51 protein-coding genes (1 of these 51 only partly in view) are annotated in these 57,671 nt (G+C 61.2%); 29 read left to right on the top strand and 22 right to left on the bottom strand.

Annotated features, from left to right (window positions below):
- On the top strand, positions 1 to 732 hold the 3' portion of the coding sequence (locus tag AL755_RS03830) for a TIR domain-containing protein (RefSeq protein WP_054009656.1). The gene continues 63 nt to the left of window position 1, outside the view; only the last 732 of its 795 coding nucleotides appear in the window; the start codon falls outside the window, past its left edge; the stop codon is at positions 730 to 732.
- A gap of 219 nt (positions 733 to 951) precedes the next feature.
- Here AL755_RS03830 and AL755_RS23415 read toward each other — a convergent pair whose 3' ends face one another.
- Together AL755_RS23415 and AL755_RS23410 are read right to left on the bottom strand one after the other, a co-directional pair.
- Positions 952 to 1,374, bottom strand: a complete 423-nt coding sequence (locus AL755_RS23415; RefSeq protein ID WP_160318828.1) for a hypothetical protein — start codon at positions 1,372 to 1,374, stop codon at positions 952 to 954.
- Positions 1,375 to 1,446: 72 nt separating this feature from the next.
- The gene (locus AL755_RS23410; protein ID WP_160318838.1) at positions 1,447 to 1,587 is read right to left on the bottom strand and encodes a hypothetical protein; all 141 of its coding nucleotides are present in this window, start codon (positions 1,585 to 1,587) and stop codon (positions 1,447 to 1,449) included.
- Positions 1,588 to 1,864: 277 nt separating this feature from the next.
- Here AL755_RS23410 and AL755_RS23135 point away from each other — a divergent pair, with 277 nt between their 5' ends.
- The 4 genes from AL755_RS23135 to AL755_RS03810 all read left to right on the top strand — a co-directional run bounded on the left by AL755_RS23135 (position 1,865) and on the right by AL755_RS03810 (position 6,563).
- Entirely contained in the window at positions 1,865 to 2,521 is a 657-nt protein-coding gene (locus AL755_RS23135) for a hypothetical protein (RefSeq protein ID WP_150117021.1), read from the top strand.
- Positions 2,499 to 2,783, top strand: a complete 285-nt coding sequence (locus tag AL755_RS22235; RefSeq protein ID WP_082368882.1) for a phospholipase A2 — start codon at positions 2,499 to 2,501, stop codon at positions 2,781 to 2,783. Before AL755_RS23135 ends, AL755_RS22235 begins: the two co-directional genes overlap by 23 nt.
- Positions 2,780 to 3,202 (top strand): hypothetical protein, encoded by a 423-nt coding sequence (locus AL755_RS03815; protein WP_054009860.1) that lies wholly within the window; start codon positions 2,780 to 2,782, stop codon positions 3,200 to 3,202. Before AL755_RS22235 ends, AL755_RS03815 begins: the two co-directional genes overlap by 4 nt.
- A 223-nt stretch (positions 3,203 to 3,425) precedes the next feature.
- A complete protein-coding gene (locus AL755_RS03810; protein ID WP_054009859.1) occupies positions 3,426 to 6,563 on the top strand; it encodes a Tn3 family transposase in 3,138 nt (1,045 codons plus the stop codon).
- Between the two features lie 289 nt (positions 6,564 to 6,852).
- On the opposite strand, the gene AL755_RS24250 is transcribed toward AL755_RS03810, so the two are convergent.
- The 6 genes from AL755_RS24250 to AL755_RS03785 form a co-directional block, all read right to left on the bottom strand.
- Entirely contained in the window at positions 6,853 to 6,978 is a 126-nt protein-coding gene (locus AL755_RS24250) for a hypothetical protein (protein WP_272946689.1), read from the bottom strand.
- A 137-nt stretch (positions 6,979 to 7,115) separates the two neighbouring features.
- Complete coding sequence (locus tag AL755_RS03805; RefSeq protein WP_237762467.1) at positions 7,116 to 8,621, bottom strand: MFS transporter; 1,506 nt, start codon at positions 8,619 to 8,621, stop codon at positions 7,116 to 7,118.
- Positions 8,622 to 8,708: 87 nt separating this feature from the next.
- Positions 8,709 to 9,239 carry a hypothetical protein gene (locus tag AL755_RS03800; protein ID WP_150117020.1) on the bottom strand — a complete coding sequence of 177 codons (531 nt, stop codon included), beginning with the start codon at positions 9,237 to 9,239 and terminating at the stop codon, positions 8,709 to 8,711.
- Between the two features lie 4 nt (positions 9,240 to 9,243).
- A complete protein-coding gene (locus tag AL755_RS03795) occupies positions 9,244 to 10,965 on the bottom strand; it encodes an IlvD/Edd family dehydratase (protein WP_054009856.1) in 1,722 nt (573 codons plus the stop codon).
- Positions 10,962 to 12,329, bottom strand: coding sequence for a family 4 glycosyl hydrolase (locus AL755_RS03790; protein WP_054009855.1), 1,368 nt, complete (start codon positions 12,327 to 12,329; stop codon positions 10,962 to 10,964). The genes AL755_RS03795 and AL755_RS03790 overlap by 4 nt, the downstream gene beginning before the upstream one ends.
- Positions 12,330 to 12,358: 29 nt before the next feature.
- Entirely contained in the window at positions 12,359 to 13,210 is an 852-nt protein-coding gene (locus AL755_RS03785) for a fumarylacetoacetate hydrolase family protein (RefSeq protein WP_054009854.1), read from the bottom strand.
- A gap of 244 nt (positions 13,211 to 13,454) precedes the next feature.
- Here AL755_RS03785 and AL755_RS03780 point away from each other — a divergent pair, with 244 nt between their 5' ends.
- On the top strand, positions 13,455 to 14,330 hold the full coding sequence (locus AL755_RS03780; RefSeq protein ID WP_054009853.1) for a hypothetical protein: 876 nt from the start codon (positions 13,455 to 13,457) through the stop codon (positions 14,328 to 14,330).
- Between the two features lie 58 nt (positions 14,331 to 14,388).
- Here AL755_RS03780 and AL755_RS03775 read toward each other — a convergent pair whose 3' ends face one another.
- The 7 genes from AL755_RS03775 to AL755_RS03745 form a co-directional block, all read right to left on the bottom strand.
- A complete protein-coding gene (locus tag AL755_RS03775) occupies positions 14,389 to 15,069 on the bottom strand; it encodes a polysaccharide deacetylase family protein (protein ID WP_054009852.1) in 681 nt (226 codons plus the stop codon).
- Positions 15,062 to 15,349 (bottom strand): hypothetical protein, encoded by a 288-nt coding sequence (locus AL755_RS03770; protein WP_150117018.1) that lies wholly within the window; start codon positions 15,347 to 15,349, stop codon positions 15,062 to 15,064. Before AL755_RS03770 ends, AL755_RS03775 begins: the two co-directional genes overlap by 8 nt.
- Positions 15,350 to 15,407: 58 nt before the next feature.
- Positions 15,408 to 16,166: a DeoR/GlpR family DNA-binding transcription regulator gene (locus AL755_RS03765; RefSeq protein WP_082368881.1), complete on the bottom strand. Its 759-nt coding sequence runs from the start codon at positions 16,164 to 16,166 to the stop codon at positions 15,408 to 15,410.
- 4 nt (positions 16,167 to 16,170) lie between these two features.
- Positions 16,171 to 17,214 carry a D-2-hydroxyacid dehydrogenase gene (locus AL755_RS03760; RefSeq protein WP_054009849.1) on the bottom strand — a complete coding sequence of 348 codons (1,044 nt, stop codon included), beginning with the start codon at positions 17,212 to 17,214 and terminating at the stop codon, positions 16,171 to 16,173.
- 9 nt (positions 17,215 to 17,223) lie between these two features.
- On the bottom strand, positions 17,224 to 18,114 hold the full coding sequence (locus AL755_RS03755; protein WP_054009848.1) for a carbohydrate ABC transporter permease: 891 nt from the start codon (positions 18,112 to 18,114) through the stop codon (positions 17,224 to 17,226).
- A gap of 14 nt (positions 18,115 to 18,128) precedes the next feature.
- Entirely contained in the window at positions 18,129 to 18,971 is an 843-nt protein-coding gene (locus AL755_RS03750; protein ID WP_237762466.1) for a carbohydrate ABC transporter permease, read from the bottom strand.
- Positions 18,972 to 19,126: 155 nt separating this feature from the next.
- Positions 19,127 to 20,488, bottom strand: a complete 1,362-nt coding sequence (locus AL755_RS03745) for an ABC transporter substrate-binding protein (RefSeq protein ID WP_054009847.1) — start codon at positions 20,486 to 20,488, stop codon at positions 19,127 to 19,129.
- Between the two features lie 164 nt (positions 20,489 to 20,652).
- On the opposite strand from AL755_RS03745, the gene AL755_RS03740 reads away from it, so the two are divergent.
- Genes AL755_RS03740 through AL755_RS03720 form a run of 5 tightly spaced genes read left to right on the top strand, consistent with a single transcriptional unit; the run spans position 20,653 to position 24,726 of the window.
- On the top strand, positions 20,653 to 21,642 hold the full coding sequence (locus AL755_RS03740; RefSeq protein ID WP_160318837.1) for a carbohydrate kinase family protein: 990 nt from the start codon (positions 20,653 to 20,655) through the stop codon (positions 21,640 to 21,642).
- A 42-nt stretch (positions 21,643 to 21,684) separates the two neighbouring features.
- Positions 21,685 to 22,575, top strand: coding sequence for an SIS domain-containing protein (locus AL755_RS24245; protein ID WP_054009845.1), 891 nt, complete (start codon positions 21,685 to 21,687; stop codon positions 22,573 to 22,575).
- Between the two features lies 1 nt (position 22,576).
- Positions 22,577 to 22,891, top strand: a complete 315-nt coding sequence (locus tag AL755_RS03730) for a hypothetical protein (RefSeq protein WP_054009844.1) — start codon at positions 22,577 to 22,579, stop codon at positions 22,889 to 22,891.
- The gene (locus AL755_RS03725; protein ID WP_054009843.1) at positions 22,870 to 23,847 is read left to right on the top strand and encodes a 1-phosphofructokinase family hexose kinase; all 978 of its coding nucleotides are present in this window, start codon (positions 22,870 to 22,872) and stop codon (positions 23,845 to 23,847) included. The genes AL755_RS03730 and AL755_RS03725 overlap by 22 nt, the downstream gene beginning before the upstream one ends.
- Positions 23,848 to 24,726, top strand: coding sequence for a class II fructose-bisphosphate aldolase (locus tag AL755_RS03720; RefSeq protein WP_054009842.1), 879 nt, complete (start codon positions 23,848 to 23,850; stop codon positions 24,724 to 24,726).
- A 429-nt stretch (positions 24,727 to 25,155) separates the two neighbouring features.
- Here AL755_RS03720 and AL755_RS03715 read toward each other — a convergent pair whose 3' ends face one another.
- Positions 25,156 to 26,094, bottom strand: a complete 939-nt coding sequence (locus AL755_RS03715; RefSeq protein WP_150117017.1) for a TIGR01777 family oxidoreductase — start codon at positions 26,092 to 26,094, stop codon at positions 25,156 to 25,158.
- Between the two features lie 269 nt (positions 26,095 to 26,363).
- On the opposite strand from AL755_RS03715, the gene AL755_RS03710 reads away from it, so the two are divergent.
- Together AL755_RS03710 and AL755_RS03705 are read left to right on the top strand one after the other, a co-directional pair.
- Positions 26,364 to 26,939 carry a recombinase family protein gene (locus AL755_RS03710; RefSeq protein ID WP_054009840.1) on the top strand — a complete coding sequence of 192 codons (576 nt, stop codon included), beginning with the start codon at positions 26,364 to 26,366 and terminating at the stop codon, positions 26,937 to 26,939.
- A gap of 219 nt (positions 26,940 to 27,158) precedes the next feature.
- Positions 27,159 to 27,362, top strand: coding sequence for a cold-shock protein (locus AL755_RS03705; RefSeq protein WP_054009839.1), 204 nt, complete (start codon positions 27,159 to 27,161; stop codon positions 27,360 to 27,362).
- A gap of 1,207 nt (positions 27,363 to 28,569) precedes the next feature.
- Here the strand turns inward: AL755_RS03705 and AL755_RS03695 are convergent.
- Complete coding sequence (locus AL755_RS03695; RefSeq protein ID WP_054009650.1) at positions 28,570 to 28,746, bottom strand: CsbD family protein; 177 nt, start codon at positions 28,744 to 28,746, stop codon at positions 28,570 to 28,572.
- 260 nt (positions 28,747 to 29,006) lie between these two features.
- Between AL755_RS03695 and AL755_RS03690 the strand changes: the two genes are divergently transcribed.
- The gene (locus AL755_RS03690) at positions 29,007 to 29,468 is read left to right on the top strand and encodes a hypothetical protein (RefSeq protein ID WP_150117016.1); all 462 of its coding nucleotides are present in this window, start codon (positions 29,007 to 29,009) and stop codon (positions 29,466 to 29,468) included.
- A gap of 46 nt (positions 29,469 to 29,514) precedes the next feature.
- Entirely contained in the window at positions 29,515 to 29,844 is a 330-nt protein-coding gene (locus AL755_RS03685) for a LapA family protein (RefSeq protein ID WP_107503801.1), read from the top strand.
- A 697-nt stretch (positions 29,845 to 30,541) separates the two neighbouring features.
- Here AL755_RS03685 and AL755_RS03680 read toward each other — a convergent pair.
- The 3 genes from AL755_RS03680 to AL755_RS03670 all read right to left on the bottom strand — a co-directional run bounded on the left by AL755_RS03680 (position 30,542) and on the right by AL755_RS03670 (position 35,543).
- Entirely contained in the window at positions 30,542 to 31,321 is a 780-nt protein-coding gene (locus AL755_RS03680) for a ParA family protein (protein ID WP_054009836.1), read from the bottom strand.
- Between the two features lie 650 nt (positions 31,322 to 31,971).
- Positions 31,972 to 33,639 (bottom strand): hypothetical protein, encoded by a 1,668-nt coding sequence (locus tag AL755_RS03675; protein ID WP_054009835.1) that lies wholly within the window; start codon positions 33,637 to 33,639, stop codon positions 31,972 to 31,974.
- 1,163 nt (positions 33,640 to 34,802) lie between these two features.
- The gene (locus AL755_RS03670; protein WP_054009834.1) at positions 34,803 to 35,543 is read right to left on the bottom strand and encodes a hypothetical protein; all 741 of its coding nucleotides are present in this window, start codon (positions 35,541 to 35,543) and stop codon (positions 34,803 to 34,805) included.
- A gap of 1,415 nt (positions 35,544 to 36,958) precedes the next feature.
- Here AL755_RS03670 and AL755_RS03660 point away from each other — a divergent pair.
- Positions 36,959 to 37,678: a hypothetical protein gene (locus AL755_RS03660; RefSeq protein ID WP_150117015.1), complete on the top strand. Its 720-nt coding sequence runs from the start codon at positions 36,959 to 36,961 to the stop codon at positions 37,676 to 37,678.
- Between the two features lie 788 nt (positions 37,679 to 38,466).
- The gene (locus tag AL755_RS22220) at positions 38,467 to 39,975 is read left to right on the top strand and encodes a GDSL-type esterase/lipase family protein (RefSeq protein WP_082368874.1); all 1,509 of its coding nucleotides are present in this window, start codon (positions 38,467 to 38,469) and stop codon (positions 39,973 to 39,975) included.
- Between the two features lie 536 nt (positions 39,976 to 40,511).
- On the opposite strand, the gene AL755_RS03645 is transcribed toward AL755_RS22220, so the two are convergent.
- Complete coding sequence (locus AL755_RS03645; RefSeq protein ID WP_054009829.1) at positions 40,512 to 41,192, bottom strand: class F sortase; 681 nt, start codon at positions 41,190 to 41,192, stop codon at positions 40,512 to 40,514.
- Between the two features lie 238 nt (positions 41,193 to 41,430).
- Positions 41,431 to 43,812, bottom strand: coding sequence for a DUF7507 domain-containing protein (locus tag AL755_RS03640; RefSeq protein ID WP_150117014.1), 2,382 nt, complete (start codon positions 43,810 to 43,812; stop codon positions 41,431 to 41,433).
- Positions 43,813 to 44,209: 397 nt separating this feature from the next.
- Here AL755_RS03640 and AL755_RS22785 point away from each other — a divergent pair, with 397 nt between their 5' ends.
- The 12 genes from AL755_RS22785 to AL755_RS03585 all read left to right on the top strand — a co-directional run bounded on the left by AL755_RS22785 (position 44,210) and on the right by AL755_RS03585 (position 57,309).
- Positions 44,210 to 45,613 (top strand): hypothetical protein, encoded by a 1,404-nt coding sequence (locus AL755_RS22785; protein ID WP_054009827.1) that lies wholly within the window; start codon positions 44,210 to 44,212, stop codon positions 45,611 to 45,613.
- Entirely contained in the window at positions 45,610 to 46,416 is an 807-nt protein-coding gene (locus tag AL755_RS24470) for an LPXTG cell wall anchor domain-containing protein (protein ID WP_445290335.1), read from the top strand. Before AL755_RS22785 ends, AL755_RS24470 begins: the two co-directional genes overlap by 4 nt.
- Before the next feature lie 99 nt (positions 46,417 to 46,515).
- A complete protein-coding gene (locus AL755_RS03630; RefSeq protein ID WP_054009826.1) occupies positions 46,516 to 47,595 on the top strand; it encodes a CHAP domain-containing protein in 1,080 nt (359 codons plus the stop codon).
- A 13-nt stretch (positions 47,596 to 47,608) separates the two neighbouring features.
- On the top strand, positions 47,609 to 48,175 hold the full coding sequence (locus AL755_RS03625; protein ID WP_054009825.1) for a hypothetical protein: 567 nt from the start codon (positions 47,609 to 47,611) through the stop codon (positions 48,173 to 48,175).
- A 1-nt stretch (position 48,176) separates the two neighbouring features.
- Positions 48,177 to 48,719 (top strand): hypothetical protein, encoded by a 543-nt coding sequence (locus tag AL755_RS03620; RefSeq protein ID WP_054009824.1) that lies wholly within the window; start codon positions 48,177 to 48,179, stop codon positions 48,717 to 48,719.
- Positions 48,719 to 49,024 (top strand): TrbC/VirB2 family protein, encoded by a 306-nt coding sequence (locus tag AL755_RS03615; protein ID WP_054009823.1) that lies wholly within the window; start codon positions 48,719 to 48,721, stop codon positions 49,022 to 49,024. The genes AL755_RS03620 and AL755_RS03615 overlap by 1 nt, the downstream gene beginning before the upstream one ends.
- Positions 49,025 to 49,067: 43 nt before the next feature.
- Positions 49,068 to 49,826, top strand: a complete 759-nt coding sequence (locus tag AL755_RS03610; RefSeq protein ID WP_054009822.1) for a hypothetical protein — start codon at positions 49,068 to 49,070, stop codon at positions 49,824 to 49,826.
- The gene (locus AL755_RS03605) at positions 49,826 to 51,289 is read left to right on the top strand and encodes a hypothetical protein (RefSeq protein WP_054009821.1); all 1,464 of its coding nucleotides are present in this window, start codon (positions 49,826 to 49,828) and stop codon (positions 51,287 to 51,289) included. Before AL755_RS03610 ends, AL755_RS03605 begins: the two co-directional genes overlap by 1 nt.
- A 5-nt stretch (positions 51,290 to 51,294) precedes the next feature.
- Entirely contained in the window at positions 51,295 to 52,809 is a 1,515-nt protein-coding gene (locus tag AL755_RS03600) for an SCO6880 family protein (RefSeq protein WP_054009820.1), read from the top strand.
- Positions 52,809 to 54,326 (top strand): hypothetical protein, encoded by a 1,518-nt coding sequence (locus tag AL755_RS03595; RefSeq protein ID WP_054009819.1) that lies wholly within the window; start codon positions 52,809 to 52,811, stop codon positions 54,324 to 54,326. The genes AL755_RS03600 and AL755_RS03595 overlap by 1 nt, the downstream gene beginning before the upstream one ends.
- A 29-nt stretch (positions 54,327 to 54,355) precedes the next feature.
- The gene (locus AL755_RS03590; protein WP_054009818.1) at positions 54,356 to 56,200 is read left to right on the top strand and encodes a type IV secretory system conjugative DNA transfer family protein; all 1,845 of its coding nucleotides are present in this window, start codon (positions 54,356 to 54,358) and stop codon (positions 56,198 to 56,200) included.
- On the top strand, positions 56,197 to 57,309 hold the full coding sequence (locus AL755_RS03585; RefSeq protein ID WP_054009817.1) for a DUF4913 domain-containing protein: 1,113 nt from the start codon (positions 56,197 to 56,199) through the stop codon (positions 57,307 to 57,309). Before AL755_RS03590 ends, AL755_RS03585 begins: the two co-directional genes overlap by 4 nt.
- Positions 57,310 to 57,671 lie beyond the last annotated feature (362 nt).

The following is a 57,671-nucleotide window of genomic DNA, read 5'->3' as shown; positions in this document are numbered from 1 at the left end:
GTTTCAGGCTTCGAAGACTGGAGGGAAGGCACTGAAATGGTGCTCCGTACGGTCATGGGGAACGGCTCTCCCTTGCACATGAAATTTACTCTTACTCAATTCAGGCCAAGCTCCGGGGCCGGCGGCGCGTTCTTTGAACGCAGGCAGGCTGGTATTGATAAGGCGCTTTCGATCCTTCGCGCGGCCCAGAATGAGTTGAGGATTAGGGCAGAATCTCAGCAGGCGGAGCTTACGGCGGAGGTTGAAGAACTCATCGATGTAGCCGACAAAGGCACCGTTGAGACCCCTGGTCGCATCTTCATCGTTCATGGCCATGACGATGGCAAGAAGCACGAGCTGGCACGCTTCCTGACGGCTCTGACAGGCAGTGAACCCGTCATCCTCCACGAGCAACCTAACAAGGGTGCGCTCCTGATGGAGAAACTAGAGACGAGTGCCGCAGGCACAGGGTTTGCCGTCGTTCTCCTGACCGCTGATGACCTCGGCAGGGCCAAGACGGAGGAGGATCTAAATGGACGGGGGCGCCAGAACGTCGTCTTTGAAATGGGATTCTTCATGGGCGCCCTGGGTCGATCACATGTGGCAGTGCTCATGGACGAAGGTGTAGAAGTACCCGGGGACGTGACGGGTCTTGTCTACACGTCATTGGATGCGGCCGGAGCCTGGAAGCACACCCTTGCACGAGAAATCGAACACGCCAATATCCATGTTGACTGGTCAGCACTACGCTAAAAGTGACCCCTCCACCTCCTTGGAACTGATACACTCCCCCGCCGACATCCCCCCGAATGAAAGTTGCCGGGGAGTCGTGGAAACACGGGGTTTGGTAGTAATGGACCGGATTTACACGATAGGCCACTATCGAGGAGATCAGCGGTTCAGTTGCCTTACTTCAAGTCCCATACCTCATGGCCGCGTCAATGGGTTGCAAGATTTGTCGACCTCTTAGCATCAAGAATTGTCCTGTTCGCCGGGGTTTGACCCTGTTTGCACCTCGCGGAGAAACAGGGTCAGCGGATCCGTTTCGTCTTCGATGGATTGAAGAATGGCAGAGATCGCCTGCCTGAGAGCTCGCGTCATGTCTTCTAAAGGGGCCTGGTGGGGGTGCGCGCTGACGGTAGCGGCCACAATGCAGGGATAGAAGCTTTGACGCAGGGCGAAGGCCGTGGGTACTTGCGAGCATCCATCCAAAAAATTAGGGGGAACGGGACCGTTCAGGAGCGTGTCCAGGGATGTTTGAGTGAGGGCCGCTAGTTTGCACAGCTGTTCCCAGGTCGGATAGAACAACCCTTGTTCCCACCTGTCCACGGCAGGTTCGCGGGCCCCGCACGCTTCATCAACCCATGCCCCCACAAATTGTGGCGAGGAAAACATCCGGTCTCGTCCGCCACGAGCCTCGGGATCAAAGGCAAGAGTGATGGCAGCAGGCCGGAGATCACCGTTCTGCTACTGCACGAACAGGGCGGGATATTGGGCGGCCTGCTCCGCGGAATCAACGCCCAATGTCCGCTTGGCCAGGACAGCCGGCGACAACTGCTCCTGAGCTTCCACACCTGGTGCGGAGGACTTCTTTCGTTTGAAGAACACGGGACAAGCCTGCCATAAGTCCACGACGATGACTCCGCCACTGATTCGGGGGTACAGGGACGGCCTATCGTGTAAATCCGGTCCATGACTACCAAGACCCCTACATCACGGCCTAGCGGCATAGTCCCTGGGGAAGATCCAGCAGCGGCGCACGTGAGACCCTCGGGGATCAATTTGACGGGTAGCCATCATTTCTAGGTTAGATTGAAGGACGCTCGAATTTCGTCGGGCGTACTCGGTCCAAAGTAATGGCCGAATACAAGTGGGGGCTTGAACGATGAATCATCGAAAGAAATTTAGCAATTTAGGCGGCATTCTCGCAATCCTTTTGGTTGCCAGCAGTATGACATTGGGTGCGGTTACTTCCGCCAACGCCGCAGACGCAAAGCTCAGCCCCGGGGCCTCTGGTGTGACGAATACGGATTCTTCGTCCGAATCAAATCTTCCGATTCGAATTGATAACAGTGCCATTAGGCCACTGCTAGATACAGTTATCGTGCTGAACCAAGATCAAGGAAACTCGTTCGCGATCACGGGCTTGAGCGACGGAGTGGTCGCAGAGAGCCAGGGCGGCGAACCCCAAGAATTCGTAGTTCTTTCAGCAGACGGGGGGCCGTACGGTCAGCTCACGGCACCCTTTGCGATGGACGCCAATGGGGTCAAAATTCCGTCCACCTACACGGTTGCCGGCGACACGGTGACTCAGGAATTCACCGTGACCGCATCCACCGTCTATCCGATCACCCTGGCCCCGGCGTACCTCAGGGATGGCCACAGCGAGGACGCTGAGGTGTCAGCCAACTACCATCAAATGCTCCTAAATATTCCGGGCGATAACGCCGGTGACGGCGGACCTCAATTGCGCCTGGCCGGGGTCTCCATCCCTTCGAACTACATTAAACAATCCGAAGATGAGCCCAAAAGAGCTTCATGATTACTGCACACTGTCACCGGACTCCTTTGGAAACGCCAACTTCAAGGACTCATGTGCACGACACGACTTATGCCTAGAAAAGATCATGTGGATGCCGACCTTGCAACGAAAAGTCGAACGAAGCAAATGCGATGCAGGACTTCACACCAACCTGTTTATGAGCTGCAACATGGCAAACAATTCATTCACTGCACCCGCTTGCAGGACCGTAGCAGTTACCTACTACGTAGCAGTCTCCGCCAACACTTGGACTTTCGGATGAGTGAGATGACAAACGATAGGTCAAGAGCCTCCGTTGCCCGGGGCCTGCCCGCAACCTGTGCCAGCCTGGCGGTGATCGCAGGACTCATACTCCCGCAATTCGATTCGCTGTACATCACAGGCTATATCGCATCCATTGTCTTTGCTGTGGCCACCCCACTGGCCTTCACCATGGCGGTCTCTGGTCAGTTGTTGAAGCAGAGCCGGAAGCTTCGACGGCTGGTCATCGGCACGGCCGTCCTTGCCCCGCTTTCTATCGTGGGAAGCGCCCTGCGTCTCTCCCTGGGCAGTAAGGAGGGAGCCTTCTACGATATCGGGGCAGCTCCGGTATGGCTGTTCTTTACCTTTGGGCTGTTCGTAGTAACACTTCTGGCGACAAGGGCAATACCGCACGAGAATCGCATCCTTCGGGATCAATGACCCGAAGCGCTGTCATTTCTGTTGTTCCACCCGACGTCCCAGTTCCTGGGTAGTGGGACGCTCCTGCTCCGGGATTCCGACCTTGGGGACCAGCGGTACAGCGGTTGGCGCTAAGCCAATTGACCTTGATCTTTCAGTTCAGGCGATCCAAGTTGCACGGAGTTGCGTGCAGATTTTCGTCGGAAGAGTCTCGATCACTGGTGGGGCGGCTATTGTCAGTCTCATGCCCGTGGAATTTCTGACTGATGAGCAGGCCGAGGCCTATGGAAGGTTCGCCGAGGAACCGACGCGGCCCGAGTTGGAGCGCTTCTTCTTCCTCGACGACGAGGACCGGAACCTGGTCGTGAAACGGCGCGGTGACCACAATCGTCTGGGCTTTGCCTTGCAGATGTGTACGGTCCGGTATATCGGGCTGTTCCTGGAGGACCCCTCGGCCGTGCCGTGGCCGGTCGTTGAGCATCTGGCGGCGCAGCTGGCGATTGAGGATCCCTCCTGCCTCAAGGAGTACACCGAGCGGCCAAAGACAGCGTACGAGCACGCGTGGGAGATCCGCGATGCGTACGGCTACCATCAGTACGAGGATCCCGCCCACGGGCGGATGTTCAGGGCGTTCCTGCACGGGCGGGCTTGGACGCACGCCGAGGGACCGGTCGCGTTGTTCAACCACGCGGCGGGTTGGCTGCGGCGGCATCGGGTGCTGCTACCCGGGGTGAACGTGCTGGCCCGGCAGGTTTCCGAGGTTCGCACCATCGCCGAGAAGCGGCTGCACGCCACGGTTGCCAAGGCCGCCGTGCGGGCGGATGCTGCACTGCCGGGGAACTTGGTTGCCACGCTGAAAACACCGGAGGGTACCCGGTACTCGGAACTGGAGCGGATGCGTCGACCGCCCACGCGGAGCACCGGCACCGCGATGAAGGGTGCGTTGCAGCGGGTTGAGGACATAGGCGCCTTCGGGCTGGGTCGGCTGAAGCTGGAACAGGTACCGCCGAACCGGCTCTCGGTGCTGGCTCGGTACGGGCTGGGCGCCAAGGCCCCGAAGTTGGAGCGGACCGCGGAGCCCAAGCGCACGGCGATACTCACCGCGGTGATGCGCCAGCTGGAGGCCAAGGCGATCGATGATGCCCTGGACCTGTTCGAGATCCTGATGGCGACCAGGCTGATCAGCACCGCGAAGCGCGCCACGGACAAGCAGCGCCTGTCCACCTTGCCGCAGCTGGAGAAGGCGTCACGGATCGTGGCAAGGGCAGCGAAGGTGTTCATCGAGAAGCTGGAGTCCATCGAGGAAGCCGGGGGTGAGGTGGATGTGGCCGCGCTATGGCGGGCATTGGAGGAGATCGCGCCCCGGTTGGTGATGTCGGGCGCGGCCGCCACAGTGGTGACTTTGGTGCCTCAGGACGGAGATTCGGCGCAAAGTGCACTGCGCGGGGCGCTGGCGCTGCGCTACAACACCGTCAGGCCGTTCCTGTCTCTGTTGGGTGAGACCTCGGCGCTGGAGGCCGCGACCGACGGGGTGCGCATCTTGGCCGGGGTGAAGAAGCTGCCCGCACTCTCGCGGCGGAAGGTCGGCGAGAAGCCGCTGCTGCCCCGGGAGATCGACGACAAGCTCGTGCCGCCGCATTGGCACAAGGCGGTGTATGCGAACGCCGAGCTGCCGGAGGGTGCGGTGGACCGCGACGCGTACGTGGTGTGTGTCCTGGAACAGCTCTTCCGCGCTCTGAAGCGTCGGGACATCTTCGCCTCGCCCTCGCACCGCTGGTCGGACCCACGCGCCCGCCTGCTCATGGGAACGGGTTGGGAGGCGGTGCGAGAGGACATCCTGGCCGGCCTGAGCCTGGAGGAGGATGCCGAGCAGCACCTGCGGGAACTCGTCGAGGTGCTGGATGCCACCTGGAGGCAGATGGCCGAGCGCCTCGATGAAGCCGGTGATGACGCGAAGATCAGCATCGAGGTGCAGCCAAACGGACGGGCGAAACTGAATGTGGAGAAGATTCACGCGCTCGGGGAGCCGAAGTCGCTGGCCTGGCTGCGCGGACGGGTGGAGAGGATGCTCCCGAAGATCGACCTGCCGGACCTGCTCTTCGAGGTGAACTCCTGGACCGGGTTCCTGGACGCTTTCGTGCACCTGGGCGATGGCAGGACCCGCATGAAAGACCTGAGCACCTCGCTCGTCGCGCTGCTTGTCTCGGAGGCCTGCAACATCGGCATGACCCCGGTAATCAACCCTAGCCATGAGGCACTCACCCGCTCCCGGCTGGTCCACGTTGACCAGTACTACCTGCGCACCACCACCATCGCCGCGGCGAACGCCGCACTGATCGAAGCCCAGGCGAAGGTGCCCATCGTGCAGTTCTGGGGCAAGGGACTGCTCGCCTCCGTCGACGGCCTGCGCTTCGTCGTTCCCGTGCGCACCATCAACGCCGCGCCCTCCCCGAAGTACTTCGCTAAGCAGAAGGGCATCACCTGGCTGAACGCGATCAACGACCAGGTGGCCGGCCTCGGGCAGATGGTGGTGCCCGGCACCCCACGTGACTCCCTTTTCATTCTGGACGCCCTGTTGAACCTGGACGGCGGGGTGAAGCCCGAGATGGTCGCCACCGACAACGCTTCCTACTCCGACATGGTCTTCGGTCTTTTCAAGATGCTCGGCTACCGCTTCTCCCCGCGTTTCAAGGACCTCGAAGACCAACGGTTCTGGAAGGCGCAGATGCCAGGCGCCGAACCGGCAGAGAGCTATGGAGCGCTGGAGGCACTGGCGCGCAACAACAAAGTGAATGTGAACAAGGTGCTCACCGCCTGGCCGGACATGCTGCGGGTCGCCGGCTCCCTGGTCACCAACCAGGTGCGCGCCTATGACCTGTTGCGGATGTTCGGACACGAGGGCCGCCCCACACCGCTCGGTCAGTCGTTCGCCGAGTACGGGCGGATCGCCAAGACCCTGCACCTACTTGCCGTCGTTGACCCCGCAGATGACACTTACCGGCGGCAAATGCACAAGCAACTCACCGTGCAGGAATCCCGCCACAAATTGGCCCGCGAGATCTGCCACGGCAAGAAAGGCACCATTCACCAGGCATACCGCGACGGAATGGAGGACCAACTCGGCTCGCTCGGCCTGGTCCTGAACGCAGTCGTGCTCTGGACGACCCGCTACATTGACGCCGCAGTCGCCCAGCTCCGCACCGAGGGCCACGAGATCCGCGATGAGGACGTGGCCCGGCTCTCCCCGCTCAAACACAAGAACCTCAACCTGCTCGGACGCTACAACTTCACCGCCACGCAGCCAGCAGGCGGCACCCTGCGCCCGCTGCGTGATCCCGACACGACCGGACTCGACGACGACGAGGAAGGCGCGGAAGACTGAATGGTGCCAAGGGCCGGTCGGGGTGGTAATCAGCTTCCCTGCGGTGTCGCTCGCCCATACTTTGCATCGTTTTGCCTCGCCTGGGTTATGAGACGTCTCGTCCAAAGACCCTGCCCTCGAAGGCTCAGCGTAGATCTGTGAACCCGGTGCTTGAAGGGACGTCCACCCGGGTGATCCCTATCCTGCGCCGTGAGCTTTCGTTCATCAAACAACTCAGGGTGCGTCACTACGGCGTCGGGGTGTTCCGGCAGCCGTCGAGCAGCCAGCCGATGATTCGTTCCGAGGCAGTTTAAGTGTTTGGCTCGGTGCCGGTGAGCACTCCGTCGTGGGCCAGCAACTGCAGTGAGATATCCTCGACGTCGAAGCCTGGGCGCAGCGTGCCGGAGGCCTTGGCCAGACGAATGATCTCCTCCAAGCCCTTCAGGGCATGCTGCCGTTACCTTTCCAGCTGTCCTCCTTCGGGGAAAGACGACAAAAGGGGGTCGCTAGAAAACGGAACAAATACCACGCTAAGTTTTTGCCGTACACCATAGCAGCCTGTATGCGCAGGGTTCAGTTCTTCTCTCTGAACCAGAAGAGCGAGAAGATGGCCGTCCCGCCCAGGATTGTGACTGCCACTAGGCCAACGGCGAACATTCCGTTGAGAAACGCACTCCGGCCGGCGTCCATTAGCAGGGTGGCCTGATCAAGTGGAAGCGATTCGGCCAGGACCCTGGCCGCGCCGAGGGTTTCACGGGCCTGACTCGCCGTCACGGTACTGACACCTGCTCCTGGAAGAAACCCGGAACGGTAACCCGTGTTGAGCACGGTGCCCAGGATCGCGACACCCAAAGCTGCGCCGAGCTCGTAGGCCGTCTCGGAGACGGCCGCGGCGGCTCCGGCCCTTTCTGGGTTGACGGCAGCAATAATCGCATCGTTGCTGAGTGCATAGGCCAGCCCGGAACCCAGTCCGAGCAGGAGGAATCCGACAAATATTATGCCCGGGAACGGGTGAGACGCTGTTAGCGTGGACAGCCCGATGCCGGCTCCTGCCAGCACGAGTCCCAGACAAACGGCGCGGTTGAGCGGCATCAGCCGAACCAGCCAGACCCCGGCCAGCGCACTGAGTGCTTCCGCCACCATGGCCGGCATCAGCCAAAGCGCCGCCTCCAGTGGACCTAATCCCAGCACGAGCTGCAGGTATTGCGTGACCACGAAGAACACACCCACCAGGGCAAAAACTGAGAACAAGTTGATGACCACGCCGGCTGAAAAGGTTGCGTTGGTGAACAGGCGCACGTCGATCATCGGATCGGCCAACCGTTTTTGTCGACGTATAAATGCCGCACCGAGCAGCAGGCCAACCACCAGTGAGAATGCCGGCATCGGGGCCGGTCCGTCTGCGGCCAGCATCTTAATCCCGTAGATCACCGGAAGGATGGCTGCCAGGGACAACGCCGCGCTGGGCAGATCGTACTTGCCCGGATGTGGGTCCTTGGACTCCGGGACGAGTAGTGGTGCGGCAATCAGGATCAGCACCATGACGGGTGCATTGATCAGGAACACCGAACCCCACCAGAAATGCTCAAGCAGGAAGCCCCCGAGGATGGGCCCCAGTGCCGCCCCGCCGGAGGCCGTGGCGGACCAAATGGCGATCGCCAGCCGGCGCTGCCGGGCATTATGAAAGAGGTGCCGCAGAATGGAGAGGGTCGAGGGCATCAGGGTGGCACCGGCGCACCCCAGCACGGCCCGTGCAGCAATCAGCATCTCGGGTGAGCTGGAGTAGGCCGTGAGCGCGGAGGCGGCACCGAAGCCCGCCGAACCGATCAGCAATAGCCTGCGCCGTCCGATCCTGTCCCCCAGCGTGCCCATTGTCACGAGCAAGCCGGCGAGCATGAACGAGTAGATATCGACGATCCACAGCAATTGGACGCCCGATGGTCGCAATGCCTCGGTGAGGGCGGGGACTGCAAAGCCGAGCACTGTCGAGTCGACGGCGATCAGCAGCACCGGTAGCGTCAGCACTGCCAGGGCCAGCCACTGCGGCAAACCCGCTCGTATCACGGGAATCTTCAGCACGAGGCCCTCTTCCCTTTCATCGGCCCGCATCAAGTACGCGACCGGCTATACACAGAGCATGGTGGTGGTGGCTGCTGGTATCTGTGGTCACGCTTCGGGCCGGTCGGTCCATGGGCGCAGCTCACCAAGTTGTCCGTCTCTTTTCTGTCTAAGCACGGCGACTGCTGCTGCCGAAATTTCGTCGGGTGAGTGCCAGGCGCCTGTCTTACTCCATCCCAGAACGAGCCGGTACCAGGGCTGTCCGGGGGGCTGGGGAAGGTTTTCGAAGGTGAACGGCTCTCCGCCGGCAGGATCGGCAACGTGGCTGGTCAGCACCTGCACCACAGGTCCGCGGACCAGGGATCTGAGGGTGGACAGTGCCGCCGGTTCCGCGGAGGGGATGTACACGATCGCCGCAGATGCCGGGGTGTGTACGGACTGGAGCAGTCGCAGGAATCGGTCGGCGTCGCGATAATCGACGGCAATACCCGTCACGGTCCCTGGATGCTCGGCGGCCAGGATTTGCAGGTCAGCGGCGGATCGGGCCACGGCAATGACCGTGGATCCGCCCCGGACCAGTTCGTCGACGGCGGGGCGCAGCATGCGCGTCGCCCCGACGACGAGAACTGGACCGTCCATGGCTTTAGAACGCCTGCCGGGGCACTTTGGCGCCGCTGCCACCGATGAGGAAGTCGAAGTCAGCACCGGTGTCCGCCCCGTTGACATGTTCCACGAACAGTTTGAGATAGCCCCGGTCGGTGCCTTCAACGGCGGGTGGCGTCCAGTCGGCCCGGCGGGCGGCAAGTTCTTCCTCGCCGACCTCCAGATCCAGCTGTCGGGCCGGCACGTCCAAGGAGATGATGTCGCCGTCGCGGACCAGTGCCAGCGGGCCGCCGTTGGCGGCCTCCGGCGCCACATGCAGGATCACGGTCCCGTAGGAGGTTCCCGACATGCGCGCGTCCGAGATCCTGACCATGTCGCGAATGCCTTCCTGTAGGAGCTTTTTGGGCAGGGCGACGTTGGCGATCTCGGGCATCCCGGGATATCCGCGCGGCCCCGCGTAGCGGATGACCAGGATGTCGGCGGCGTCAATATCGGTGTCGGGATTCTCGGCTTCGACGAGGTAGTCCTCGACGCGGTCCCACACGCGGGCCCGGCCTCGGTGCACCAGGAGCTCGGTCGAGGCGGCCGACTGCTTGATCACCGCCCCGTCCGGGGCAAGGCTTCCGCGTAGGACGGCAATGCCCGAACCGACCGGTTTGACCGGGGTGTCGAGTTCGCGGATAACCTCGTTGTTGTACGTTGGGGCACCGGCGTAGTTTTCGCCGATCGTTGCCCCCGTAACGGTGACGGCGTCTCGGTCCAGGAGTGTGCCCATCCGCTCGATGAGTGCGCCGAGACCGCCCGCATAGCAGAAGTCTTCCATCAGGAACCGCCCCGATGGCATGAGGTCCACCAGGGTGGGAACATCGGCGGCGAGGGTTTCGAAGTCGTCCAGCTTCAGGTCAACGCCCAGCCGGCCGGCCAGGGCCAGCAAGTGCACGACGGCGTTGGTGGAGCCGCCGATGGCGACGTTGGCGCGGATGGCGTTCTCGAACGCGGTTCGGGTCATGATCGTGGAGGGGCGAAGATCCTCGGCAACCATGTCCACGATGCGCCGGCCCGCCAGGTGGGCGAGCTTCTTGCGGCGTGAGTCATTGGCGGGCAGGTCGGCGCTGCCGGGCAGTTGCATGCCCAGCACTTCGGAGAGGATGGCCATGGTTGATGCGGTGCCCATGGTCATGCAGTGACCGTTGCTGCGCGCCATGCAGGATTCAGCTTCCGAAAGGTCCGCAGCGGACATCTGGCCGGCCCGGACTTGTTCGGTGAAACGCCAGATCGAGGTTCCGGAACCGATGTCGGTGCCGCGGTACTTCCCGTTGAGCATGGGGCCGCCGGTGATCAGCAGCGTGGGCAGGTCAACGCTCGCTGCACCCATCAGGTAGGCCGGGGTTGTTTTGTCACATCCGGCCAAGAGGACGACGGCGTCCAGCGGGTTGGCGCGCAGGGTCTCTTCGAGGTCCATGGCGATCAGGTTGCGCAGGATCATGGCGCTCGGCCGGATCAGGGATTCCCCGGCCGAGGTGGTGGGGAACTCAAAGGGGACGCCACCGGCTTGCCAGATGCCGCGTTTGACATGTTCGGCGAGCTCACGGAAGTGCAGGTTGCACGGTGTCAGCTCGGACCAGCTGTTGGCGATGCCGATCACCGGACGGCCTTCGAACGAATCGTCGGGCAGGCCCTCGGACCGCATCCATGATCGGTGCATGATTCCGGTTTTACCGGGGGCGGCGAACCAGGCTGCGCTGCGCAGCGGCCCGGTCACTGGAACCTCGGCAGGTACTGGAGCTGAGCTTCAATGAGCGCGTCCGTCAGCTTGGCCGCGGCGCCCGGGTCGGTGACCGCGCCGTCGGCGATCATCGCCTCGACAACAAGGTCACGGTCACCGGTCATCGCGGCTTCCACCGCGAGATAGACCGAGGAAAGGCGGCGCGCCAGTATTGCCGTCAACGGGCTCGAGAGGTCGGGTACCGAAATCGGGCGGATGCCCCGGGCGGTGGCGACACCGGGAATTTCCAGGGCCGCATCGTCGGGCAGCCCGGGGACGGAACCGTTATTGAGCACGTTGCAGGAGAACATTTCCCGTGAGTCCGTGAGCACTGAGCGGATGATGGAAATCAGTTGCTCCTGTTCACCGCTGGAGCGGTCGAAGATTGTCTCATCCAGGGGCTCGGTACCGTCGGCTTGGGCGATCATGGACTGGTAGCGTTTCTCGCCCCAGTCCAGGATTTCGGGCACCGAGTAGGCGTCCACCCCCAGCGTCTTGCCGTAGTACTGTCCGCCGGCCCAGCGTTCGGGGAAGAATTCCGTGACGTGGCGGTCCTCAGCGGCCGGGAAGGCGCCGTAGCGGCGGAAGATCTCCCAGGAGAAGGGGTTGTGCCAGGCCTTGGTTCCGTCGGCGAAGATGTTGCCGAGATCTTCGGATACCGGTGGCAGGGCCAGTTCCTGGTCGGCCTTGGCCTTCACCAGCGGCCAGGCGTCCTGGCCGTTCCAGCGGAAGTCATAGATGAACGTCAGATGGTTGATGCCAGCGTACAGGGTCGAGGTCTGCTCGAAGGGCTTGTTGATGAAGGTGGCCAGGTGATGCTGCACGTGGTGCATGCCGTGGCAGAGCCCGACGACGTTCTCGGCCCCGGCATACTTGGCCATTGCCATGATGTTGGCGGTCATCGGGTTGCTGTAGTTGAAGAAGAAAGCGTCCGGGGCCAATTCCACCACATCCCGGGCGATGTCTACCAGGACGGGGGTGGTCCGGAGCAGCCGCGAGATGCCACCGGGCATGACGGAGTCCCCGACCGGCTGGAAGATGCCGTGCTGCATGCAGATTTCATGGTCCTTCTGCCAGCCGGGCCGTCCGCCGACTCCGACGCAGGTCACGACGAAGTCGGCACCCGGGAGCACGCTTCGACGGTCGGTGGATCCGGTGACGGTGATGTGGTCCCCGACGTTGCGGGCAGTGATCATTTGCCGGGCCAGGCCCACGGCCTTGGCCAGTGAGCGTTCGTTGATGTCGACCAGGCGGATTTCCCAGTCGCCCAGGTCACGGGCGGAGATGAGATCGGCCAGCAGGCCGCGCGTGAAGACCGCGCTTCCCGCGCCGATGAGGACGAGGCTACGTCGGGCTGTCATGGAATGCCTTTCCACTGCGTGTGTGATTCTCAGATGTGGCGGACGGTGTTGCGCAGGACGCCGACGGTGTCGACGCCTACCTCGATGACGTCACCGTCGGCAAGGAATACCGGAGGGTTGCGGAATCCGCCGACGCCGGGGGGTGTGCCGGTCAGGATCATGTCGCCGGGTTCAAGGGTGATGGTCGCGGTGATGAAGTCGAGCAGGGTGCTGATGGGAAAGATCATGTCCCCGATCTTGGCGTCCTGCATCACCTGGCCGTTGACGGTGGCGTAGATCCGCAAGGACGCGGGATCGGGAATGTCATCCGGGGTGACCAGAACCGGCCCGATCGGGCAGAACGTATCCAGGCTCTTGGCCCGGGTCCACTGGCCATCACGGAATTGCAGGTCGCGCGCCGAGACGTCATTGGCGACGGTGAAGGCCGCCACGTTCGCCATGGTTCCGCGGCGCTGCGGACCGCACACGGTCCCGATGACGATCGCCAGCTCGGCTTCCCAGTCAACCTCGGTCGTCACGGCTGCCGGCACGATGATTTCCGTGTCGGGGCCGGTGATGGAGCTCGGATACTTGGCGAAGGTCAACGGCTCAGCCGGGGCCTCAAGGCCAGCTTCTAAGGTGTGGTCCGCGTAGTTCAGTCCGACGGCAATGATCTTGCCCGGCCGCTGAATCGGTGCCAGCAGCTGAGCGTCGGCGAGCTGGTGGCTGCGTCCTGTCCTGGCAGGAACAAGTGCTCCCAGGTCAGCGCCGGTTCTCAGCCACCCCATCAGCGGATCCTCCGGGCAACCCTCGGCGCCACGCACCTCGAGCTCGACGAGCAGATCGCCCTCCACTGACGCGGCGATTACCGCGTCACCGACTCGTGCCCGTGCCAACTTCATAGTTGTCTCCTGCTTCGATTGTTGTGAACGCGAAAGAATACCCGCGCAATATGAGCATACATGCGCATGAATGCCTTGACAATGCTTATTTTTGCTCGAAACTGATTGAATGATGAATTTTGTTCCCATACTTCAGACCCAACCATTTCCACCCGTTGCCGGCAGCCCGGGAGTATCCCAGGGCGTCTACGGTGAAAGGGGAAACCTGGAACTAGTCGCCGCGGACCCAGGAGCGGGATTTTGGGTGTTCTGGTTCAACGGCGATGACAGCGAACACCACGCCGGGGCCAAGCGCGGCCACTGGAGCGGGGGGTTGCATATTCCCACACCCGAAAAGGTGGACGCCGTCCGGATCAGCCAGGTGCCGTTCGGTCCAGACTTCCTGGAGGTCCTGACCCGGTCCGGAGGCACCTTGCATCGCTGGTACTGGACGCCGGAGCAGGGGTTCCTCGACGGAGGCCACCTCGGCCAAGGCACGATGACCGACCCGGCGCCGCTGGTCCACACCGAGGATGCGCTCCACACCGTGGTGTGCTCCCGGAACGGGACGATCACCCATCTGGCCTCCGAGGTGACACGCTACCCGGAGCTGTCGTGGCGGCCGCTTGCGGCCCTTGACACCGCCGACAATGTCACCTCCCTTGATCTGGCCCCCGATCCGGACGAGCCTGGGGCCCTGGTGGCGGCGGTCGTCGCCGGCGGCCGGCTCCGGCTCTACCAGTACGATGGCCGGGCATGGCGGGGCTTAGGCGGCCCCGGGGGCCAATGGCACACAGCCAAGGTGATCGTCCGGGACGGTGCCATCCATCTGGTGGGGCTCGAGGCGAGCCGTGCCGTCAGGATGCTGACGACCGTGGATGGCGGGCTGACCTGGACCGGTGGCCCGGTGCTGCCGGATGGCCGCTGCGAGAGCGCCTCGGCAGCGTGGAGTTCGCTGTCGGGCGGGTGCATTGAGATCATCACGCGTTCAGGTACCCAACTACGGCACCACCGCTGGAACCCCGTCGATGGCAGCCTTGCACAAGTCGTGCCCGATCCGATCTGCAGCACGGTCTGGTTGCAGAGTACCGACACACCGGTTCACCGCTACGCGGCTGCTCCTGCCGAGCCACCGCATTAACCGACAGATGCCCGTTCCTGTCCTGCCGCGCGGGCAGGGCAGGAACGCGCGCACCCGGTCAGGCGATCCGGTGGATCATCGTGTTGCCGATCTGGTACCGGTAGCCGGCCTCGCGAACCGCGTCGTCGTAGCGCTGACTCAGGCCCCAGGCACTTCCATGCAACCACGCGAACGCCGGCGCTGACTGTCCCGTCACCGCATCCATCTTCCGTTTCGGTTCGAAAACTTCACGCTGCAGATCATCGTCGGTACTGATGTCATTGATACCCAAATGGGCCGCCGTATGGGGGGTGACAACGTGGCGTTCGGACAGACGTCCGACGTCGTCCCAGGTCATGGCCAACCGGTCCTGGGACTGTTCTTCGTCCACCAGCCCGATGTAGTGGGCGCGGGCGTAGAATTCCTGCTCCGCGGGCGGACAATCGACAAATCCTGTGCAGACCGGAAACCATCCGGTGATGCCCAGCTCGTCACAGATGGGCGCGGCCACGTCCGCGCTGTTCCGGTACCCCTCATAGAAGACGGGAATAAAGACTGGACGCGTCGTGGGCCACTGCCCGGTGGCGAAGAAACCGTCAAGGTCCGCCAGCGTCACGGTGTCGTAATGTTCGCTCAACCGTGTCAACTCGGCCCGCAATGCTGGCCCCTGGCTGGCGGGGGTGTTGTGATAGTTCACCAGGCGGACGAAATGCCCGGCGGAAATGGCGTCGATGTGTCGCTGAAAGCCGAGGTCAGCCACTGTGCGCTCCTAGGTCGGTTAGGTCGTGGGCGGCGATGACGAGGGCGTTGATAACTCCGCCGTTGTCCCCATCCGCCATGGAGGGTGCGAGGTCATCGCGCACGTGTTGGATCTGGTGGGCGATCGTGGCTCCGGTGTTCCGGACCGCTGGATCGGTGACAGCCGGGATGGTGCCACGCTCATCGACCAGGGCAACCACCATAGGGATGCCTTCCCGGTTGGTAGCCCGGGTCATCGCTTCACGCAAGGTCTCGAGCGTGGGTGGGGACGAAGTTGACATGGGACAGTGCCTTTCTCAGTAATGGATTGTTTGCCGGCGCGGGGAGGAAACCCCCGGTTTAGACAACGAGGACCTCGACCCCCGCGGCGGAAAGTGCCTTCACGTCCGCAGTCGGGGCCGTTGAATCGGTGATCAGGGTGGTGATTTGTTCCACCCCTGCCAACCGGACCGGTCCGCGTTGGGTGAATTTGCTGCCGTCAGCCAGGACCACGAGCGAGTCGAGTCGGCGCAGGAGCATCCGGTCGGTGCTCGCTTCGTGCACCGACGCCCCGTAGATGCCGCTGGCGGCATCTACACCATAGCTGCCGATAAAGGCGCTCTCTACCCGGAACTCATCCAGGGTCTGCTCGGCCAGGGACCCCAGGAGCGAGAGCTCCCCGGGCCGCAAAATGCCGCCGAGCACCACGACGGTGATGGCACTCTGCCGGGAGAGCTGCACCGCGATGTTGAGCCCGTTGGTGAGGATGGTCAGCCCCTCTCGCCCCTCGAGGAACGGCAACATGGCCTCGGTGGTGGTTCCGCCGGTGATCAGGATGGTCGAGTGATCACGTACCAGCTTCGCCGCGGCCTCCCCGATGCGGCGCTTCTCCGCCACATGCTCGTTCTGTCGGGCGGTATGGGCGCTTTCGATGTCGGTATCCGCCAGGCTTGCCCCTCCGTGGACACGGGTCAGCAGGCCTTGCTCGTCCATCTCCCGCAGATCACGGCGGATCGTGGAGGCACTGACACCAACGGCCGCGGCCAGCTCGTTGACATTGCCGGCACCGTGCGACCGCATGTGTCGGAGGACTTCTCGTTGCCGTTCATAACTTAACATCTCTTCAATACCCCTGCTCTCGATCGACGAGATTCATCAATGCCCGGCCTTCCGCAAAACGGCGGAGGTTCTCACCCACAATATCCAACACCTGTGATGAATATTCCGGTGCCAGCCCGCTGACGTGCGGGGTGGTGAAGACATTCGCCTCATCCCACCAGGAATCCTCCGGGGGTAGCGGTTCGGCATCGAAGACGTCAAGCACGGCGGCCCGAATCCGGCCCTCGTGCAGACCCTCGCGCAGGGCCTGTTCATCAACAATGCCGCCGCGCGCGACGTTGATAACGACGGCCTGGTCCTTCAAGTGCGCGAACGCCGGGCCGTCGATCATATTCCGGGTGGCCTCCGTCAGCGGCACCACCACCACCAGATAATCAGACCGGCTCATCAGCTCGTGCAGACGATCCGGCCCCAACAGTTCCACCGCCGTCGCCTGGCCGCTACCGGACTGGTCCTGGGCGGCATCAAAATAGTCCCCCACATCGGCGGTTCGAGTCCCGGCCGTCCGGCTCAGACCCAGCACCCGCATACCCAGGGCCTGGGCGAGTCGGCCGATCTCCCGCCCGATTCTGCCATAGCCGACAATGCCGACCGTAGACCCGCGCACCGGGGCCGGCAGCATGCGCTCCCACCGCTCATCCGGGGAGGGCCATTGACGACTCTGCCGCACGTCCAACAGCGCCGGTAGCCTGTGAGCGGTGCCCAGGATGGACCAGATCACGTACTCGGCCAAGGGCACGGGCGAAATACCGCCAATCGTGGTGATATCCACGACACTGTTCCACGCCGGTGTCCCCCGAAGATGGTCCACCCCGGAGGTGTCGAGCTGAATCCAGCGCAGCCGGGGGGCGGTAGCCGGATCACAGATGGCCGAGGAGGTGTGCAGCACGTCGACCTGGGCCCAGGTCGCGGCATCGATCTCCTCGGCCGAAGAGGCGGTGATCTGGCGGACTTCCACACCGTCGGCGGCCGAGCCGATCCGTTCGAGGAAGTCGTCGTCGAAGTTCAGGGTGGAGAGGTAATTGATGCGGGCAGTGCCTGTAAACATGGGCTGTTCCTACTTGATACCGGATCGGGCGAGGCCCTGGACAAAATACTTTTGGAAGGCGACGAACAGCACCACCACCGGGGCGATCATCAGCAGGCTCATGGCCATGATGGCCCCGTAGTTGGAGGTGTACTGGCCCTGAAGGTCCGTCACCATGCCGATCGGTAAGGTGAACAACTGCTCGTCGCTGAACAACGCAATCAGAGGCCAGCCGAAAGAGTTCCATTCGCTCATGAAGGTGAGCAGTGTCAGGACGGCCAACAGCGGTTTACACAGCGGCAGGACGATACTGACGAAGGTGCGCAGCTGTCCCGCCCCGTCAACCCGGGCGGCCTCCATGAGTTCATCGGGAATGGCAAGGAAGAATTGCCGGGCCAAAAACACGCCGAAGATAGCGGCGCTCTCGGGCAGGATGACGGACCAAATGTTGCCGTAGAGCCCCAGCTGGACCGATAACTTGAATTGCGGGACCATGATGGCCTGAACCGGAATCATCATGGTGGAGAGCAGGAGCAGGAACAGGGCGTTCTTTCCCCGGAAGCGCAGCTTGGCGAAAGCGTACCCGGCCAGCAGATTGCACACCACCGTGATCGCCGTGGTGAGAGCCGCGATCGTGAAGGAGTTCCCGAACCAGGTCCAGACGGGGAACTGGGCGATCGGATCAGTGAAATTGGACCAGGTGAAGTGCTGCGGCCAAAAGTGCAGACCGGGGGCATACAGGTCCGCCCGGGTCGAGAAGGCTGTCATCATCATCCAGTAGAGCGGAAAGAAGATGACGGCGGTGATCACAATGGCACATCCCAGTCGCAGCCACAGCCATCGACTGCGGGGACGGGAACGCACTGCACCGCTTGGCGGCGGGGTTTCAGCTAGCACGCCGGAGGCGGTAGTAATGCTCATGGGAGACTCCTTCGTCAGACGGACTCGTCGCGGCCGCGGTTCCAGCGCCATTGGATGGCCGTGATCAGCAAGGTGATGAGGTAAATGACCACCCCGACGGCTGCCCCGTAGCCCAACAATTGGGGGCCGTGCTCGTCGAAGCTGGTGCGGTAGGCGTAGGTCACAACCGTCGTGGTTGAGTAGTCGGGACCTCCCCGGGTCATCGCCCAGACGGTGTCGAAGACCTGGAAGGAATAGATCATGTTCATGATGAGCAGGAAGAACGTCGAGGGACCCAGCATAGGCACCGTCACATTACGGAACCGCTGCCACCCGTTGGCCCCGTCAATGGCCGCGGCTTCCAGGAGGGCGGGATCGACGCCTTGGAGTCCGGCCAGGTAGATGAGCATGTCGAATCCGACCCGTTGCCACAACGTGACCAGGATGAGGGAGACCATAGCCCAGGTACCGCTGGACTGCCACGCAGGTGCACCCAGGCCAAACCCGGCGAGCATCTTATTGATGAAGCCGTTGTTCTGATCGAACATCCAGGCCCCGAGAACTCCCGTCGCCACGCCGGAGACAACCAGCGGGAGGAAAATGATGGACCGGAACAGCGTCCGGCCCGGCAGGACCCCGTTGAGTAGTACCGCGATACCGAGTCCCAGGGCCATACCGACCGGGACGGTGAACAGGGTGAAAACCCCGGTGTTCGCCAGTGACTGCCAGAAGACCGGGTCGCTGAGCAGGTCAATATAGTTGTTGATGCCCAACCACTGCGACGGTCCCAGAGAGCCGAGCTTCTGAAAACTGATCACGAACGCCATGACCAGCGGGAGCAGAAGGAACAGCCCTATCAGAATCAGATTCGGCAGCAAGAAGGCTCCCGCGACTAGGGTCTGGGCCCGGACCAGGGCCCCAGCCCGTCGAGGATTCTCTCCCCGAGCGCTGGGGGACTGCCGGTGATTCTTGCGCTGTCCTGTGGCACCGGATGGTGCCACATTGACTTCGGCCGGGATCATCTCGTTCTCCTCTAGGATCCGAGGGCGGAGTTGACTCCGCTGGCAATGTTATTGACGGTGGTGTCGCTGGATTGGCCGTGGAAGGCCAGTTCGAGCTGGTCCTGTAGCACGGTGTTAATGGTGGCGAAGGACGAGACAGTGGACTCCTTGACCACCGTGTTGGTGATGGTGGGGGCCTGTTCGGCAAAAATCTTGACGACGTCCGGGCGGGTCACATAGTTGAGTTTCTCCCCGGCCAACGACTGCAAGGTGGGCAGTTCGATGGCTTGTTCGCAGAAATATTTCATCGCGTCCTCGCTGACCAGGAATTTCAGGAACGCGGCCGCCAAATCGGGGTTCTTGGTATCTTTGCGGGCGACGATCGCGTTGCCTCCCAGATCCGAGGCCGCGCTCTTGTCCTGCGGCATAAAGGTAGCGCCCCAGTCCCCTCCCGTGTATCCCTGTTTGGGGTCGGCCAGCTCGGGGATCAGGAAGTCGCCCATGAAGGTCATCGGTACGGTTTGGGAGAGGAAGAAGTTATCGGAGTAGACACTGGTCTTGATGGTGTTGTTCGCCGGGACCCATTTTTTGTCGAAGAAGCTCTTGGTGTAGTCCATGGCCGTGGTGGCGGGACCGCTGGGCAGGGCGCTCTTCTTCAGATCAGGCGTCAGCAAGGTGCCCCCTGACTGGTAGAGCCAGGACAGCCACCGGTAGGCCCCGGCCTGGGTCCAGTCATAGGCGAAGGGGTATTTGCTCTCCGGCAGTGTACGGCGCAGTTTGGCGGCGACCGTGGAAAACTCGTCCCAGGACCAGGCATCGGAGAGCTTGTCCGGCACCGAGGTGATGCCGGCCGTCGCGAAGGCTGCCTTGTTGTAAACAAGGCACGTCGTGTCGGTCTGATGCGGCACACCGAACGGAACGCCGTTATATTTCACGGCCTCCCACAGGGCGGGCAGGAACTTTGCCGACTCCTCGGTACTGAAGTACGGCGTCATATCCAACAGGACATCCTTGGCGCTGTACCGGCCGATCGTGGTGTAGTCGACCCGAAACACATCCGGGGCGGTGCCGGATCCGATCCCGCGGTCGATAGCGGAGAAGAATCCGTCGTAGGGCAGAACCTTCAGCTGGATGGTCGTTCCGGGGTTGGCGGCCTCAAACTTTTGCTTGGCATAGTTGAAACCCGCCGTCTCTCCCGCACTTCCACCCCAAAAGGCGAACGTCAGCTTCCCGGTGACCGGTCCGATGCTCGACTTGGTGCCCGGGGTGCCGGCGGGTCCCACGGTTCCGGCACCGCCTGCCGAGTCTGAGTGCACCGAGGAACACGCCCCCAGGCCCAGTAGGGCCGCAGCACCAACGGTTCCGGACAGAAACCCGCGCCGTGTCACATCCATTGACATCTCCTTTGAGTCAAGCGTGCCGCTGGTCGGCCGCTACGAGCTAAGTGAGCATAACCGTACAACGCTCAAGCAAGTTAGATCAATAGATTCCATGAAATTGATCATATCTACTCACTTTTGATTGACTCATGGCTGTTTAGGGCATTACGCTCGTCCTTGTGACCTCTATCCCATGGACCCTTCTCGTACTCGGCGAACTCAACCCCGACGTGCTGCTGGACAGCGACGGCGGCCCGGTCGCCTTCGGCCAAGTAGAAACCGAACTCCGCGACGCCGCAGTCACCCTGGGCAGTTCCGGCGCCATCACCGCGGCCGCCGCAGCAGCCCTCGGCCTGCCCGTGGCCATGTGTGCCGTCCTGGGCGATGACGAACTCGGATCCTTCACTCTCGGGCTGCTCGAACGCACCGGCGTGGATGCCGGAGCCGTCATCCGCCGGAAGAATCGGGCCACCGGGCTCACCGTCGTCATCAACGTCCCAGGCGGAGACCGGGCCCTGCTCACCTTTCCCGGGACCATGGCCGAGCTGAGGGTCGCCGACATCCCCGCCGAACTACTCACAGACGCCCGCCATGTCCATGTCAGTTCCATTTTTCTCCAGCGGGCGCTGTTGCCCGAGCTCGCCACCCTTTTCGCCGAGCTGCGCGCCCGTGGTGTCACAACGTCCCTGGACACCGGCTGGGACCCCCGCCAGGACTGGGGAGGAATCGCGGACGCGTTAGAGAACACCAGTTACATATTCCCCAACGAAGCCGAGCTGGGCGGGATCGCGCAGCGGCTGGGCATCGCCCACCACCAGGACACACCCCACTGGTATGTCGGCGCCGCCCGCGCACTCTCAGCCCTGGGACCAACGGTGGTGCTCAAGCGTGGCGGCCACGGCGGACTGGTCTGCAGCAAAGACACGGGCCTGCAACTCGATACCGAACCCGCGACCCCCTTCGATACGACGGGGGCCGGCGACAATTTCAACGCCGGATTCCTCCATGGCGTTTCCCGCGGGGCGCCACTGGCCGAATGTCTAGCCTCCGCCGTGGCGGCCGGAACCGTGTCCATTCAAGGCCGCGGCGGTACCGGCAGCCTGGCCACCCCCGCCGAACTGCAGGAGCGCATCGCCGGTTCCTTCCCCCACGTCCGGGTCCTGTGGTGACCCTGCCATGACCCAGCAATGACCCACCTACAAGGAGACACAATGACCGAGACACAATCCTTCGCCACCGAAACTTTGCGGGAGATCTTCAGCCAGCCGCAGACCTGGCAGCAGGCCATCAACCAGGCGGCCGCCGGCACAGCCCTACCCGAGGCCGGCACACCGGTGCTCTTCATCGGCTGCGGCACCTCCTACTATGTCGGGGAAGCCTATGCCCGGCTACGCAACCAGCTGGGTCTGGGCCGTACCCGTGCGGTCGTCCCCTCTGAAATCCCTTACATCGAGGACGACGAGACCGTCATCGTACTCTCCCGCTCCGGCACCACCACTGACGTCATTGACGCCGCCCGGAACCTCAAGGCCACACACCAGGTGATCGGTCTGGTCGGAACACCCGAAAGCCCCCTGATCGACGCCTGCACCGAGGTGGTCATGCTTGATTATGCCGATGAAGTCTCCATCGTGCAGACCCGGTTCGCCTCCACGGCCTTCACCCTATTGCGCGCTTCCCTGGTGCCGGACCTCGGGCATCTGGTTACCGAAGCCGAACAAGCCCTGACCCGAACCCTGCCCACCCCTGCGCCCGAGCACGTGGTGTTCCTGGGGACCGGCTTCTCCCTGGGGCTGGCCCACGAGGCGGCCCTGAAATGCCTTGAATCCTCCGGACGCTGGGCCGAGGCGTACGCCGTCATGGAATACCAGCACGGCCCCATCTCCGCCGCCGGCCCAGGCACCATCGTCTGGCCCCTGGTCCCCCTGGACGCCGCGATCGCCGACGCCATCCGCCAAACCGGCGCCACCGTTGTAGATCCAGAGTGGGACCCGCAGGCGGAACTAGTAGCCATCCACCGGATGGCCGTGGCCATGGCCAAGGCCGCCGGCCGCAACCCGGACGTACCGCCCTTCCTCTCCCGCTCCGTCCAAATCGGCTGACATGCCGGTCATCACCGTTTTCGCCCCGGACCCCGCATCAATCGACAGCTCCCAGACGCTGGCCGCACTAAACCTGGCGACCAGCCAGGCGCTGGGCCTACCCCCGGAGGCCGTCCACAGCATGCTCATCCCGGCCGCGACAGGATGCACGGGAACCACACCCACCACCGCTTGGCCCACCGCAATCATGCACGGACGCCTTCGGGACGCCGGTGCCATGACGGCCGCTGCCGACGCCGCGGCGCGGGCACTGGCCTCCGCCTACCAGTGCCCACCGGAGCAGACCTGGGTGCAATGGGTGGTGACCACGGAGTGAAACAAGAGACGACTAAAACCACTCCGCCACGTCCAATCCTGGCTGTCTGTCTCAACCCGGCGCTCGATATGACGTACTCCGTGGCCCGTCTGCTCCACGGCAACAGCCACCGTGTCGGCCACCCACTGGTCCGGGCCGGCGGCAAAGGCGTCAACGTCGCCCGCGTCCTCCAGCAGCTAGACCAGCCCGTTCGCCTGCTGGGCTTCGCCGGCGGCCCCGACGGCAAAAGCTGCACCCAGGACCTCAAGGCCGGGGGTCTGCCGTCACGACTGGTCCCCATTGCCGAGTCCACGCGGCGGACAGTGGCCGTCGTCGACGCCGCTGACGCCACGGTCTTCAACGAGACCGGGCCCACGATCAGCGCCTCCGAATGGGCTGCCTTCATGGAAGCTTTTCGACATGAAGCCGCCGCCTCCCGGTGGATCGTCCTCTCCGGCAGCGTTCCGCCGGGCGTTCCCCCGATCGCCTACCAGCAGCTCATCAGTGCGGCACACACCGTCGGCGCGCGCTGCATCATCGACACCGAGGGGATCCCGCTCCGGAAGTCCCTGGCAGCCAACCCGGATCTAGCCAAACCAAATGTTCACGAGGCGGCAGCCCTCTTTGGCCGCCCGCTCCGCGGAATCCCGGAGATCCGTCAGGCTGCCGTCGAACTGCGGCAGCTCGGAGCCAAGACCGTCGCGATCTCGGCCGGATCCACCGGCACCGTCCTGGTGAGCGAAGACGGCGCCTGGCACGCCAAACCCCAACGCCGCTATCAAGGAAATCCCACTGGTGCCGGGGATGCGCTCACCGCCTCTATCGCCAGCGGGCTGAATCGCGACCTGGATTGGCCAACCCTACTGAGGGAAGCCACCGCCACGGCCACCGCGGCCGTGGTAGCCAAGACAGCCGGAGAGATCGACGAGGCCACGCGGCACAAAGCTATGGCCGACATCGTCATTGAGGAGATCTGAATGCCCCTGGTCCATACCGGTGACCTGATCACGGCAGCTATTAGACGCCAGGCCGGCATCGCAGCCTTCAACATCATCACCCTCGAGCATGCCGAAGCAATCGTCACTGCAGCGGAGGCCGCACAGGCACCGGTAATCCTACAAATCAGCCAGAACACCGTCAGATTTCACGGCGGACACCTTCGTCCGCTCGCTGCTGCAGCAAACGCGATCGGGGAACTCTCCTCCGTCCCCGTCGCGCTGCATCTGGACCACGTCGATGACATTGACCTGCTCAAGGCCAGCGTGGATGCCGGAATCTGCTCTGCAATGTTCGATTCTGGTTCACTCCCCTACAGCGAGAATGTCGAGCGTACACGCGCCGCTGTGCGCTGGGCACACGGTCACGGTCTTTGGCTAGAGGCAGAACTCGGGTACATCGGCGGAAAACCAAACCAACCGCAAAGTGCCCACGCTGACGGCGTGCGAACTGACCCTGCCGAGGCCCTCCTTTTTACTGAGGCAACGGGTGTTGACGCCTTGGCAGTTGCTGTCGGCAGCTCACACGCCATGAACACCAAGTCCGCATCTTTGGACGTGGACCTTATCAATCGGCTCCACGCGCGCCTGCCAGTTCCACTCGTGCTCCATGGCTCCTCCGGAGTCCCCGATACGGAGCTGCGCGCAGCCATCGCTGCCGGAATCGTCAAAGTCAACATAGGGACCGCCCTCAATGGCGCCATGAGCGCCACGATCCGATCCATTCTTACCGCCGACCCTGCCCTGGTTGACCCACGCCGATACCTCGGCCCCGCCAGAGCAGACATGTCACAAACGGTGGAGACCCTCATCCGACTCATCAATCAATCACGAAAAGACGCGGAAACTACACTTCGCTGACGGTGTCCATGGCCTCAATCTTCTCTGGATCCCAGACAACAACGCTCAACAACTTTCGCGCATCCGTACACACTCGCCTTCGGAATTGGGACAACACTGCGAAGGTCTTGGAGTGTCTTGCGAACGATCGATTGAGGTAGTCCATGCGCTTGGCGCTATTGACATCCCCGTTCCGATTGAACCCCCGACCCCGCCAGCGCCGGCTTTCATACGCCTTTCCCTTGGGATTCACGTCGGATTGTCCCGTTGCGTGCCTAAAATGCGCTGGGGCATCGTCACCTTAAGGAATCCGTGCCGGAAGTACGACCGGGCTAGAGGGGGCATTGCGTCAGCGGTGGAACCTGATCCAGGATTGATCTCCCATAGAATCGGGAGCCCGTGGTGATCGGCGTAGATACTCAATCCCTTGATACCCCTGCGGGGTAGCGGTCAGCGGCCGCCGCGGGCGGTCAGTAGATCGTGCAATGCCGGCTCCAGATCCGGGTGGGTGAACTCGAATCCAAGTCCCAGCGCCTTGGCCGGGACCATGCGCCGGTTGTACAGGACAGCTTCGGCGATGTCTTTCAAGGCCAGGCGCATGACGAGCCCGGGCAGTCGTAGTCGGACGCGTCGGCCGAACACGTGACCCAGCGCCGCCGCGTACTCGCGATAGCGTGCCGGGTTCGGAGAGGACGCGTTTAACCCTCCGGTTACTCGGTCATCATTGAGCGCGAGCATGATCAGTGCGACCTCATCGTCAATGTGGATCCACGGCAGCCACTGTGTTCCGGGCAGGATGACCGCCCCGAACCCGCGACGAAACTGGTCGGCCATTTGCGCTGCCATACCGTCGTCGGGGCTGAAGACGATGCCCGTGCGCAGACACACCACCCGAATGCCAAACTGGGCCGCACGCTTCGCTTCGGTCTCGTACCGGCCCGTCCCCTGCGCCCATCGGTCCGTTCCTGCCGGTGTGTCTTCGGTAACGATCGCCTCAGAGACCTCAAACCCGTAGTAGCCCACCGAGGATCCGGTCACCAGGACCCTGGGCTTATGTTCCGCGCGGGCGATCGCGTCGACGATGGCACGGTTCGCGGCTACCCGGCCACCGGTGGCGACGCGCTCGAACTCGTCCCAACTGGACCACCGACGGAAGAACGGTGCCCCGCCCAGCACGACCACGCCATCGGCACCATCGATCGTGTGCTCCCACGTCTCGGGCAGCTCGGGGTCGAACGCGACCCAATCAGCGGCCTCGGGGACCAGCCCGCGTGCCTGTTCAGGGCGACGGGTCAACACGACAACCTCACACCCGGCTGCAGCCAAGGCCCGTACCAGCGGACGCCCCACCTGGCCCGTACCACCAGTCACCACCACACGACCCATCATGTACCCATCATCCCCCTGCCCGACGCGCACTCCACAGCGAGTACCGAGTGCGATCAAGACCCCGGAACGCGTTAGCACCAGTTCTCCGCGTAATGGTCCCGAGTCTGCGATGCCTTAGAAACCTAAAGGTTTCTGAGACAGGCGAGCGGCACCTTTTTTGCCGATCGGCGGTGGTGAAGTTTCGGGAGGCGTTTTGTTCCAAAAAGTCGTCTTACCGTAAAACGTCTCGCCCGGTTGGCCACGAGGGTTTTTTGAGTCAAAATGGTGGGGTGAGACTTTTGGGATACACACGGGTGAGCACCTCGAGCCAGGATGCGCAGTTGCAGCTTGATGCGCTGGTCAAGGGCGGGGTGCAAAAGCGGGACGTGTTCGCCGATGTAACCTCCGGCAGCAGGAGGGCGATCGAGCGGCCCGGGATGAAGAAGCTCCTGGAATATGCCGAGGCCGGAGATACCGTGGTGGTCTGGCGGGTCGACCGACTCGGCCGGTCCCTGGTTGATGTGCTGAACACCGTGAATCTGCTGCGCGAACGCGGCGTGCAGGTCCGGTCCATTTCGGACGGCATCGACCCGGCGACCTCGACCGGGAGGATGATGCTGAACATGCTGGCTTCCTTGGCCGAGTATGAGCGCGAGCTGATCGTGGAGCGCGTCAACGCCGGGATCGCCGCGGCCCGGCAAAGCGGTACCCGTTTCGGCCGGCCGCTCTCGGACCCGACGGTGATCGCGGACAAGCTAGCGATTGCGAAGGACGCCCGGGCGAGGGGACGCACCGCCGAGGACGCTGCGCGCTTGGTCGGGTGGAGTCGCGCGACCCTCTACCGCCACCTCAACCCAAACGCCTGATCCGTCGAAAGCCGGCGATTACTGGTTACCCTGCGGAGTACAGACGACTCTGGCACCAGATGAACCGTAGCCCGGGACCACGTCACACGCTTAGCGCCAACCGCTGTACCGCTGGTCCCCAAGGCCGGATTCCGCCCGTAGTACATTGGTGACCACGGACGACGATGTCCGCCGCCGCCCAGCTGGGGGTGAATCAGAGTATTTTGAAGGAACGTAGTCATGGCCACAGGCACAGTCAAATGGTTCAACGCCGAGAAAGGCTTCGGCTTCCTTGCCCCCGATGACGGGTCCCAAGACGTTTTCGCCCACTATACGGCCATTGCCAGCGGCGGGTACCGGGCCTTGGAAGTGAATCAGAAAGTCCAGTTCGACATCGTGCAGGGGCCTAAAGGCCCCCAGGCAGAAAACATCCGGCCACTATAACCACTCTGCCCGCCGCGCTTTCCTTGCATCAACCGGCACCAAAAACAGTGGCCAAGAACCCGGTCTGGCCTGTACAAGCGACATCTTGTGCAGGCTAGGGCTGTTCTTGGCGGGGAATTTCCATTTGAAACCCACACCGGCAGTGGAGAACCCGGGTCCGTAAGTAGACTTCCAGCCTGTGTTTCTCGCCAACGTTGCCGACGAAGGCGGAAGCGACGGTGTGTCGTACAGTGGAGCCCCGGGTCATGGGCTCGCCACAATGCACGTATTGCCCCTCTGCGTCGGCCGGAGGCCGCCCTGAATACTCGTAAACGACCCCCGGGTTAAGGGACTCGATAGGAACGTCATGGGCATAGAAATTGTCGCATTCCAGGCACGTATAACTGACCGCCAGCAGTTGCCCGGGTTCCGAGAAGGACTCATCAACGCTCTCGATCAACAGAAACTCATCGGTGCCGCACCGGCTACACCAGGGACGGGTATTGCGGTCCGGTGGTGTTTGTTCCTCGGCGGGAGTCGGGGCTACAGGCACCATAGCCTTCCTTCCTTCCTTCCTTCCTTCCTTCCTTCCTTCCTTCCTTCCTTCCTTCCTTCCTTCCTTCCTTGATCAGCGGGTTACTACATCGGTCTTGAGTCTGGTGTGGGTTGCGGCTGGAGGTAGTTCGGCCGTGGCCAAGGGGGGTTAGTGGACGGGCGGATCCGGCGGCATGAAGGGATCCGGCGGATACGGGGACGGCGGCATCGGTTCTGTCAGGTCCAGGGGCCGCTCAGGGTCTACCGGCTCGGTTGGATCCGCGGGACGGTTGGGAGGCGGTTCAGTCGGAAACGGTTCCAACGGACGGACAGGCTCCGGCGAGACCGGAGGCTGTCCAGGGACAATCGGTAGCTGCTCACTCATGATCGTGGCCCCTTTCTCATAAACCATTTTGGCTCTGCTGGCCGACTACCCCGATGCGTTATCGGGAGTGATGGGGGTGGCGGTTCCTGCTGTATCGGCGTCAATGTGGGCGGATTATTGCCCCTCGGAACTCTTATCTGCTCGATGGCCACCCCGCGCAGCACCCATCATGCGGAATAACGATGTCGGGCGGCCTGGCCGAGCGGACCCACGTTGCCTTGGGCCCAAGTGCCCAAAGACTGGTGCCGGGCCGCTCATCCTGGCCGCGACGGGAGGACAGGCGGCGCGACGATGAACGCTGACTGGAGGTCAGTGCTTTTTGAAGACGTCCTTGATTTTATCTCCGGCCTGTTTCAGTTCAGCCTTGGCCTTATCTGTTTTGCCTTCTGCTTTCAGACGGTCGTTGTCGGTCGCTTCGCCTGCGGCTTCCTTGGCCTTGCCGCCAGCCTTCTCAGCGGCGTGCTTGATCTTGTCACCCAACCCCATGACTCTGCCCCCTCTCCCCTGCTAGGTCTGCCAGTTCGTATTGGCAGGATGCCTTCAGGATAGACCCGCAATCACCGGGCCAACAGAGATTAGAACGAATCTCCAGAGGCCATTCCGATCCGGTTAGCCTAGCCAGCCCACCCCCGGTCTGGGCAACCAATGACCCGGCAACATGCACCTGAACAAATACCCGCCATCTCCTGTTCCGGCTAAGTGGCCCGGGCGTAAGCTGGCCGAAGACGACCACATGAGAGGTTCACATGTCCGACATGAAGAGAATGATTCATCAGGCACAGAACCTTGGAACGGCTGGGGTGAAGCATACCCTGGACAACCCCTCAGCGGTGCTGGACACGGTCATGAAGTGGGGCCGAACGCAGCTGGATGAAAGCAAAGCACCCCAGGCGGTGGCAGGGATCATCGACACCGTCGCCGATAAGGGCACGTTCCCGCGCAGCACCCGGAAACAAACCAAAAAAGCACTCAAGCATGCAGCGCGCGAACTGCGCCACCACTCCGTCTACCACAAGGGGAACAAGAAGGCGTGGCTGCTTAGCGGAATTTTCGTGACAGCCACAGTGGTGGGAACCATTGTCATAGTCCGCACCCTGCGTAACCGGCTATACACGGAAGCGCTGGGAACGGTTGAGACCCCTCCTGCCCCCGTCGACGACCCGGTCGAAACGCCAGCACAGGAAGATCCTGATCCCGACCGTCTGTAAATCCTGGCCCTATCACGACGGATTCCTTCAGAGAGGACTGAGCCCAATGGATGACGAGTCGCAAACACCCGAGAACACACCACCACACCAGGCCAGTGAGCCGGCACTATCCAACCCCCACATTATGGTGACGCGGGCCAGCATGATGTGGGTCGCGACGGCCGCCGGCCTGTTCGTCCTGGTTCTCCTCATTATCTTCATCTTGCAGAACCAGGAAACCGTCACGCTGCACTACTTCGGGCTCAACGGCACCGTATCCCTCGGCGTTGGCCTCTTCATTGGAGCGGTCGGCGGCGGCATAATCGTCGCCATCGCGGGCACCGCCCGAATCATTCAACTACGCACACGAGCCCGACGCACCCAACCAAGACTCTGACACTGACTGTTAAAGCAGAACCAATCGCCTTTCCCCCTGCCGGTCAGGTTCGTCCCCTACTCTCCGAAGTGGGGGAACCAATGCTTGACGAATTTGGCCGTTCCAGTTCCTTGGAACTGGAACACCCCCCGCCAGCACTCCCCCACGGGTGAAAGTTACTGGGACTCCGCTTCACATGACCGTCCCAAAAGCTAAGCCAAAAGGCGCATCTCAGGCCATCGAACGAAACTGACTTTCGGTACGGTTCAGTATGAACATTGGACACGGGCGCGTCTCACCCTACAAACCGCACTTAGGACACTGGAACGAGGGTTGGTTGGGAATTAAATAATTCAGTCTAGACAGAATTATTCTCGTTTCAGACGATCCCTAATTGCTTGGTCTAGAAAATCAACGACCGTCAAACCTCTCTCAGTGATGTAGCTATCCAGCTCATCGCGGAGTTGGATCTCAATCTTTGAGGAAAACGGTTCCATTCGTCGTTTGGACCTCGGCCGCCCTGGACCAGGTCTAGTAGCCATATTCGCCGGAGCGCTGATTACCTCCTCCGGGGATAGCCTTCCCGCCGTCATATCCTCTACTGGACTCAGCCTGCTGTCTCCCGCCACTTGTGAAGCCGTTGCGGACTGCTTGGTAAGTTCCTCTACGACGTCCGCCTGTGGGGCCTTACGGATTGAAGACTTGCGTTCTACTGGCGTCATTTCGATGCCCCATCCAATCGACGTGCGTGTTCAACGAACTTCTCGGTCAGGGCAACTGCACCTTGACCGGACAATTTTGTTAGCGGAGACCTTGAGCTGACTGAATCCTGCATGGCGGTGCGGTGCGGAATGTAAGGTGTGACAACGTCGCTGCCATACTCAGCCTCCATTTCTCCGATCTGGAATGAATGCTCCCCTGTGAGTGGTGAACTGGTCTTATTGATCAGGATCCCCGCGAACTCCAAGTCCGGATTCAGATGAGGTAGTGACTTCACCTTCCGCACAGTTTCCATAAATTCGGTGACTCCTTTGACTGCGAAGGCCGTTGGTTCAGTGACAATGAGAGTACGTGTTGCCCATATGAGACCGTTGAGTGTCAATCGTCCAAGGGCCGGCGGCAGATCAAGAAGAATGTGATCGTAGGCATCCAACTCCGCCGCATTCCATGCAGCGGTCTTGAGTCGCAACTCTGGTGTCATTAGAACTTCAGACTCGATCCTCGAAAGCGCCCCGGAGCCTGGGACAGCATCTATGCCGGCCCAGGACGTTGGAACGATTGCTTGGCCCAACGTTCCAGCCTCTCCGCCGTAGAGGACATCGAAGATATCGAATTCGCCCTCGGCTTCCAGTGCTGTGGTCGCATTTGCCTGAGGGTCCAAGTCAATAACAAGCACTCGCCTTCCAAGCAGACTAAAACCCATGGCAAGGCCCAACGTTACCGAGGTCTTCCCCACTCCACCTTTGCGGTTCCCTATCGCTGTCACAATCGCTGTCATCGATACTCCTTTTCAATCTGTCTGTTCATCCTGACGGACATACAGACGTCTGTCAATCTTTCTGTCATGACATAATTATTTAACGACATCATTCGAATTCGCCTCTTAGGCCCGAACCACCGTTGGCCGCTAACTCGCTGCAGGTCAGCGAACTGCAGCGACAAAAGACAATCACTCAGGCCGTCGATACTCCTTTTCAATCTGTCTGTTCATCCTGACGGACATACAGACGTCTGTCAATCTTTCTGTCATGACATAATTATTCAACGACATCATTCGAATTCGCCTCTTAGGCCCGAACCACCGTTGGCCGCTAACTCGCTGCAGGTCAGCGAACTGCAGCGACAAAAGACAATCACTCAGGCCGTCGATACAACCCAAAGGGCCATTCAACCTGTCTGGTGACATCCCGATTGTTAACCTGCCTGCCAGCGTGCTGGAAAGATGGTCAGAAACTGGCCGCAACCGGGCGGCACTTCTGGCCACGTCGTGGAAGATCTCGATCCCGAGAACTGCGAGGGATACGGCAATTCCACGGGGGAGTATGCATATTTACTCATCAAGATGGGGGGAACGGATCGATCACGTCAGCTTGATAGGTACCTTTCCTACAAGAAATCGCAACCCAGCCAAAGTGGGCTCGGCTGTCATCAAGCATCCAAAAGATGTCGCTCTAGAGCGCTCAAGTCCCAATGATCTACGGGGATCCAGGGGTCCCACTCGGCTTGCTCGACATCGTAGATGTCTTCCTCACAGATTGGAGGTTCCTGGAAGCGTTCAAGGTAGGCATGCCACTGGCGGCGTTGTGCCCGGATCACGGCCGTTTGCTGCTCGTAGTCCTCTAGCACTCCCAACCATTCAGCAATTCTGGTCAGACTGGTGGTGTGGAGGATCTGCCAGGCCCCATGGTGGCGCTCCACCATGGACAGCTCCGCCAGAACATTTAGTTCCTTCGCCACAGTAGGCCGGCTAAGCCCGGTCTCCTGCATAATTACCGCGGTCGTGGGGGAGTGGTGGCCACGTTCGATCGCCTCGTACACCAGCGCTGCGGGGGCGCCCAGGGCACGGAACACCGGCCGGATTCCGTGGATCTTGCCCTTACGCCAGGCATTGGCTTTCGCCACATCCCTCCACTGCTCTGGCAGGCCCAGCAGGTAGCTGTCAGCTCGCCAGCCCTGGGCGTCCTCGATCTTGGAGAGCATCCCGCCGGAGCGGTTGACCAGGCGAGGCAGGAGCCGGGCGATCGTGCTGTGGTGCTGGCCCATCGCCGCAGCGAACGATCTGCAGCTCACATCCACCACGAGGGATCCCTTGGCCCGGGCAAAGCCGATCACCGCCCGCATGAGGAACCGCAACGTAATTCCCTCCCTACCCGTACGTGCCAGGCGTTGGTCAAGGATCGCGTAGAGAACGTTTTCAAGATCATTGATCTCAGCCTGCACGGAACCAGCCGATCGCACCTCCCCAGTACCCCCGCCGTGAGTTAGGGGAAGGCTTGTGTCGCATTTATTGCTATGTTCCTTCCCGCCGGTAGAAGGGCCCGGTTTTTGGGCTACCCAGGCTTGGGCTTTGTCCCACTCGAAGGGCAGCAACCGGCCAAGGGTTGCCGCATCCCCGTACAGGGCAGCCAGGCCGGCCAGGTCCGTGCCCAACCGGCCCTGCACTACGGCTAGTGAGAGCGAGAAGTTCGCCAAGTGGGCCAGGACAGCCATGCGGATGTGGGATGCACTCTTGTACCGGGCAGTGTCATAGATCCCCGTACGGGCAACCTGGCGCAACACGGAGCCGCCCTTGGCCGAGCCCACGCGCAATGGCCCGGCTGGTGTCGACGAATCGGTGGCCACCACGGTGGAGACGCTCTTGAGGGCCTTCTTCGCGCGTACCTGGTGGATGGAGGCGGCCAGGGCGCGGCGCAGCGCAGCAACCGCGGGGGCAGGGTTGCGCCTGCGCAACACGTCATACGCTTCAGCCAAAGGAGTGTCGAGCTCCTGGTGGCCGGTCATGGACTTATGCCAGGACCCCGGCGGGCGGATACACCCATCCGTAACGTTTTGATGGGGAAGAGCGTCAAGGCTGTGGAAACGAGTGCCCAGGGCCTCAACGAGCTCACGGGCGTCCTCGGCCGCGAGCCGCTCTGAGAGTGGGACATAGAGGTGACGACCGCCGCTGGGGGAGTGGTCAGCTACGAAACGCAGCCCGCACGAGCTCAGCAGGGCACCGATGGCGTCCGCGTCCGCATCCACCACCGTTTGCAAGGCTTTGGAGGTATCGAGGTCCAGACACAACGTCGCAACCGTGCCGTCGACGCCGTGGACCATGACCGCTGCAGCACGGCCCGGCAGCGCCCGAGTAATAGCCGGCGGAGCGGACCGGGGCCTGGGAAACTTCCCCGCACGGGTAGCAAAACGCATCACCGGGGCGCCGGCAATCAGAGGCGCTAAAGCCGCCCATGCCTGAGCATGGACAGAGGAGGTGCCCGACACGGAACCCGTGACGGCAGAGGCACCAGTAGCCAAAAAAGCGTGCGCGTGTATGATGGAACCAACTTCAAGTGATCACGGGCATGACAAAGCCCCGTGTGTCGAAGTAGCTAGAAACTAAGAAACTTCCCGGAATCGAGTTTCTCGCTACAGAGTATGTGTCAGGCAAGGCCCGCTACGGCGGGCCTTTTGCCGTTTAAGAAGCCTTTGCGATAGGCAAAGCCCCTTCCTGGTATGCGTCAATGTCATGCCAAAGAGGAAGTCCTCGGTGATCTACTTGTACACGGAGAAGGATCAGCTCGGCGGCTTGGGCCTGAGAGAGTCCCATGTGCACGCGAACGCGCTCGACCAGGGCCTTAGCTTCAGGTGCAACATCAACCTTGAGGGTGACGGTGTCTAGTCCCGTGCCACGGGCTCGTCGTCTTATGGTTCCACTCATAGTGCCGACAATACCGTTACTAGTACTGTTAAGTCGGGAGTGGACTGCCCCGTGTCGGAAAGCACCAGTGGAGGGAGTGGATCCGTTCTCTCCAGTTTCGACTGAAAGCTGGCCCAAGGGGAAACGTGCATTTTTCACGAGGGCCTTTCGATCAGCATGGGGGGAACTATTGATGTCCAATAGTTATTACTACATGGCTGAATTTACCATATGAGCCAAGGCTGCTGACGTTGGCCGGCCCCATTACTCCGCTGCATCCCATGCACGAGCATAAATTTCATTCATGGCGTCGGTATGTTCCGCATAATCGAAGTTGGTCATGGCACCACGAAATAGTGACCGTACCTCTGCCCAGTTTCTGGTGTAGTGGCCTGTCTTGGTTATACGACGGGCTGGCACGCCAAGATGGGCTGCAGTGGCTCGCCGGGTCATCCCGGCGTCGATACAGATTCGTACCGCTTCCATGATGACTCTTATCGCCCCTTCATGGGACATGCCCACTTCGGCTACGGCCGTATGCACTGCTTTCTTTGCTCTGTCCGGATCCACTATTTGCAGCCTCTCAGTCGATGTTCAGCATGGAGGTTTCACGTTCTGTGCCTACTATGCGACGGCTCTGTACGTAGGCGTAGAGTCCCAGCCCAACGACAACAAGGAGCGTGGATATCGTGGTTGCCGTTTGGCCCACATACCAAAGCCCAAGGGGGATCTCAAAGAAGTAGGTAAACGGACGAAGGGCTGAAACAAGGAAGCCGATGGCCATCAGTCTTGAAGCGATGCGTCCCAGGCGAAGGGCATTGGCTTGGACATCCTTGAACGCGGGGACTACAAACGGCCCAACGATGTAGGCAACGTAAGCGGTGGTGATCCAGTTGAAGAATTGGACGCTGGGTTGATCTGCGTATGCAACAAGTTGCGGGGAAGGCTCGCTGGTCTTAGTCAGGTTGAAAGCGATGAAGGCGAGAGCCAAGGTTGAAACCAAGGCGATCACACCCCCTTTTCCTGCCACCAGGCGCGTGGCAAGGGGAGACTTGTACGCGAAACTTAGATGCACGCCCAGCAAGGAGACCGCAAGATAGGCGAAAGTGCGCTCAACCAGGTCAGCACCGTTTGGTACCGGCATTAGTGAATCTACAAAATTGTAGACGGGTGGCACCACTATCAAAATTGCGGCCGATAGCAGGATGCCAGACGCCACCATGACCACTGAGGACCTTTGCTGAATCCGGTAGATCCGCTCCATTGTCAGCAACGCACACGTAGCGACGGTCAGGACGATGGCTATGAGGTAAAAGAGGGTCATCCGAGTAGTTCCGCCATTCGCTGAGCTTCATCCAAAGCTTCTGTCCGATTTGAGATCTTGCGTGACAGGCCAGAGAGCCTGGAGAGGATGGAATCGACCAATAGCTGGTCCGTTGACTCCATCACAGCGTCCTCCCGAGCCCTAACAGGCCAACGGCCCTCCCCTTGGGTAAGAAGTCCAGAGACGACGAAACCCGAGGCCATCGAGACATTCGAAAGTTGGGCCGCAATGTACGCCAACGCAGGAGTGAGCTTGTTGTTGGTTAGCTGAGTGGCAATATTCGAGGTCGCAACTCCAGATCTCCTGGACATGCTCTTACGGAGATCACCGGGGTCAACTGCTTCGATCCAGGCACGCACAGAACCATCGTGAGGAAAGGGGACCATCGCCGGGCGGGGAGTAAATGTGGCTCGATACCCTTTGGAAGTACGCCAAAGGAATTCGGCCATCAAGTCAGCAACGTGCGTTTGGCTGATTAGCTCATTCTCGGTTGGCTTCTTGGTCCCTGAAACTAGATCTTCATAGAATCGGAAACTCCCTAGGCCCTCCAATGGATCAAGGGAGCTTGCACGACAAATTTCCACAACTGTTGTCTCTGGAACGCTGCCCCTGAGTAATTGATTGCGCAAAGTGGCGCGACTGATCCCAGTGACCTTGCTTAGGTCACTGGCTGAAGTACTCAGATTTGAGCGGCTAAGCCATTCTTTGAACTCAGCGCTTCCAATCGACAAAGGCCCACCCCCGTGGCTTTAGACATGAAACGTGCATAGCGTCCCTTCCCCGGGGCCAGTTGGGCCATATCCATAATAATGCGCTAGATTATGGATATTGACCGCATTCAAACTGGCAGGAACCCTATCATTCTAGTCTTACAGCCCTACAGGAGGCCCGGCTGTGTACTCAGGTGGAAATGGCCCCGCGGCCAAGCATGTAGCTCCCCTGAAGGCGCCACAGGTGCTCCGCTCGTTTCACATCGACCGAATAGGTCAATGGTCGAGTTGATCGCTCGACGCCCTTGAGATCTACAACTACCACTCCGGTACCTTCAAGAACCTTGAGGGATTGGGAGACATTTCCCGTTGAGAGTCCCGTTCCGCGCTCAATCTGAATACGCATTGAGGGGCCGTTGACGCGGAGGTACTTCACGATCTGCTGACGAATCGAGACTCCGAAAGCCCGGATTGACGCGTCAAGATCCTCTGACCACATGGGATCCTGAGGGCTTGCGTATCGAGGCATGCCTTCCATTCTGCCTGATCTGACCATTGTTAGATAATCCCATCGAGTAGTTGAAATATTAAACATCTAAGCTAACATATTAAACATACAATACCGGGTGAGGATTCACCCGCCTTTTTGGGGGAGCACTTATGGATACAGATCGTGCAGGCACACTGAGCCGTTCTGTGGCTCGCATGAAGGTTGATCAGTTGCGGACCAAACTCGGCGATCTTTCTCGCGAGCTCAAGGCCGTAGACCGTTCAGCCAAGTCCATAATCAAGCTAGTCGTAGATCTGCACGAAGGTCAGGCTTGGAAGGCCCTCGGCCTTCCAAGCTGGGAGGCTCTGATTGAATCCGAGCATCTTCGGTTGGTACGCCTGGCCCGTCCGGAGCGAACGAAGCTTGTTCGTGAAATGGCCCAGCAGCACTTCTCGTCCTACGCGATGGCCCCAGTATTGGGGGCCTCAGCATCGACCATCCAGCGCGATGTAAAAATCCTCTCCCAGGAGCAAGACAAAGCACTACCTTTGATGATCCGATCATTGGATGGGCTGACACGGCCCCGCAACCGGCGGGACGTCACCCAGCCAATACCGCAGGTCCTCTCAGGGCAAGGAACCCTGGACCTGGGAACTGTTGAGAAAGTCGGCGTTCAGGATGGCTTGAACTTCGATATGGAGGGGTTCCTCGCTGAGATTGGCGGCCAAACAGTCGTTGATGAAACAACAGATCAGCTGGTTATGGCCGAAGCGATTAGCGCGGACTTACAGCATGTTGTGGACTCTCTAGGGGCACTAGGCCCGGACCGATACAGCGAGCACCACCGGCAGCCCTTGTGGAGGCTTTTGCAGAACACCGAAAGCACTTTCCAGCAGGCTAAGGAGCTTGCATCACAGTGGGGCCTAGCGCTATGACGGCCACGGCAGATCGTCAGACTACCCCTCAAGAACGCAACGAGACGCTAATACGACTTGTCGGCGAGTACCGGTGTCAGGGTGCGCAAAGCGAGGCAGCACACACGCTGTTTCACAGCTTCCTTCCCGAATTGATCCGCCCGCTGCGCTTCGACTTTCCTGGAGTTGATGACGCGGATTTCCTCTCTTTGGCCTGGGAGGTTCTACGCAAGGGAGGGTTCGAACGGTCAGAGTCGCCGTGCGCGTGGGTCCTCTCTGGAATTAGGGAGAGCTTGAGGCGCAGACTGCTGGCCGAACGGCACGGTGTGTCCGAATCGATAATTCGTGATGGCAAGTGGAAGAAGATCAAGCAGACTCTGAAGATACAAGCAGACGAGGTATTTGTGCGCTCCGTAGGGGAGCACGAAGAAACGGTTCTCCGTTCACTCAGTTCGCCCTCCGCCGGCGTCTGCGAGGTTTGGAATGAGCTTGAGTCCTTGCTGCGCCATCTTGCTTGGCCGGCCTCATTAGCTGCCGCAGCAGTTGAAATCCTTGATTCTCATGCAGACACTCATGGCTTTCACTCCAAGGCAGTCTCACGTGAGCTCGCAAAGTACCTGCCGGCTAATCTACGCGAGGCCTTGATCGCATTCGTGACAGTGCCCCGCGGGTACGTCTGGGCGCGACTTCACAATGTATCGGCCGCTCACGCAATATCTCTCCCAGCCGTTCGGGCACAGCTCGTTGCCTTGCGGTATCAAACGTCCCCCTAGTTTCCAGAGCTTCACCAGCGAAGAAGGTTTCACGCCATGTCTATTGTCAAGAACCCGCGAAATTTGCAGAAGGTCGGGGCTTCCCTGGCTATCGTGGCCACCATTGCCGGTGGTTTCCTCACCGGGGTGCCGGCGGCTTCTGCGCAAACTGCAGGTGTTGCGGCATCTGCCCCAATTCTCCGGGGTGGAATCGGCTCCCTGTATTGGTCTGATTCCTCCATTCGCAATATTCTGCGCGCCCCAAGGTCCAATGAATCTTGCAGCACAATCAAGTCTCAACGCACCTGCATACAGGTATTTGCCGGCGGCAGTATCGTATGGTCACCAGCAACAGGGGCGAAGTATCTCAACGGTGCAATCGAAGCTGCCTGGAAACGTGCTGGGGGACGAGGTAGCAGTCTCGGGTATCCGCTGCAGAATCCCCGGCCCCTTGTCCAGAACGGTGCATACCAGCTCTTTGAGGGGGGAGCCATCTATTGGACGACCAAAACTGGCGCACAAATTTCCAAAGGTGGCATCCGAACCTCCTGGGGTCGAATGGGTTTTGAGCGTGGAGCTCTTGGTTACCCGCTGAACAACGAAACCAACGGGTACAAAAAAGGCGGCGTGTACCAGCGGTACCAGGGTGGAACCATGATTTGGTCTTCAAAAACCGGTGCACTCACCTTGACGCCTGGACAAATTCAAAACCGCTACAACGCCTTAGGCGGACCCGATGGGATTCTTGGCCATCCCGTTGGCGAGAAAGTACGCATCAGCAGTGGTTGGTCCCAGGCGTTCGCAGACTGCCGGCTTGTCTGGGGACCGACAACTGGCGCAAAAATTGTCGATGAGAATACCTACCGTGTCTGGGCAGCGAACCCCAGCCAATTCGGGTGGCCCGAAACGGACGGCAGTCTAGGGACCAACGGCATCCACACCAAGTTCCAAAACGTGGAGACCGAATGGAACACCAAAACCATGCAGATCTACTCGGCACAATTGGCTGATTCAGCAACCGTTGTCATGCTCGGTGATTCTCAACTGGACGGCGACTCCTACACCGAGCAAGGGGCTCGCCTCAATGGGTATACAAAGCAGATTCAACTGGCATTCGGTGGCCTCGGCTACGTAGCGGCCATTCCGAAGACTGGCGGTTCCGGAGCCTTCGCCGTGGATCAAAACCGCATCCTGCTGCCCCAGGGAAACCCCGGGCTGGTTATCGTCAACCTTGGCGGGAACGATGCGTCGACCCATGCTTCACTGCCTTATGTCGCAGCCCAAGCCAAGATTTTGTGGAGTGATTTAAAGAAGAAGTACCCCAACTCCAAGATTGTCGTCAACGGTGTCATGTCCCGAACCGATAATTCCCACACCCAGCGCCGGGCCGTCGACCAGGTCATCGTCCAGGAGGCAACTCATCAAGGCCTCGCGACGATTCCTCTGGCGGGAATGGCAACAACAGCGGGTGCTGATGCACTTTACAAAGATGCCGTGCATCTCCAACAAGCCGGGCATAACCTAGTGGCCCAAACCTATGCCCGTGAGCTGCGCAAGCTCCTCTGACCTCGGTCAACTAATATTGAGGATGTGAAGAGGAACAATGGCTGAGAATTCTGAGACCCCCTGGAACGATAGGGGACCAGGCAAATCACCCCACTGCACAAATCCTGATTGCACCAATGGTTGGTCTTGGGATATTGCTGAATCGTTCCCGGAGCCCTGCCCACAGTGCTGGCCGGCGGAGGAACCCCCAGCCAAGCGAGGCCTGCGGGATATTTTGAAACGCTTGTGGCCCATGGATAGACACGAGCCTTGATGGTAACGGAAGAGTCGCCCCACTATCGGTGGGGCGACTCTTCCGTTTTCACGTTCATACGTTGCTACCTTGCCACCGTTTCATGAGCCAAGTTGAGTTCATCAGCGGTGTTGGTCTTCAGCTCCTAGAAGCTGTTCACCAAGGCTCTTGTATTCTTCATCGAGCTGGCTCATCAAGATCAGCACATCTTGTTGGTCGAGATAGATGCGATTCCCGATGCATACACGCGGGACAGTCTCCCAATAGAGATGTCGCGTGCCGGGCTCTTCCCTGTTAGTTTCCATCATGGCCACGGAACGGCCGAGACGACGGTGTTGTCGAGGTAGTTGATCTGGCCGTCAATTTCCCCGATTGGTCCGCCACAGGTGATCAGGCGAAGCTGCGGTGCCCCGCTCGTGGTGAAGAAGGCTTCAGGAAGTGCGTGCTTGGCGTAAAGGCGTGCGTCAACTGCCTTGTACCTGTGGATGGTGCCAGCTGCGTCGGTGACGAAGATTGGCGCGCCCTTTTGGATCTTGGCCAGCAGGGCCATTGGAGACGCTGAGCCGTCGATCTCGTCGACGTGCCCCGCTATGACGGTTGACCCTTCGACGGCCCCTAGGGGGGCTGCTGGGGTGTAGTGGGCTACCAGGGGCGAGGCGGGTAGGTCGATGGCCCCTTTGGAGGTGAGTCCGCCGGCCACGATGGAAGCGTGCAGTCCCACGGACGGCACGGAAAGTTCTAGCGGCCCCAAGAGCCTTGAGGCGACAGTTGTCTTGGCATTGGGAGGGTCTGTAGGGCCAACGAAAGTATCAGGGTCGCTGGGTGTGAAGGGTTTTTCAATGACCGGTGCCTGAATGTAGCTCGGTGGGCCCCCGGCCCCCACAATGCCGAGCACAACCGAGGCGACTCCTGCCAGGGCCACGAGGGCAAGGATTGCGGCCAGAACGCGCGGCCCACGCTTCTTGATGCGTGCGTGGGTGCTCATAGCGATTTCGACCACCTTTTTAGGGTCCGATCTAACCGTAGGAGGCACCCGTGGATAGTGCGACGGAGATGGCCGGCATGGGCGTTGGGACAGCCCACAATTCGATCGTTTTGGGGATGCTGGTCAGTCTTTGGCATTGCGTTCCTTTCGGTCCAGGCATTAAGGGTGCGGGGCACCCGGGCAGTCCGTTTGCTTCTGACTGCCTGAATGCCCCGCACGGGGCTTGTGGTGGTGCGTCCTACTTGGTGTCGTTCAGCTCCGCAGCGTTCTTACGGCGGCGGACGATCATGGTTCCGCCGATGGCCATTGCGGCCAGGGCAGCAGCTCCACCACCGATGATCAGGCCGGTGTTCGGGCCAGTTTCTGCGACGACAGTGCCAGCAGGGACAATCGGAACAGTGATTGCGACCTGGGGCTTGAGGTTTGGCACTGAGGGCACCTTCGCTTCATCGGTGTCCATGACTGGAGGCTTTTCCTTACCGCTCAGGTCGACAGGAGGTTTGCCGGTAACCGTTGCCTTGTTCAGGATCATTCCGGCAGTGCCATCCTTGTCCGTGACGGTGTAGTGGCCCGAATGGAACGTCACCGACTCACCCGGAGCAAGAATGGCTTTGAAGCTGGCAGGTGCCTTGATTTCGACCTTGGCGTCGGCGAGCATCTGATCGGTCAGTTCCACACCCGTGAGGGTTACGTTTCCGGTGTTCTTAGCCACGAAATCATAGTCAATGGTCTCGCCCGGGTCGGCGTCTCCGTCGTTGTTGGAATCATTCAGGTGGGCCGTCTTTACCAAGTCAATAGCGGGCTTCTGATCCGGGGTCACATCGGCCTCGTCGGTGTCAGTAACAGGGGTCTTGCCCTTGTCGACGCCAATTCCGGTAAGCGTGGCCGTGTTATGGACCAGTCCATGGTCGACGTCCGCCTGCGTGAGTGTGTAGGAGCCCGAGGTCCAGGTGGTGGAGGCGCCGGGAGCCAGCGTGCCATTGAATCCTGATTCCGGGGTGATCTCGATGCCCTTGGGGGCGATCTTGGAGAGCATGTCGTCCGTGAGGGTGACGTCCGTCAGTGGCACGGTCCCGGTGTTGGAGCCCTTGAAGCCATAGACCACGGTGTCGCCCTTGTCGGTGATGCCGTTCTTGTTGACGTCGACGATCTCTTTGACCGTCTTGACCAGGTCAATGGCTGGCGGCGGGCCGACAACGGGCTGATCGTCCGTGTCCGTTTGCTTCGGCGGGTTCTTCTCGGGATTCCACGGATTGACAGCTGTCACGGTGGCCACGTTGTGAATTTCACCCGCCCACTCGTCAGCAGCGGTGATGATGTACGGCGCAGCAGTCGCCGTGACCGACTCGCCCGGTGCTAGTGTTCCGGAGAAACCGGCGGGGTAGGACCACTTGATCCCGAGGGAAGCCAGCTTGTCGTCGACCAGATTCAAGGTGTTCAGTGGGGTCTGGCCCGTGTTGGTGACCTTGAACTGGTAGACCACAGTGTCGCCGGCGTTGGGCTTGCCGTCCTTGTTGGTGTCTTCGTATGTGTGCGACTTATCCAGCGCCAGGCCGGGGGTGCAGGAACTCGTCACATCTGCAAGCATTTTTGCCGCAATCTGATCGACGTCCAAGGCCTTGGCGATGGTGAAGGTCGGATCAAGGATCTTCATGGCCTTTTCAATGTCGGCCGTCGGGGTTGGGCTGTTCGGGTCGTTGATGCCGTGAAGATTAGGCTGTGAAGTCTTCACGAACAAGGGGATGACCTCGACACCCTCTGCCCGCAGGTCTGCGATTGCCCGTGCGGCGCCGTCCATGGCTGGCTGGTTCAGGGACACATCGACGGGCATGAATCCCAGGTCGGCCTGTGTTGACCCCCAGGCGTTGGGAACGCCGTCGGTGATGAAGACAACCTTTTTCAAGCCCTTGCCTTGCATGCTTCGCAGGCCGGCTTCCCAGTTGGTGCGTCCTGAGGCAACCCCTTCACGGGTCATGCCAAGGAACCGGTCGCTTACGTACTTCGCCCCTGCGGTCGTGCTGACGTCAATGTTGTAAAAGCTCTTGTTGACTTCCTGGGTCTTGGTTTCGTCCACTTGGAGATTCCCAGGGGCCGGACCCCACAGGGGAGCAGTCATGCCAAAGGAGGTCCCGGAAACCTTCATGCCCGGACCCTGACCAATAGCAGTGGCGAATTTCGCTGCTTCCTGCTTGGTATTGGCGAATTCGCCCGCAGTGAATGAGTAGGTGGCATCCATGACGATGCCCAGGTCCATGCCGCAACCACCAGGTTCCACCGCTGCAGCTGCGGGAGTCTCGGCTGCGGTCGCCATAGTGGCGATCGAAATTCCACCAGTGGACAAAAGCGCAGTGGCCATGGCAGTTGCCGTGGCGGATCTGGCCCACCCGTTGAATCTTTTGGTGCGCACCGCAGGCTGGTCTGCCTGGGCTTTTATGAAACGCGGTTCCATGCTGTGTCCTTCCCCAAGGGGTAACGGCCACCCGATTGGTGGTCCTACTGCATTAGTGCGGACCTGAACGCGTTGAGGGCATCTCCCTTCGAACTGCGTCACATGATGCAGTCCCTTTCCCAGAAATCGGCGCGTTGAACCTCGCACTAAATGGGTGAGAGAAGTTCCCAAAAACAGTTGTATTGATCAATGGAGGGCCAGGAATGGCGAATGAAGAGTACGTCCACCGGGGGGCCAGGTATCCGGCAGGATTCTCACCAATCGACTTCGGCGCCGGCCGCTCTATGGCAGACGATCCCCAAGCCGGGATTAAGCGGCACGAGGAATATCTTCATGCTGACGACGTAGGCCAACGAATTTTGGCTGCAGTGGCTGATTTATCAGATTCCTATGGAATTGCCGTAGGGCACACGCTTGGAGACTTGGCGCGTCGGGCCGGTGTACCCCAAATGGCTGCGGTTGAGGCGGGAGCAAGGCTATGTGTTGGCGGGGCCCTTCTTGGGTTCATCTCCAAGGCTGGCCCTGTGGTTTGGGTTCTGCCCGATTATGAAGATTCCGTGGTTCGGCCATGAAAACGCCTGCGACGGAGAACCTGGACGTGATTGAAGCCGTCGGCCTTGGTGACGGCTTGTGGGAGGTGGACGGTGCCACGGTTTACTTACCTGAGGGTGAGTCTGTCGAAGTGTTTGTGCTGGGACGCATCTTTGAATGCGTGCACGGCGCTGGTCCGTGGAGGGCCAACGTGCGGCCGTCTAGTGAGGTCACACATCGGCTGATTCTCGACACTGACGGATCCGTCTCTCAGGTCGAGGCAGTTGAGGACGAAACGCTCGGTGAGCCCTTGTCCACCGGTTTGATTTCCTCTGCTGCGCGCCGTTCTCCCGTCCTCTTGGGCCGCCGTGCACTCTTTGCTTCTGTTGGTGCGCTTTCAGTGGCCGCTGTGGCCGGTGTCATTTTCGCCGGCGGCCTCTACCCTGTCACTGCTTCGCCTTCCGCTGGAGCCTCCGTGGTTCCCAGCCCTGGGGCCAAAACCCTGTGGTCTCTCCCGAAGGGCGCTGCTGTATCTAAGGCTGCCGGGCCGGTCGTCGCCACCGTCATGGACGGAAGTCTGGCCCTGTTCGACGGATCCACGGGCAAACCTCTCGACTTGAAGGAAGCCCTACTCGTTGCAAAACCGAGCACTGTTCGGATGAGCTCCGGCTCGGGCGTGACGGTCATTGATACTGGCCAGGATGCAGGGGTTGTCGTTATCGAGGGTAAAGCCACCGTCTATAAGGGCAAAGGCACCCTGTCGACACGCGGGCCTGTTCCAGTCTTAGTCGGAGGGACGACTGGGGCGCGTAAGACATACGCCGCCATTGACGGGGCTTTGAAGGAAGTGACCGCACCGCAGCCCGGAAACAGCCTCTTTGGAGGCCTGCCCGGTGGAGGAACCGTCTGGGCTGTTGCTGGCGGGAAAGTCACCTATGTTCCCGCCACCGGCGCCCATCGGACCGTCACCCTTGCCTCCCCACTGAAAGGGGCGAAGGTGACGTCCTGGGTGGCGGTGTCCGCAACTCACACGGCCCTGATCTGGACGAAGGACAAGACCACTGTTCTGGCCGTTCACGCCACAGGCCTCGGCGCTAAAGGAGCCGTGGAGCTCAAACAAATCATCAAGGAGGGACAGACAGCCATGGTGGACTACGGCCTGCTCGTACTGGGCCCTAGCGGGGTGAACACGAAAACACCCGGCCCACTCTCGGCAGTGTTCTCCCTCAGTGGTGGGAAAGCTGTTTCAATCCCCGTGCCGCCCCAGCCCCCGCTGGTGATGGGAGGCAGACTCTGGCTCCCAGGGGAGGGCGGTTCTTGGAGTGCCAATGGTTTCACCGTGCCGGGTATCCCGGTGGCGGTGGGTGATGGTTTTGCCCTGACTACACAGGGTGAAAGATTCGCGGTCTTTCCTGGCCCGAAGACAACAACGAAGGAATGAGTAGATCAATGGTAGGAAAACATGTCGCGGTCAGGCCGCGACGCAAACACACCGGAAGACTGGCTGCCGCCGTCGTCCTCGGCCCGGTTCTGATGCTCTCCATGGGGGCGGCCGTGCAGGCAGCTGAGGTATCGCCTCCCGCATCAGATTCATTCTCGGTGGCCGTGGCGACTGCACTGCCTGAGACTGCCACCCTGGACGCCCCGACGGCAGATGCTGCAGTACCCTCCGCAGCCCCGATGATGGTCGTCCCGATGGACGAGACGGAACCTCCAGTGGACCCGACCGATCCTGGTATCGATCCACCCGTGGACCCTCCCGTGGACCCTCCCGTCGATCCGCCCGTGACACCACCAGTGGACCCGCCCGTCGATCCGCCCGTGACACCACCAGTGGACCCGCCCGTGAATCCGACTCTGCCCCCGGTCACGCCACCGGTTGTGGTTCCTCCGGTCACACCGCCAATAGCACCTCCTACGGATCCGTCGACACCGGTGTATGTGCCGGCTGGTAACGGCTCCGGAACGAGTGAACCCGGGATGACCCCTGTGGTCAACAGCTCCGGAACGGGTGAATCCGGGTGGGCACCTGTGGGTAACGGCTCCGGAACTGTAGAGACCGGGTGGGCACCGGAAAACCAGGTGCCCGCAACGGCTTCGATCCAAACCGAAGCAGGCCAGCAGTTGGCGTACACCGGTGTGTCTGAGCAGGCGCCGATCTTGGCGATTGGTGGCGGGTTGTTGGTTGCCGGCGCAGGGGCAGTCTTCGCCACCAGGCGTAGCCGGAAGCACGCCGAGTCCTAACCACAAGGGCCGCCCATCTCGGCCAGGTCTGATGGCCTGGCCGAGATTGCTGGCCACCTGAATCCATTTGAGAGTACGAGCAGCAAGGTAGGGGAGTTGATGGGAAACAAGTCGATGGTAGCCGTGGCTGCCGCGGTACTGGCCCCATTGGTGATGGTGGTCTTTGTCCTGACGTTCATCTTGGCAGGCTCCCAGTCCGCTGAGGCCTGCCAGGGCCCGGCCATCACCGTCGATCAAGCCTCCTTGCCCAAGACTGCCGTCGCCGGCTATCAGGGAGATCAGCTGAAAGTGGCGGCCCTGATCATCAACACCGCCGGGCACATGGGTATCTCCTCCCACGGTCAGCAGCTGGCCGTGATGACGGCCATGGGGGAATCGTCCCTGGTAAACCTCGACCACGGCGACGAGGGATCCGGCGTCGTGAACGCCGACGGCGCCCCGACCTGTTCGCTGGGTGTCTTTCAACAGCAGTGGTGCCTGCCCGGGAATCCGTGGGGCACTAAGGCCGAGGTGACGAACGTCAGCCACGCCACCACATCATTCATCACTGCACTCGAGAAGGTGTCCGGGTGGGATTCATTGGCGCCCTCGGATGCGGCGCACCGGGTTCAGGGAAATTCCTCGGCCGACGCCTACACACAGTTCTGGGCCCATGCAGGGGAGGTCATGGCTGCCTTGTCCGGCGTCAAGGCCACCGAGCAGGCCGGTTCCTGCAGCGGCGGAACACCGGGGGATCTGGGCAAGGGCGATGACTACCCGTGGAAGAGCACCGAGCACAACGCCGACAACCCGATCACGGGCTTCGCGTACCGGAACTGTACTGACTTTGCCTGGTACCGGATGATGCAGCAACTCGGCATCACCGACCCGGCCCAGATGAATGCCCGCATCCTTGCCCCGGGCAACGCCATCACGTGGGGGACCAAATGGCGCGAGGTCGGCTGGACCGTCTCCCAGACACCCAAGGTCGGGGCAGTCATCTGGTACCAAACAGGCGAGTACGGGCACGTGGCCATCGTCAAAGCCATCAATCCCGACGGGACCGTACTGGAGGAGGGCTACAACTACGGGATGCCTCCCACAGGGGAGTACTACACCCGCACGATCACGCCCACTGAGCCCACCGCATACCTGTACATCCCGACCGCCGCACAATTCGCCCCCTTCATCGGGAAATAGGAAGGAACACCCCTTGATACGTCCCACAAAGGCTTTCAAACCCCACCGGTTCTTGGTCGTGGCCACCGTTGTGGCTGGCCTGCTCCTTTCGGTGTCCGCCGCCGGCTGCACCCCAGCACACCAGGTGCCGGCACCGAGCGCCCCGGCATCCACTGCACGCGGCGTGGCAACGTCGACGTGTGTACTGTCTTGCGGCGGGAACGCCCAGGCCGACCACACCGGCCCGGCCCAGAGCGACCTGACCCCGGCAGATAAGCAGGCTGCCTTGGATACCGCGCACCAGGTGATGGCCGCGTTCACGAATACCGGTGTCGCCCGGGATCAATGGTGGACGGCTTTGGCCCCGTTACTGACGACCAACTTCGCCACCCAGGCCCAGTACATCCACCCCAGCCGACTGCCCGTCCGTGTGCTGCGCTCAGGGCCGCGCCCGGTGGAAGGCCAGTTGAGCGGCAACCAGGTCCGAGCATCGTTCGATACCAACGCCGGTTCCTGGACCACGATCATGGTCCGCACCTCGACAACGGCTCCCTGGCTTGCCTCCAATATCGGCCCCACCGCTGAGATTGAAGGGAAGTAGCATGCGCGACTTTTCATGGGTCCAGGACACGCAAATCACCGCGGCTGCGGACGAGGCCGACATCAATGCCTGGCTATTCCCGGCCGGCACCTTCCAGCCGCCACCAGCCCCGGGAGTTGTCCTGGTGGGCGCGCACCCGTTGGCGGGGACCAGCACCTGGGCAACATTGCTCGGCATGGAAACCGCGGATGTGGCCCCCAGCTATGCGCCCATCGTTGGTGTGTGCCGGTCCACTGTGCCGGGGATAGCAGCCGCGAAGAAGCTCATGGCTCAGGTAGGTCCCGAACGTGTACTCGCGTTCTTGATCGTCGCGGATGCTCCGGCCGCCCTGCCCTCCCAGGTGACACGAGAACTCAAGGTCCTTGGTGGGGGTGTCCCCGTGGTGATGGTGCCGTGGGTGAACGCGCTGCGTAACGCCGACTTCACCGATACAACGACCGTTCCACCGAAGGTCCTAGTCCGCATCAAAGCCTCCCTGACCGGCCACTCAGTGCCCCTGCCAGGGATGAAAGAAACCCAAACCCCAACAACGAAGGACAACTAATGCACGCACTAACAGCACACCTCACCCACACCGGGCTGACCGTGATGAACGCCCTCCCGGCAACAGCCAAGCCCTTGCCCCCGGAAATGACCGATGCTCTCGACACGATCAAGATGTGGGTCGGGATCATTGCCGGAGCCATGGCCGTGATCGCCTTGATCATGGTCGGCATCGGGCTGATGTTCGCCCACCAGCGCCAGGACGGCGGTCAGAAACTGCAGTCCCTGGGCTGGTGGATCGCCGGCTGCGTCATCGTGGCCACCGCAGCGGGACTCACCGCAGTGTTCCTGCCCACCGGGCGCTAGGCCAGGCCCACTCCAGTCAACCCCTGATTTCAAGGAGAACAACATGTCCGAAACAAAGCCCGGAGCCCTCAACCGTCTCTGGTCATCCAAAGCATCCGCCATCGCGGCGGTTGTGGTGATCGCACTGGTTGTTCTCTCCATCGGGGGCTTGATCGTGTGGAACGCCCTCGACACCACCAACAAGGCACCGGCAGGGGCAAGCGGCGGTAGCGCCGCCACGGCCCCTGCCAGTGCGCGCGCAACAAGTACAGCCGCCTCCGGCGGGTGCGATGTACCGGCGGGGGAGCAGTCCCTGCGCCCGGCACTTCCCAAGGATCTGGACTGGAAGGCCGCCAACGGGGTCACCTGGCCCGTCTCAGCCACCACAGGACCGACCCAAACCACCAAGAGCGGGCTGGGGATTTGCTTCGCCAAATCACCCCTCGGCGCAGCACTCACCGTGGCCAACTTCTTCGGAACCGCGTCAGGAGTAGATGCTCGTGCCGCTACAGAACTGTATGCGGCAGATACCCCAGGGAGGGCCAAGTCCCTCGCACAAACCACCGCTGGCCCATCCGAGGACACCAGCCTTGGAACCCCTGCTGGATTCATGGTCAAAGACTTCGACGCTGCAGGCGGTACAGCCACCGTGGCAACCGTTATTGCCACCGCAAAAAGTAGCACCGGGTTTGCCGGCGTAACACTGAAGCTTCGGTGGATCGCCGGTGACTGGAAGATTTGGATGACCGCAGATTCAACGTACGGGGTGACCTATGACCAGCCGGTCGACGGGCAATTTGTCTCGTGGAAGGGGACGTCGTAATGGCACAGTGCGAGGGAAACCTTTTACAGACATCGGTCTGTTCTGTTGGGAACGGTATTGGTGATGTGGCTGCCGGTGTTGTGAAGTCCACGGTGTTGTCTCCCATGGCGAAGGAGTTGATGGACAGTTTTGATTCGTTCATGAAGGACTTCATGACCTCTTGGTTAGGTCCGGGTCTGACTGTAAACCTCGATGGTGTGAGTGTGAATTGGTTCAAGGACTCGATCAGCGTTTTCACGGTTGCTCTGATGGTGGTCGGGCTGATGATTGCCGGGATTCGCGTCATGATGGATAACCGATCGCTGCCTCTGAGGGAGGCCGCGAAATCGTTCTTCCAGGTCATGTTTGTTGTGACCTCCTCCACCATCCTGATTAACGCCTTGATCCTGGGCTTCGATGCTTACTCGAAGTGGATTTTGGCGGAATCTGGCACGGGGGTTGACCAGTTCGGGTTGCAGACAACGGCGTTGCTGGGCAACCCTGGGCTGGCGTTCGTGGTGGGAATCGTTGGTCTTTTCGCTGTGCTGATCCAGTGGTGCATCATGCTGGGTCGCAATGCGACGCTGCCGTTGCTGGTTGCCTTTTGGCCCACTGCAGCTGCCGCGAATCTTGTCGCCTCGAAGGCTGGAATGTTTGAGAAGATCGGGACCTGGATTCTGGCTTTTCTCATCTACAAGCCCATGGCGGCATCCATTTACGCTCTCGCTTGGAAGATGAAGTCCGGAGAAGACGGCGTTGCCGGGGTACTCAATGGTGTCGTCCTGATTGTTCTGGCCATCCTGACCCTGCCCGCCCTACTGCGCTTGATGACTCCCGTGACAGCAGCGTTGGGGAACGCCTCCGGTGGGTCCATGGCCGTCGGTGCCACCGTCGCCTTGGTCACCGCCGGCGTAGCCATGGGGGCAGCCGTGGCTACCGGTGGCGCGAGTGCGGCGGCCAGTGGTGGCGGTGCCGCGACCCAGGCAGCTGGCAAGGCGGCCACAACATCGAGCACCAGCGCCTCCGCGGGCGCAGGTCCTGCCACGGGTGGCCCTGCCGTCTCAGGTGGGGGCCCTTCGCCTTCGAGCTCTCCTGCTTCTTCCGGTGGTGGGACGGCTACTGGTTCTGATCCTGCCACGACTCCATCAGGGGATACCGCCAGCGTCGGTTCCCCCACGTCTTCCTCACCTGGTACGTCGCCTGCTTCAGGATCCTCACCATCAGGGCCCTCTGGTGCCAGCCCATCCACGGAATCCACACCCGGTGCCTCTCCTGCCAATGGTAGTGAGAGCCCCGCCCTTGGCGGGGGAGCGGCAGGTGGTGGGGGAGCTGCCCCTGCTGGTGGTGCGCCTGCGGGTGCGGCGCCGGTCTCGGGCTCTAGAACGCCCGGAACGGGTACGCGTGCTGCGACACGGATAGCGGAGGCCGGTGCGCAGGCAGCGCGCGGGATCAATGACCAGGTAACACGAGATGGAAGGGAGTAGCCCTCATGGCTGAGACAAAAGTAAACCCGGGTCAGTTCGGGAATTGGCTCTCCAGCGCGCCCATGACCATTGTGGGGTTGCCTCCTTTGGGATTGGTGGTCGCCGCGTTCGCGGTGGTGGCCACGCTGGCGTGTTTCATCGCCGGCGCTTGGGGCAATGGGTTGTTGGTGCTGGTGCTGGCCGCGGTGGTGTTGTTGGTTTTCGCCGTCCGCTTTGGCCCGATGGATGCCGGCGCCACGATTGCCTCTCGGATCTCGGATGCTCTGGGGTCCAAGGCCCGCCAGGGCCGCGGCGAGTCGATGTACGTCACTGGGGCATTGTCGGCACTACCGGCAGAGTCCTTGACGGCGCTGCCCGGAGCGTTGCTCGATATGGAAGAAATTGATGGTGTTGACGGCATAGGCCGCCCCTTCACCCTGTTGCACCACCGTACAGCCGGGGTCCTGGCCGCAACGTTCTGCGGGGATCCGGACGGGACAGCGTTGCAGCCCCAGTCCACGGTGAACCAGCAGGTATCGCACTACGGCGGATGGATCGCCTCCCTCTCTAAGGACGAGTCGATCGTGGGGGCAACGGTCGTCGTTGATTCGTCTCTGTCGTCCTCGGCTCCACTGGTGCGCAAGATCCATGCGGAGGTTTCCTCCGCCGCCCCTGCCCTGGCGCAGGCCGCGCTGCGTGAAGCGGCGGAACTGTTGCCGGGTCGATATTCCTCCGTGGAGTCCTTCACCACGGTGGTGTGGAGCAAGAACGCCCTGCAGGGAGACATCGAGGAGGCCGCGGCCGACGTCGCCGCCCGACTGCCGGCCCAACGCGATGCCCTCTACGCATCCGGTGCCGGATTGTGTGAGGTGGCCACCTCCGAGGAGCTGGCCCGGGAAGTGCTCGTCGCCTATCAGCCGGCCCGGGCCGCTGAGTATGGTTCCGATGATCTGGGGGTGAACACCTGGCGGACTCGCCTGGGGGAGGCAGGGCCGGAGTTTTTTGACGACACTGCCGGTCGGGTCGTCTTCCATGACGGGGTGGCGTCGATGACGGTCATGATGACCGTCCCGCCCCGGATGCACATCACGGAGAAGACCATGGAGAAGCTATTCGCGCCGGCGGAGAAGTTCCTTCGGAAGCGGGTGGCGGTGTTCTACCGTCCGCTCTCCGGCGCCCAGGCGGTGAAGAAGGCCCAGTCCTTGCGGAAGAACACTGGCTTCACCGCGTCTTCGGGAAACGGTAACTCTTCCTCCTTCGACACCCACAAGGTCGAGCTAGCCAGAAAGTCTGAGGCTGAGCTCGTTCAGGGTGCTTCGATGACCAGGTTCATGATGATGGTCACCGTCACCTTTGAACCGACCGCTAAAGCCCATCGTGAGGCTGAAACGAAGATCAAGTCCCTGATGGACCAGTGCGGGCTCACCTACCGTTTTGTCGAACATGGCGGCTCGGCCGCGTTCCACTCCACTCTGCCCTTGGGTGTGCTGCCCTGGCTCTACCGTGGCCCGTTCGCTCTCTGGGCGGAAGGAAAAGCGTAATGAAAACCAAGACTGTAATCCGTGATCTGCGCAAGACAGCCAAGGGTTTCGCCGGTCATGGTGGTGGCCGGTGGGGCAACGTCCCGCAGCCTCCGGACTGGTACACCACCAGTGTTCAGGTGTGCGGGATCTACCCCTTCGGGGCCGGCTCGGCCCGCCCCACGGACGGGGCACCACTGGGTAGGGACATGATTGCCGATACTGCCATCTGTACTGACCCTGAGGCCCTGTACCGTGCCGGGGTCATCTCTTCACCGTCGATGATGATCTTTGGTATCAACGGCGTGGGGAAAACGTCCGCTGGTCAGAACATGGTCCTGGGCATGATCGGCCGTGGCATGACCCTGGGATCCTTTGACCCCATGAAGGGTGAACACACGGCCCTGACCGATGCCCTTGGCGGGAATGTGTTGCGGGTCGGGCCCAACGGCCAGCGCCTGAACATCCTCGCCCCCGGACCTCTGGGGTTAGCGGCTGACATCATTGGCGGTGAGATCGGGGAGGAACTGGCCGAACTGGCACGCACCAAAGCGGTCCAGCAGACCCAGCTGATGGCCCGCATCTGCCGTGGCAAAAGCCTCTCCGATATTGAAGACACCGTGCTGGCCGCCCTCGTGGCCACCGCCCAAACAAACTATCCCCGGCCCGTGACCGCAGACCTGCTGCGGGTCTTTGATTCACCGTCGGAATTGGTGCTGTCCGAGAGCCGACAATCCACGCTGGGGAAGTTCCACAAACGCTTCTCCGAGCTGGGGGAGACCCTGTCCTCCATGCTGGCCGGTGAAATGGGGCAGCTGCTTGGCGGTGCCGATTCCATCGAGTTCGACCCGGGAAACCCCGGCGGGTTCTGCTTCGATACCTCCGGGATCTCCCCGACGAACACCCGTCTGCTCTCGGCTGCGATGTTGGGCACCTGGTCCCTGGGCATGGACGCCATTGACGCTCATTGGGAGCTCGCCCAACACGAAGCCCGCCTGGCCGCTGAAACGCCTGGCTATGAGCCCAAGGTTCGCTGGGGCGGGTACGTGACGTTGATGGATGAGTTCTGGTTCCCGATGCGTCACTGCCCGGGCATCGTGGACCTCGCCGATGCGCTCTCACGCACGAACCGTTCCAAGGGTGTCGCGGAAATCAAGATCACCCACTCACCCAAGGACTTCCTCTCCCTGCCGAACAAAGCAGACCGGGAAACGGCCCGTGGCTTCGCTGAACGCTCCGGACTCCTGGGGCTGATGTCTTTGACCGAGGAAGATCTGCGTGAGTTGAGCAAGGTCAAGAAGCTCACGGAGGAAGAAATCGCCCTGGTGGCCTCATTCAACGCCTCCCAGTCCTGGGGCGGGCGTCGGAACCGTCGCCGCGCCGTGCATGAACACGCCACGGGCAAGGCCACCCCACCACCGGGGGCAGGGAAAATCCTGCTCAAGGTTGAAGGGCGGGTCGGAATCCCGGTGCAGATGATTCAAACCAGCATCCAGGAACAAGTCCACATCACCGATACCCGCTTCCGCACACAATAACCACCCAGCCAGGGAAAGAAGGAACCACCATGGGCGCACCCACCAGGGCACGGTACATGCGGGAAAAGAACAAGCTCACCGTCGTGATGGTGACGGTGGGCATCGCCTTGCTGGTCACAATCGTTGGCGGGATTAGTGTCGGCCAATGGTTGACCGCCGGTGTGTGGGAAACCCCTGTCGCCATCATCGCTTCTTGGGTCCGCGGGGATGCCTCTTTCACGGCCGCCCATGCCTGGGGAATGGGCGGCGTATTCGTGGTCCTTGCAGTCGTTGTGGTCGTTGCCTGGTGGGTGGGGAAGAAGCTGTTCCGGTCCGGGGCCTGGGTGGATCCGGCCTCGATCCACATGGCCTCCGCCAAGGACCTGCAGCCGCTCTCATACAAGGCGGCCGCAGCCAAGGCCGCCAAAGTCGGCGGGGGAAAAACCGACTTCGTGGGGCTGCCTTTGGGTGTTCACGCGCACAGCGGCAAATCACTCCACGCTTCCGTCGAGGACGTAGGTTTGCTCTATGCCGGCCCCAGGACCGGCAAAACCTCATCCTTCGGCGTCCCCCACGTCCTGGCGGCACCGGGACCGGTGTTGGCCACCGAGAACAAGCGCGGCCTTCACGACCACACCCGCCTCTCCCGGGAACGGATCGGGCAGGTCTTTTGCTTCGACCCCCAAGGCATCGTGGGGGAGGCCCCGAGCTGGTGGTGGAACCCGCTCTCAGCGGTCACCGATGAGACCAAAGCGTATGACTTGGCCGAAGTGTTCGCGAAGGCCGAAATGGAGTCAGTATCGTCCTCGGCCAACGGCAACTTCTTTGAACAACGTGCCACGACACTGCTGCGCGGGCTCTTCCTCGCCGCAGCCGTCAGCCAGGGCCAGGCGCTGCGGGATGGGGATCATTACGTGGGGGAGCAGTACTGGCTCCGCGACGTTCAGGGTTGGATTGCAGCCCCAGACGCGGAGGAACCGCCCTCATTGCGAATCCTCGACGGCACCATTTACAAGGAAGTGTTCAACGAGCTCGTGGGCATCTATTCCTCAGCTCCCCAGGAACGTTCCGGTGTGTTCTCCACCGTGCAGGTCATGACCGCCAGCCTCTCGAACCTGCAAATCGCCCGGTGGGTCAACCCCGCACCAGGGGAAGAGTCCGGGCGTGGACGCAAGCACTTTGACCCACTGCGGTTCCTCGACGGCGCCAACACCCTCTACAGCCTCTCCAAGGACGGTTCTGGATCAGCCAAAGCGCTGGTAACCGCGTTGACCGTTGCCGTCTGTGACGCGGCCGAGCAAAAGGCCTCCCGGATGGCCGGGGGGCGGCTGGCCGTACCCCTCGTGGTCGTTCTGGATGAGGCAGCGAACGTGTGCCGATGGCCGAAACTGCCCAAGCTCTACTCCCACTACGGCTCCCGCGGGATCCTGATCGTGACCATTCTCCAGTCCTACCCCCAGGGAGAAGGCGTGTGGGGCAAGGCCGGCATGGACTCCCTCATGGAGGCCGCCAACTGGACGGTCTACGCCGGCGGCAACAAGCCCGGCCACCTCCTGCAACTGTTCTCTGACGCCATTGGCGACTACTACTACACCACCCCTGGCTCCCCAGGCTCCCGCAACTCCCCGGCCGGTCCCCGGCAAGAACACAAGGACAAGATTTTCGACGCCGCCGAGCTCTCCGCAATGCCGCGCGGGCGGGCCGTGTTGCTCTCCTCCGGCAACCGGGCTGCCCTGGTGCGCACCGTTCCCTGGATGGCCACAGCACGCAAAGACGAAGTAGAAGCATCGCTGATGAAGTATGACCCGCAGGCGGAAGAAACCATTCACGCGGCACATGAGTCTCTGGCGGCCTCGCGCTCCAACCCCGACCTGATGGCGGGGTCAGGGATATGAGTTTCGATTTCGATCCCGAGACAGGAGTCATAAACTCCGAGACTGACGACGACCTCGACGGTCTGGCTGACCTAGGAGAGAATGCAGCGCCGGTGGAGGCTGAAGGCCTGGACTTCTACCTCACAGCCTCCGACGTTGCCTCGCTGATGACCGAACGATTGGGCAAGAAAACCACAACGGCCACCTTCCGGCGCATGGTCGTCAAGGCCGACGCCCCAGCGCCGGCCGGTGCTGACGGTAAGACGGTCAAGTGGTCCCAGAACACCATTGACACCTGGCTTGACCGCCTCGAGGAGGCTGCCCGTGAAGCGTCAGATATTGCTGACAGCGACAGCTCACCTGATGGAAGGGACTTCTTCCTTTCAGCCGCTGAAGCTGCCGCCCTAGTCAGTGAAGAATCAAGCAACAAGTTCACCGTTGCCATGTTTCGCCGCATGGTCATGGACGGTGTTGCACCTCCTGCAGTCCTGCAAGCGGGGGGAACCTCCAAGTGGTCACAAGCTGCCTTGGACTCCTGGATCAAGGAAGACCTTGAACGAGAATCTGTGCCCGGAGCTAGCCAGGAACTCGCCACCCTGAACACGGCAACTGAGGGTGATGAAGAAGCCCAACCAAAGCACGCCAATGTCTTTGAATTCTTCGATACCACTTTCAGCCTGTTGTACGAGCTCTACGACACCCAGCCAGGAGTCAAAGAACGAGAAAAACCAGTCCTGGTGTGGTGCCAGCAGTGGTGGCTCCACAAAGCAGTCCTAGGCCGCGTCACAGCAGCCTGGTACGCCTGGGAAGACTCTTACGCATCCGGAGGAGGCGCCATGTCCTCCTGGATCCTCGAACACGCAGACAGGCACTTCGACAGAATCATGGCCGAGGACGGCCCCTTCAGACGATGCAAAGACGGACACAACAGGGTCCTGGAAAAATATCCAACCATCCAGCCCCTCGCACCTCAAGAGGATCCAGAACAACAAGCAGCCGAAGCCTACGCCCAGAAAACCCAAAGGGAGCCCATTCCCCATCCTTCAGTCGGGAGGGGAACCGCCACAGGAACGGGAGGCGATCACCAACCCCCTTCGCCCCCTGAGCGGATTCAATCTCACGGATACTGAAATGAAGCGGCCACAGCATGGATGCTGTGGCCCCTTCATTGTGTCTGCAACACGGTGCACCGTGCTGCGTTATCGAGAGAACAGTTTGCCCTTCACCGCCGTCTTCTGACGGTGCGTTGACCTTGTTCACGGTCTTGCCCTTGCCGGCGGCCACGTGGGCAATCGGGAATTTCAGTTCTCTCTGGGCAAACTCAAGGGCAGCAATGTTGTGAAGCATCTGGGGTCGACCTCTGCAGGCTTTCTGTATCGCAAAGCTAGGAGGCCAGGGCCGTCCCATGTGTCGTTAAATAGCTACTGACCTCAACGACATTGACAGTCATTGAAGTCAGCAACCAAATGATCAACCGTTAGAAGTTTGACGT

Origin of the sequence: Arthrobacter sp. ERGS1:01, from assembly GCF_001281315.1 — a bacterium.
GTDB lineage: Bacteria > Actinomycetota > Actinomycetes > Actinomycetales > Micrococcaceae > Specibacter.
This window is presented reverse-complemented; position numbering and strand designations above follow the sequence as displayed.

Bases quoted from the DNA above. Each gene is read 5' to 3' on its own strand.
- AL755_RS23415 (WP_160318828.1), bottom strand. From the start codon at position 1,374: ATGTTTTCCTCGCCACAATTTGTGGGGGCATGGGTTGATGAAGCGTGC.
- AL755_RS23135 (WP_150117021.1), top strand. From the start codon at position 1,865: ATGAATCATCGAAAGAAATTTAGCAATTTAGGCGGCATTCTCGCAATC.
- AL755_RS22235 (WP_082368882.1), top strand. From the start codon at position 2,499: ATGAGCCCAAAAGAGCTTCATGATTACTGCACACTGTCACCGGACTCC.
- AL755_RS03815 (WP_054009860.1), top strand. From the start codon at position 2,780: ATGAGTGAGATGACAAACGATAGGTCAAGAGCCTCCGTTGCCCGGGGC.
- AL755_RS03810 (WP_054009859.1), top strand. From the start codon at position 3,426: ATGCCCGTGGAATTTCTGACTGATGAGCAGGCCGAGGCCTATGGAAGG.
- AL755_RS03800 (WP_150117020.1), bottom strand. From the start codon at position 9,239: ATGGACGGTCCAGTTCTCGTCGTCGGGGCGACGCGCATGCTGCGCCCC.
- AL755_RS03790 (WP_054009855.1), bottom strand. From the start codon at position 12,329: ATGACAGCCCGACGTAGCCTCGTCCTCATCGGCGCGGGAAGCGCGGTC.
- AL755_RS03785 (WP_054009854.1), bottom strand. From the start codon at position 13,210: ATGAAGTTGGCACGGGCACGAGTCGGTGACGCGGTAATCGCCGCGTCA.
- AL755_RS03770 (WP_150117018.1), bottom strand. From the start codon at position 15,349: ATGTCAACTTCGTCCCCACCCACGCTCGAGACCTTGCGTGAAGCGATG.
- AL755_RS03765 (WP_082368881.1), bottom strand. From the start codon at position 16,166: ATGTTAAGTTATGAACGGCAACGAGAAGTCCTCCGACACATGCGGTCG.
- AL755_RS03760 (WP_054009849.1), bottom strand. From the start codon at position 17,214: ATGTTTACAGGCACTGCCCGCATCAATTACCTCTCCACCCTGAACTTC.
- AL755_RS03755 (WP_054009848.1), bottom strand. From the start codon at position 18,114: ATGAGCATTACTACCGCCTCCGGCGTGCTAGCTGAAACCCCGCCGCCA.
- AL755_RS03745 (WP_054009847.1), bottom strand. From the start codon at position 20,488: ATGGATGTGACACGGCGCGGGTTTCTGTCCGGAACCGTTGGTGCTGCG.
- AL755_RS24245 (WP_054009845.1), top strand. From the start codon at position 21,685: ATGACCGAGACACAATCCTTCGCCACCGAAACTTTGCGGGAGATCTTC.
- AL755_RS03730 (WP_054009844.1), top strand. From the start codon at position 22,577: ATGCCGGTCATCACCGTTTTCGCCCCGGACCCCGCATCAATCGACAGC.
- AL755_RS03725 (WP_054009843.1), top strand. From the start codon at position 22,870: ATGGGTGGTGACCACGGAGTGAAACAAGAGACGACTAAAACCACTCCG.
- AL755_RS03720 (WP_054009842.1), top strand. From the start codon at position 23,848: ATGCCCCTGGTCCATACCGGTGACCTGATCACGGCAGCTATTAGACGC.
- AL755_RS03715 (WP_150117017.1), bottom strand. From the start codon at position 26,094: ATGATGGGTCGTGTGGTGGTGACTGGTGGTACGGGCCAGGTGGGGCGT.
- AL755_RS03705 (WP_054009839.1), top strand. From the start codon at position 27,159: ATGGCCACAGGCACAGTCAAATGGTTCAACGCCGAGAAAGGCTTCGGC.
- AL755_RS03695 (WP_054009650.1), bottom strand. From the start codon at position 28,746: ATGGGGTTGGGTGACAAGATCAAGCACGCCGCTGAGAAGGCTGGCGGC.
- AL755_RS03690 (WP_150117016.1), top strand. From the start codon at position 29,007: ATGTCCGACATGAAGAGAATGATTCATCAGGCACAGAACCTTGGAACG.
- AL755_RS03685 (WP_107503801.1), top strand. From the start codon at position 29,515: ATGGATGACGAGTCGCAAACACCCGAGAACACACCACCACACCAGGCC.
- AL755_RS03680 (WP_054009836.1), bottom strand. From the start codon at position 31,321: ATGACAGCGATTGTGACAGCGATAGGGAACCGCAAAGGTGGAGTGGGG.
- AL755_RS03675 (WP_054009835.1), bottom strand. From the start codon at position 33,639: ATGGTCCACGGCGTCGACGGCACGGTTGCGACGTTGTGTCTGGACCTC.
- AL755_RS03670 (WP_054009834.1), bottom strand. From the start codon at position 35,543: ATGACCCTCTTTTACCTCATAGCCATCGTCCTGACCGTCGCTACGTGT.
- AL755_RS03660 (WP_150117015.1), top strand. From the start codon at position 36,959: ATGAAGGTTGATCAGTTGCGGACCAAACTCGGCGATCTTTCTCGCGAG.
- AL755_RS22220 (WP_082368874.1), top strand. From the start codon at position 38,467: ATGTCTATTGTCAAGAACCCGCGAAATTTGCAGAAGGTCGGGGCTTCC.
- AL755_RS03645 (WP_054009829.1), bottom strand. From the start codon at position 41,192: ATGAGCACCCACGCACGCATCAAGAAGCGTGGGCCGCGCGTTCTGGCC.
- AL755_RS22785 (WP_054009827.1), top strand. From the start codon at position 44,210: ATGAAAACGCCTGCGACGGAGAACCTGGACGTGATTGAAGCCGTCGGC.
- AL755_RS24470 (WP_445290335.1), top strand. From the start codon at position 45,610: ATGAGTAGATCAATGGTAGGAAAACATGTCGCGGTCAGGCCGCGACGC.
- AL755_RS03630 (WP_054009826.1), top strand. From the start codon at position 46,516: ATGGGAAACAAGTCGATGGTAGCCGTGGCTGCCGCGGTACTGGCCCCA.
- AL755_RS03620 (WP_054009824.1), top strand. From the start codon at position 48,177: ATGCGCGACTTTTCATGGGTCCAGGACACGCAAATCACCGCGGCTGCG.
- AL755_RS03615 (WP_054009823.1), top strand. From the start codon at position 48,719: ATGCACGCACTAACAGCACACCTCACCCACACCGGGCTGACCGTGATG.
- AL755_RS03610 (WP_054009822.1), top strand. From the start codon at position 49,068: ATGTCCGAAACAAAGCCCGGAGCCCTCAACCGTCTCTGGTCATCCAAA.
- AL755_RS03605 (WP_054009821.1), top strand. From the start codon at position 49,826: ATGGCACAGTGCGAGGGAAACCTTTTACAGACATCGGTCTGTTCTGTT.
- AL755_RS03600 (WP_054009820.1), top strand. From the start codon at position 51,295: ATGGCTGAGACAAAAGTAAACCCGGGTCAGTTCGGGAATTGGCTCTCC.
- AL755_RS03595 (WP_054009819.1), top strand. From the start codon at position 52,809: ATGAAAACCAAGACTGTAATCCGTGATCTGCGCAAGACAGCCAAGGGT.
- AL755_RS03590 (WP_054009818.1), top strand. From the start codon at position 54,356: ATGGGCGCACCCACCAGGGCACGGTACATGCGGGAAAAGAACAAGCTC.
- AL755_RS03585 (WP_054009817.1), top strand. From the start codon at position 56,197: ATGAGTTTCGATTTCGATCCCGAGACAGGAGTCATAAACTCCGAGACT.